The organism is Paenibacillus sp. CH40 (assembly GCF_024213605.1).
Classification (GTDB): domain Bacteria; phylum Bacillota; class Bacilli; order Paenibacillales; family Paenibacillaceae; genus Paenibacillus; species Paenibacillus polymyxa_B.
Genome location: NZ_JANAVQ010000006.1, coordinates 1 through 57,671, shown reverse-complemented (window position 1 = coordinate 57,671; position 57,671 = coordinate 1). Strand labels below are relative to the sequence as shown.

General features: G+C 47.6%; 52 protein-coding genes, 1 rRNA gene, 1 pseudogene and 3 riboswitches (1 of these 57 running past the window's edge). Of the genes and pseudogenes, 23 read left to right on the top strand and 31 right to left on the bottom strand.

Annotated elements, in window-relative coordinates; genetic code table 11:
* Positions 1-1,455, bottom strand: the 5' portion of a protein-coding gene (locus NLX73_RS17920; protein WP_254326872.1) for a bifunctional 2',3'-cyclic-nucleotide 2'-phosphodiesterase/3'-nucleotidase. It extends 648 nt beyond the left edge of the window; only the first 1,455 of its 2,103 coding nucleotides appear in the window; the start codon lies at positions 1,453-1,455; the stop codon falls past the left edge of the window.
* A 221-nt stretch (positions 1,456-1,676) separates the two neighbouring features.
* On the bottom strand, positions 1,677-2,111 hold the full coding sequence (locus NLX73_RS17915) for a pyridoxamine 5'-phosphate oxidase family protein (protein ID WP_061831133.1): 435 nt from the start codon (positions 2,109-2,111) through the stop codon (positions 1,677-1,679).
* Between the two features lie 270 nt (positions 2,112-2,381).
* A riboswitch (TPP riboswitch) is annotated at positions 2,382-2,491 on the top strand.
* Positions 2,492-2,683: 192 nt separating this feature from the next.
* On the opposite strand from NLX73_RS17915, the gene NLX73_RS17910 reads away from it, so the two are divergent.
* A complete protein-coding gene (locus tag NLX73_RS17910) occupies positions 2,684-3,727 on the top strand; it encodes an ABC transporter substrate-binding protein (protein WP_254326871.1) in 1,044 nt (347 codons plus the stop codon).
* A gap of 7 nt (positions 3,728-3,734) precedes the next feature.
* Here NLX73_RS17910 and NLX73_RS17905 read toward each other — a convergent pair whose 3' ends face one another.
* Positions 3,735-3,917 (bottom strand): hypothetical protein, encoded by a 183-nt coding sequence (locus NLX73_RS17905; RefSeq protein WP_254326870.1) that lies wholly within the window; start codon positions 3,915-3,917, stop codon positions 3,735-3,737.
* Positions 3,918-3,970: 53 nt separating this feature from the next.
* Here NLX73_RS17905 and NLX73_RS25005 point away from each other — a divergent pair, with 53 nt between their 5' ends.
* The 5 genes from NLX73_RS25005 (at position 3,971) to NLX73_RS17885 (ending at position 7,157) form a co-directional block, all read left to right on the top strand.
* Positions 3,971-4,105 carry a hypothetical protein gene (locus NLX73_RS25005; protein WP_302055477.1) on the top strand — a complete coding sequence of 45 codons (135 nt, stop codon included), beginning with the start codon at positions 3,971-3,973 and terminating at the stop codon, positions 4,103-4,105.
* Positions 4,106-4,230: 125 nt separating this feature from the next.
* On the top strand, positions 4,231-4,524 hold the full coding sequence (locus tag NLX73_RS17900) for an MTH1187 family thiamine-binding protein (protein WP_016818835.1): 294 nt from the start codon (positions 4,231-4,233) through the stop codon (positions 4,522-4,524).
* Positions 4,521-5,297 (top strand): ABC transporter permease, encoded by a 777-nt coding sequence (locus NLX73_RS17895; protein WP_069290919.1) that lies wholly within the window; start codon positions 4,521-4,523, stop codon positions 5,295-5,297. The genes NLX73_RS17900 and NLX73_RS17895 overlap by 4 nt, the downstream gene beginning before the upstream one ends.
* A 44-nt stretch (positions 5,298-5,341) precedes the next feature.
* On the top strand, positions 5,342-6,292 hold the full coding sequence (locus tag NLX73_RS17890; protein WP_254326869.1) for an ABC transporter ATP-binding protein: 951 nt from the start codon (positions 5,342-5,344) through the stop codon (positions 6,290-6,292).
* Positions 6,285-7,157: a TatD family hydrolase gene (locus NLX73_RS17885; protein WP_254326868.1), complete on the top strand. Its 873-nt coding sequence runs from the start codon at positions 6,285-6,287 to the stop codon at positions 7,155-7,157. The genes NLX73_RS17890 and NLX73_RS17885 overlap by 8 nt, the downstream gene beginning before the upstream one ends.
* A 148-nt stretch (positions 7,158-7,305) precedes the next feature.
* Here NLX73_RS17885 and nfsA read toward each other — a convergent pair whose 3' ends face one another.
* The 5 genes from nfsA to NLX73_RS17860 all read right to left on the bottom strand — a co-directional run bounded on the left by nfsA (position 7,306) and on the right by NLX73_RS17860 (position 12,863).
* Positions 7,306-8,052 carry an oxygen-insensitive NADPH nitroreductase gene (gene nfsA / locus NLX73_RS17880; RefSeq protein ID WP_254326867.1) on the bottom strand — a complete coding sequence of 249 codons (747 nt, stop codon included), beginning with the start codon at positions 8,050-8,052 and terminating at the stop codon, positions 7,306-7,308.
* 289 nt (positions 8,053-8,341) lie between these two features.
* Positions 8,342-10,798, bottom strand: a complete 2,457-nt coding sequence (locus tag NLX73_RS17875; RefSeq protein ID WP_254326866.1) for a heavy metal translocating P-type ATPase — start codon at positions 10,796-10,798, stop codon at positions 8,342-8,344.
* A gap of 113 nt (positions 10,799-10,911) precedes the next feature.
* Positions 10,912-11,112, bottom strand: coding sequence for a copper ion binding protein (locus NLX73_RS17870; RefSeq protein WP_254326865.1), 201 nt, complete (start codon positions 11,110-11,112; stop codon positions 10,912-10,914).
* 54 nt (positions 11,113-11,166) lie between these two features.
* Positions 11,167-11,517, bottom strand: coding sequence for a metal-sensitive transcriptional regulator (locus NLX73_RS17865; RefSeq protein ID WP_069290915.1), 351 nt, complete (start codon positions 11,515-11,517; stop codon positions 11,167-11,169).
* A gap of 116 nt (positions 11,518-11,633) precedes the next feature.
* Entirely contained in the window at positions 11,634-12,863 is a 1,230-nt protein-coding gene (locus NLX73_RS17860) for a multidrug effflux MFS transporter (RefSeq protein ID WP_254326864.1), read from the bottom strand.
* A 200-nt stretch (positions 12,864-13,063) separates the two neighbouring features.
* On the opposite strand from NLX73_RS17860, the gene NLX73_RS17855 reads away from it, so the two are divergent.
* The 5 genes from NLX73_RS17855 to NLX73_RS17835 all read left to right on the top strand — a co-directional run bounded on the left by NLX73_RS17855 (position 13,064) and on the right by NLX73_RS17835 (position 20,030).
* Entirely contained in the window at positions 13,064-13,657 is a 594-nt protein-coding gene (locus tag NLX73_RS17855; RefSeq protein WP_039270279.1) for a DUF5317 domain-containing protein, read from the top strand.
* 282 nt (positions 13,658-13,939) lie between these two features.
* Positions 13,940-15,790, top strand: coding sequence for a bifunctional diguanylate cyclase/phosphohydrolase (locus NLX73_RS17850; protein WP_254326863.1), 1,851 nt, complete (start codon positions 13,940-13,942; stop codon positions 15,788-15,790).
* A 254-nt stretch (positions 15,791-16,044) separates the two neighbouring features.
* A complete protein-coding gene (locus NLX73_RS17845; protein ID WP_254326862.1) occupies positions 16,045-17,763 on the top strand; it encodes a copper resistance CopC/CopD family protein in 1,719 nt (572 codons plus the stop codon).
* Between the two features lie 31 nt (positions 17,764-17,794).
* Positions 17,795-18,544: a YcnI family copper-binding membrane protein gene (locus tag NLX73_RS17840; RefSeq protein WP_254326861.1), complete on the top strand. Its 750-nt coding sequence runs from the start codon at positions 17,795-17,797 to the stop codon at positions 18,542-18,544.
* Positions 18,545-18,782: 238 nt separating this feature from the next.
* The gene (locus NLX73_RS17835) at positions 18,783-20,030 is read left to right on the top strand and encodes a stalk domain-containing protein (RefSeq protein ID WP_254326860.1); all 1,248 of its coding nucleotides are present in this window, start codon (positions 18,783-18,785) and stop codon (positions 20,028-20,030) included.
* Positions 20,031-20,146: 116 nt separating this feature from the next.
* Here the strand turns inward: NLX73_RS17835 and NLX73_RS17830 are convergent, their stop codons facing one another.
* The gene (locus tag NLX73_RS17830) at positions 20,147-20,494 is read right to left on the bottom strand and encodes a winged helix-turn-helix transcriptional regulator (RefSeq protein ID WP_302055476.1); all 348 of its coding nucleotides are present in this window, start codon (positions 20,492-20,494) and stop codon (positions 20,147-20,149) included.
* 189 nt (positions 20,495-20,683) lie between these two features.
* Between NLX73_RS17830 and NLX73_RS17825 the strand changes: the two genes are divergently transcribed.
* Positions 20,684-21,358: an NAD(P)H-dependent oxidoreductase gene (locus NLX73_RS17825; RefSeq protein ID WP_254326859.1), complete on the top strand. Its 675-nt coding sequence runs from the start codon at positions 20,684-20,686 to the stop codon at positions 21,356-21,358.
* Positions 21,359-21,461: 103 nt separating this feature from the next.
* Here the strand turns inward: NLX73_RS17825 and NLX73_RS17820 are convergent, their stop codons facing one another.
* Both NLX73_RS17820 and NLX73_RS17815 read right to left on the bottom strand, forming a co-directional pair.
* Positions 21,462-21,842, bottom strand: coding sequence for a TIGR02328 family protein (locus NLX73_RS17820; RefSeq protein ID WP_029514679.1), 381 nt, complete (start codon positions 21,840-21,842; stop codon positions 21,462-21,464).
* A 33-nt stretch (positions 21,843-21,875) separates the two neighbouring features.
* Positions 21,876-23,132, bottom strand: a complete 1,257-nt coding sequence (locus NLX73_RS17815) for a DUF445 domain-containing protein (protein ID WP_254326858.1) — start codon at positions 23,130-23,132, stop codon at positions 21,876-21,878.
* A 593-nt stretch (positions 23,133-23,725) separates the two neighbouring features.
* Between NLX73_RS17815 and NLX73_RS17810 the strand changes: the two genes are divergently transcribed.
* The 3 genes from NLX73_RS17810 to NLX73_RS17800 all read left to right on the top strand — a co-directional run bounded on the left by NLX73_RS17810 (position 23,726) and on the right by NLX73_RS17800 (position 29,305).
* The gene (locus tag NLX73_RS17810; protein ID WP_250259716.1) at positions 23,726-24,607 is read left to right on the top strand and encodes an AraC family transcriptional regulator; all 882 of its coding nucleotides are present in this window, start codon (positions 23,726-23,728) and stop codon (positions 24,605-24,607) included.
* 50 nt (positions 24,608-24,657) lie between these two features.
* Positions 24,658-24,738: riboswitch (cyclic di-GMP riboswitch) on the top strand.
* A 224-nt stretch (positions 24,739-24,962) separates the two neighbouring features.
* Positions 24,963-28,523: a collagen binding domain-containing protein gene (locus tag NLX73_RS17805; protein WP_254326857.1), complete on the top strand. Its 3,561-nt coding sequence runs from the start codon at positions 24,963-24,965 to the stop codon at positions 28,521-28,523.
* A 116-nt stretch (positions 28,524-28,639) separates the two neighbouring features.
* On the top strand, positions 28,640-29,305 hold the full coding sequence (locus NLX73_RS17800) for a class D sortase (RefSeq protein ID WP_254326856.1): 666 nt from the start codon (positions 28,640-28,642) through the stop codon (positions 29,303-29,305).
* A 90-nt stretch (positions 29,306-29,395) separates the two neighbouring features.
* Here the strand turns inward: NLX73_RS17800 and NLX73_RS17795 are convergent, their stop codons facing one another.
* Complete coding sequence (locus NLX73_RS17795) at positions 29,396-29,863, bottom strand: cupin domain-containing protein (RefSeq protein WP_013308442.1); 468 nt, start codon at positions 29,861-29,863, stop codon at positions 29,396-29,398.
* Between the two features lie 284 nt (positions 29,864-30,147).
* Between NLX73_RS17795 and NLX73_RS17790 the strand changes: the two genes are divergently transcribed.
* The 4 genes from NLX73_RS17790 to NLX73_RS17775 all read left to right on the top strand — a co-directional run bounded on the left by NLX73_RS17790 (position 30,148) and on the right by NLX73_RS17775 (position 33,196).
* Positions 30,148-30,927, top strand: coding sequence for an amino acid ABC transporter ATP-binding protein (locus NLX73_RS17790; RefSeq protein ID WP_302055475.1), 780 nt, complete (start codon positions 30,148-30,150; stop codon positions 30,925-30,927).
* A gap of 42 nt (positions 30,928-30,969) precedes the next feature.
* Entirely contained in the window at positions 30,970-31,800 is an 831-nt protein-coding gene (locus NLX73_RS17785; RefSeq protein WP_165178776.1) for a transporter substrate-binding domain-containing protein, read from the top strand.
* A 71-nt stretch (positions 31,801-31,871) separates the two neighbouring features.
* Entirely contained in the window at positions 31,872-32,531 is a 660-nt protein-coding gene (locus tag NLX73_RS17780) for an amino acid ABC transporter permease (RefSeq protein ID WP_165178775.1), read from the top strand.
* Between the two features lie 14 nt (positions 32,532-32,545).
* Entirely contained in the window at positions 32,546-33,196 is a 651-nt protein-coding gene (locus NLX73_RS17775; protein WP_039270255.1) for an amino acid ABC transporter permease, read from the top strand.
* A gap of 27 nt (positions 33,197-33,223) precedes the next feature.
* Here the strand turns inward: NLX73_RS17775 and NLX73_RS17770 are convergent, their stop codons facing one another.
* The 8 genes and pseudogenes from NLX73_RS17770 to NLX73_RS17735 all read right to left on the bottom strand — a co-directional run bounded on the left by NLX73_RS17770 (position 33,224) and on the right by NLX73_RS17735 (position 41,860).
* Positions 33,224-33,979: a LysR substrate-binding domain-containing protein gene (locus NLX73_RS17770; protein WP_254327001.1), complete on the bottom strand. Its 756-nt coding sequence runs from the start codon at positions 33,977-33,979 to the stop codon at positions 33,224-33,226.
* 6 nt (positions 33,980-33,985) lie between these two features.
* Positions 33,986-34,162, bottom strand: a pseudogene (locus NLX73_RS17765) (LysR family transcriptional regulator); the annotation flags it as partial.
* A gap of 65 nt (positions 34,163-34,227) precedes the next feature.
* Positions 34,228-36,048, bottom strand: a complete 1,821-nt coding sequence (gene opp4A / locus NLX73_RS17760) for an oligopeptide ABC transporter substrate-binding protein (protein ID WP_254326855.1) — start codon at positions 36,046-36,048, stop codon at positions 34,228-34,230.
* Positions 36,049-36,090: 42 nt separating this feature from the next.
* Positions 36,091-36,999 carry an ABC transporter permease gene (locus NLX73_RS17755; protein WP_013308435.1) on the bottom strand — a complete coding sequence of 303 codons (909 nt, stop codon included), beginning with the start codon at positions 36,997-36,999 and terminating at the stop codon, positions 36,091-36,093.
* Between the two features lie 28 nt (positions 37,000-37,027).
* Entirely contained in the window at positions 37,028-37,996 is a 969-nt protein-coding gene (gene opp4B / locus NLX73_RS17750; RefSeq protein WP_254326854.1) for an oligopeptide ABC transporter permease, read from the bottom strand.
* 13 nt (positions 37,997-38,009) lie between these two features.
* Entirely contained in the window at positions 38,010-38,936 is a 927-nt protein-coding gene (locus tag NLX73_RS17745; RefSeq protein ID WP_254326853.1) for an ABC transporter ATP-binding protein, read from the bottom strand.
* Positions 38,914-39,945: an ABC transporter ATP-binding protein gene (locus tag NLX73_RS17740; protein ID WP_254326852.1), complete on the bottom strand. Its 1,032-nt coding sequence runs from the start codon at positions 39,943-39,945 to the stop codon at positions 38,914-38,916. Before NLX73_RS17740 ends, NLX73_RS17745 begins: the two co-directional genes overlap by 23 nt.
* Before the next feature lie 325 nt (positions 39,946-40,270).
* On the bottom strand, positions 40,271-41,860 hold the full coding sequence (locus NLX73_RS17735; RefSeq protein ID WP_254326851.1) for a DUF6359 domain-containing protein: 1,590 nt from the start codon (positions 41,858-41,860) through the stop codon (positions 40,271-40,273).
* Between the two features lie 215 nt (positions 41,861-42,075).
* Positions 42,076-42,191, top strand: a riboswitch (glycine riboswitch).
* Positions 42,192-42,402: 211 nt separating this feature from the next.
* On the opposite strand from NLX73_RS17735, the gene sdaAB reads away from it, so the two are divergent.
* Both sdaAB and sdaAA read left to right on the top strand, forming a co-directional pair.
* Positions 42,403-43,092 carry an L-serine ammonia-lyase, iron-sulfur-dependent subunit beta gene (sdaAB, locus tag NLX73_RS17730; RefSeq protein WP_061831949.1) on the top strand — a complete coding sequence of 230 codons (690 nt, stop codon included), beginning with the start codon at positions 42,403-42,405 and terminating at the stop codon, positions 43,090-43,092.
* Positions 43,082-43,981 carry an L-serine ammonia-lyase, iron-sulfur-dependent, subunit alpha gene (gene sdaAA, locus NLX73_RS17725; protein ID WP_254326850.1) on the top strand — a complete coding sequence of 300 codons (900 nt, stop codon included), beginning with the start codon at positions 43,082-43,084 and terminating at the stop codon, positions 43,979-43,981. Before sdaAB ends, sdaAA begins: the two co-directional genes overlap by 11 nt.
* A gap of 71 nt (positions 43,982-44,052) precedes the next feature.
* On the opposite strand, the gene NLX73_RS17720 is transcribed toward sdaAA, so the two are convergent.
* From NLX73_RS17720 to NLX73_RS17700, 5 genes are all read right to left on the bottom strand, one after another.
* A complete protein-coding gene (locus tag NLX73_RS17720) occupies positions 44,053-46,389 on the bottom strand; it encodes an Ig-like domain-containing protein (RefSeq protein WP_254326849.1) in 2,337 nt (778 codons plus the stop codon).
* Positions 46,390-46,705: 316 nt separating this feature from the next.
* Complete coding sequence (locus tag NLX73_RS17715) at positions 46,706-47,167, bottom strand: hypothetical protein (protein WP_061832095.1); 462 nt, start codon at positions 47,165-47,167, stop codon at positions 46,706-46,708.
* A 71-nt stretch (positions 47,168-47,238) separates the two neighbouring features.
* A complete protein-coding gene (locus NLX73_RS17710) occupies positions 47,239-47,463 on the bottom strand; it encodes a non-oxidative hydroxyarylic acid decarboxylases subunit D (protein ID WP_028541239.1) in 225 nt (74 codons plus the stop codon).
* Between the two features lie 41 nt (positions 47,464-47,504).
* A complete protein-coding gene (locus NLX73_RS17705; protein WP_254327000.1) occupies positions 47,505-48,923 on the bottom strand; it encodes a non-oxidative hydroxyarylic acid decarboxylases subunit C in 1,419 nt (472 codons plus the stop codon).
* A gap of 28 nt (positions 48,924-48,951) precedes the next feature.
* The gene (locus NLX73_RS17700; protein WP_013369033.1) at positions 48,952-49,542 is read right to left on the bottom strand and encodes a flavin prenyltransferase UbiX; all 591 of its coding nucleotides are present in this window, start codon (positions 49,540-49,542) and stop codon (positions 48,952-48,954) included.
* 161 nt (positions 49,543-49,703) lie between these two features.
* On the opposite strand from NLX73_RS17700, the gene NLX73_RS17695 reads away from it, so the two are divergent.
* Positions 49,704-50,609 carry a LysR family transcriptional regulator gene (locus tag NLX73_RS17695; RefSeq protein WP_254326848.1) on the top strand — a complete coding sequence of 302 codons (906 nt, stop codon included), beginning with the start codon at positions 49,704-49,706 and terminating at the stop codon, positions 50,607-50,609.
* Between the two features lie 73 nt (positions 50,610-50,682).
* Here the strand turns inward: NLX73_RS17695 and NLX73_RS17690 are convergent, their stop codons facing one another.
* The 5 genes from NLX73_RS17690 to NLX73_RS17670 all read right to left on the bottom strand — a co-directional run bounded on the left by NLX73_RS17690 (position 50,683) and on the right by NLX73_RS17670 (position 56,964).
* On the bottom strand, positions 50,683-51,867 hold the full coding sequence (locus tag NLX73_RS17690; RefSeq protein WP_025723834.1) for a response regulator: 1,185 nt from the start codon (positions 51,865-51,867) through the stop codon (positions 50,683-50,685).
* Positions 51,848-53,644, bottom strand: coding sequence for a sensor histidine kinase (locus tag NLX73_RS17685; protein WP_254326847.1), 1,797 nt, complete (start codon positions 53,642-53,644; stop codon positions 51,848-51,850). The genes NLX73_RS17690 and NLX73_RS17685 overlap by 20 nt, the downstream gene beginning before the upstream one ends.
* A 30-nt stretch (positions 53,645-53,674) precedes the next feature.
* Positions 53,675-54,508 carry a carbohydrate ABC transporter permease gene (locus NLX73_RS17680; protein ID WP_483311706.1) on the bottom strand — a complete coding sequence of 278 codons (834 nt, stop codon included), beginning with the start codon at positions 54,506-54,508 and terminating at the stop codon, positions 53,675-53,677.
* Between the two features lie 5 nt (positions 54,509-54,513).
* Positions 54,514-55,404 (bottom strand): carbohydrate ABC transporter permease, encoded by an 891-nt coding sequence (locus NLX73_RS17675; protein WP_023986662.1) that lies wholly within the window; start codon positions 55,402-55,404, stop codon positions 54,514-54,516.
* A 228-nt stretch (positions 55,405-55,632) separates the two neighbouring features.
* Positions 55,633-56,964 carry an extracellular solute-binding protein gene (locus NLX73_RS17670; RefSeq protein ID WP_254326845.1) on the bottom strand — a complete coding sequence of 444 codons (1,332 nt, stop codon included), beginning with the start codon at positions 56,962-56,964 and terminating at the stop codon, positions 55,633-55,635.
* Between the two features lie 294 nt (positions 56,965-57,258).
* On the opposite strand from NLX73_RS17670, the gene NLX73_RS17665 reads away from it, so the two are divergent.
* Positions 57,259-57,417 carry a hypothetical protein gene (locus NLX73_RS17665; protein WP_165147892.1) on the top strand — a complete coding sequence of 53 codons (159 nt, stop codon included), beginning with the start codon at positions 57,259-57,261 and terminating at the stop codon, positions 57,415-57,417.
* Positions 57,418-57,596: 179 nt separating this feature from the next.
* Here NLX73_RS17665 and rrf read toward each other — a convergent pair.
* Positions 57,597-57,671, bottom strand: a 5S ribosomal RNA gene (rrf, locus tag NLX73_RS25240); the annotation flags it as partial.

Here is a 57,671-nt window from a genome sequence, read left to right as displayed (position 1 = left end):
CTGACCTGCAGACCACTCCAGCCATTCCTGAATTTCAGCACCGGTCACTTCTACAGCATGAACCGTGTTCGGATACACATACAGGTCGGATACGTTTTTAATCGCTACCGTACCTTCAGGAATATTGGTGTAATACTCGGCTCCGTTTCGACCGCCGGCCTTGAACGGAGCGCCTGCCGACAATACTGGAAGTTTTTCGTATTCAGTTCCTTTAAGATGGTTTTGAACATACCATTTCTGTGCATTCGTCACGATTTGAATGGAAGGGTCGTCCTGCACTAATGCAAAATAGCTGGTAATCGGTGCAGTCGTTGTTCCAACAGGTTGACGAATATAATCCAGCGTTCCTTTATGCTCTTCCTTGATCGAATCTGTCAGTTTGTAGTCAGGAGTAAACTGCACAGCCTGGTTTGTGGTACTCACAACCGGACGCACTTCAGACTGAGAATTCGTTACGTGCCACTCATCTTTTTTCTTTTCCAGGCTCAGGTCAATAATTCCCAGATCCTTGCCCCATGAAGAAGCTTCCACGGCCGGCACGCCATTAATGGTTCCCTTATCCAGATCTACGCCGCTCATTTCTTTAAAATCAGGGCCAGGGAAAGATTTATGAGCATGCCCAAACAGAATAGCGTTAATTCCGTCCACCTGGCTCAAATATTTAACGGCATTCTCCATCATTGGCGTTTGTGGCACATCCTCATAACCCGTATGCGCAAGCACGACAATAATGTCAGCACCTTCTGTTTTCATTTGAGGAATAAACTTTTTCGCCGTTTCCACAATATCCTTCGTAACGACCTTATCCTTTAAATTGGCTTCATCCCACTGCATAATTTGAGGTGTGACCAAGCCGATGACACCCACTCTGAGCGCATGCTCTTCACCTTTCTCATCCGTTACCGTTTTATCAAGAATTCGATAAGGGGTAAAATAATTTTTAGTAGCTTGCCCCCCCTTATCAACATAAACATTCGCATTTACGTAAGGAAAATCGGCTCCCTTGAGCGATTTCTCCAGAAAGTCGAGGCCGTAGTTGAATTCGTGGTTGCCCACTGTCGCCGCATCATAGCCCATCAAGTTCATCATCTTGTAGACCGGATGGACACCGCCCTCTTTCTCGAAGGTTTTATTTCTGGCCATATAATCGCCTAATGGATTGCCCTGCAGCAAATCACCGTTATCGAACAGCATGCTGTTTCTCGTTTCACTACGCGCCTGTTGGATCAAACTGGCTGTGCTAATCAGGCCATATTCGTTGGTTTCTTTGTCCGAATAGTAATCGTAGTTCATCAGGGATGCATGAATATCCGTTGTTTCCATGATCCGCAAATTCACTGTAGCGCTATCGCGAGAATTGCTAGCTGCCCAGGTTGGAGCGGCTGAAAACACCAGCATGCTACAAGCTACAACTGTTGCTGTAAACCCTTTAAACCAATTTTTACGAAATAACAAAATATACCCCTCCTCATTAAGGTGTATGCCTCATATACATACTTTTGCACATATATGTAAGCCTTGAACCCACCATTTCTATTTTAATCCAACGCCAGACAAAAGAGTAGTCATTCACTTAAATTATTTATGAAAAAATAATTAATTCTCTCAAAAACAAAAAAACCAGCACACCTCCTAAAAAACTCGGAGATTCACTGGTTTATCCATTTATATTCTCGTTATTTATTCCACACTTGGCGCTCCGTTTGCTGACCCACATACTCAATGCGAGTCGGATTCACGTCCAGAATGACATAATCGGGATCATCCGGTCCGGAAAACCATTCCTTCAAGGAATCGTTCCACACTTGTTTGCGTAGCCCCTCATCAGCTGTAATCTGGACAGTAGCCTCCACTTCTACGACTTCCTTGGTACCGCCAACTTCATAACCCAGCAGTAGATAAGCATTCGGATTATCCTTTAGCTCATCCACTTTATGCGTTTTACGATCTGTCGCCAGATGAATGTTCATTCCATCGTTAAAAAGGGCCATATAGCGTACTTTCGGTTTGCCACCCTCTACCGTACCTAACGAGCAAAATTTGTTGTTATCCAAAGCCTTCACAATGGCTTGTTCTAGTTGGCTACGATCCAATGTTTCCGTTTTACCCACAGTACAACAACTCCTTTTCACGAATTAGAATTCTCTACGGCCATGCCATTGGGCACCAGCCCATCTGAACCTACCTGCGCAGCTGTTCTGAAAATAACATGACCCGATCAGATCGGATTGATGCATGCTCATTTTCAGATCAAAGCTCACAGTAAAAGTGTACCCTGTCGTTCGGCAAATGAACCGCCATCTCTTCCTCCATGCTGGACAGACCCGCATTCAAGGCATATAATCGTCGTAGTAAACCCGAATAAATGAACCCATTAAACCATACAATGCCAGGGGTGCTGGAATCGGCCGGCTGAGAGTGTGTCCCAAGACACTGACCCTTACAACCTGATCTGGGTAATGCCAGCGTAGGAATGCTTAAGCAAGATGTGCCTTTTTTACATAGGACCATCCCTTACTTTGGTATATACAAGCGCAAGCGTCCCGGAACCTCGGGGCGCTTTTTTTGTTGAAGATTAAGTTGTTGGAAAGATTGCGTCCGGCAGATGTTATTTTTATGAAAATGGGGAACATAAGCTGTCTGATTGGACGGATAACGGGTAATTAAAGGAGAGAACACAACGATGAAGCGCATGAAAATGTTAAGCCTGGGACTGATCAGTCTGTGGCTCATGGCCCTGACCCTGACCGCTTGCGGTGGAAGTCCCTCCACATCCCAAGAAGCGGCTCCCGCTACCAACACTCAAACGTCTACTCCGGCAAAGGAGCTCAAAGATGTTAAAGTCGTGCTCGATTGGACACCCAATACGAATCATACGGGACTCTATGTTGCCAAGGACAAAGGATTTTACGAAAAAGCGGGTTTGAATGTCCAAATTATTCAACCTGGTTCAGGCGGAGCCGATCAAATGGTTGCCTCTAATGCTGCACCTTTTGGTATCAGCTACCAAGAAGGCGTCACACAGGCTCGTACGCAAGGCGTGCCGCTTGTATCCATCGCTGCGGTGATTCAGCATAATACCTCAGGCTTCGCAGCCCCGGTAGATCGCGGAATTAAGAGCCCGAAAGATTTTGAAGGTAAAAAATACGGCGGTTGGGGCTCTCCCGTAGAAGAAGCGGTCATGAAATCCATCATGGATTCAGACAAAGGCGATGTGAGCAAAGTGAAGATCGTCAACATGGGCAATGCAGACTATTTTACAGCCGTGAAGCGGGATATCGACTTTGCCTGGATTTTCTACGCATGGACCGGAATTGAGGCCCAGCTTCGAGGTGAGCCATTGGATATGCTGTATGTAAAAGATTATTCCAAAAGCCTCGATTACTATACACCTGTAATTGTGAGCAACGAACAGACAATAAAAAATGATCCAGAGCTAGTCAAAGCGTTCATGGACGCTACCGCACAAGGCTATGAATACACTATCGCCCATCCAGAAGAAGCCGCGAACATCTTAAGCAAAGCTGTACCGGAGCTGGATAAAAAACTGGTACTTGCCAGCCAAAAATGGCTAAGCCCGCGTTATCAGGACGATGCCGCGCAATGGGGTGTGCAAAAAGCGGAGGTATGGCAAAACTATTCGGACTGGATGTACGAACGCAAGCTGCTCAGCAAGCCTTTGGAAGTCGATAAAGCCTTCACAAACGACTTCTTGCCCAAGCGTTGATCATTTGTTAAAACACTAAATAAGACTGAACTAGAGAAGTGAACGAAGCGCCACTACGCAGTCGGATGGTGCTTCCCATCGCTGTTGTACCCAGATTTCTTTTATGAATATCCAGAGGTTGAAATCTGGGTACAAAGGCGAACGCTAACGCTTGTACAGCACCATTCCGCCCACTTCGTTCTCGTTCCACTTGGTTTATTCTTTAGTCTCATAGTGTCTAAGCGCAAAAGCAGGTACGCTTATGTGAGAAAAATACAAAATAACGTACAACCTAGCTTTAAAAATAAGGTGCTTTTTAAGGCGGTTGGCAGCGTAGCGGTTCATTTGAATCTGGAGAAGCGCAGCGTTCGCCTTTGCCGTGGGATTCTTACCTTTTAAAATTTATTCAAAGAATCCCACGGCAACAGCGATCGTAAGATCAAATGAAACGCGAAGCGGTCTCACCCGCTTTAAACCACCCTATTTTCTCAAAACAACTCCACAATAAAGGACAGGTGAATTTCATGGCTAACACACTGCTCAGTATTCAAGTAATCCCTAAAACTCCTAATAACGAGGACTCTTACCCGTATGTAGATAAGGCGATTGAGGTCATTCAGCGCTCCGGCGTCAAACATCAGGTGAATCCATTGGATACGACCATGGAGGGCGAGCTCGACGAGTTGCTGAAAGTGGTTAAAGAAATGCACGAGGCTTTGACGGAAGCGGGCAGTCCCAGCGTCATTTCACAGATCAAAATCGCACATAACCCACAAGGCATCAGCATGAACAAGCTGACCGAGAAATATCGCCCATGAATCCGAAAGGCAAGAACGCATCCTGGTGGAAAAGCGTATGGCCGCCCCTTGTGGCGGTCCTCTTCTTTTTAGCGGCTTGGCAGGGAGCGGTTTCCTATTTACATATTGAATCCTGGCTGCTGCCAGCTCCATCCCTAATCGTACAAGAAGGCATGGCGCAATCGGCGTTGCTTGGCACCCATACATGGGCTACAATTCGTCTGACACTTGCGGGATTCGCTATAGGGACAGCAACGGGACTGTTGATCGCCATCGTTCTTCATACGATTCCTTTTCTCAAATCCGCCCTGTATCCGCTGCTTATCCTGAGCCAAAACATTCCGATCATCGCCCTCGGTCCGTTGCTCATGGTGTGGTTTGGTTTTGGCGTGCTGCCCAAGCTCATGGTCATTACCTTAGTATGCTTTTTTCCCGTCGCTGTAGCGGCCATGGACGGGCTGACTCGAACAGACCGTACGATGATGAACTATATGCGGATGTCGGGTGCAAGCCGCATGTCTATTTTTATGAAGCTGGAGCTGCCACATTCCTTGCCGCAAGTCTTTTCTGGCGTTAAAATTGCTGCTACCTATAGTGTGATGGGCGCGATCATTGCCGAGTGGATCGGAGCTAGTGAAGGAATTGGATATTATATGCTGCTGCAAAAATCGGCCTATCGCACGGATCTCATTTTTGCTGCCATCGGCATTATTGTCGCACTCAGCTTACTCATGTTTGTGGTTATTTTACTACTGGAGAAATGGTTGGTTCGCTGGAAACCCGATCGAGAGTAGCTTCCTCCTTGAATTAAAGACAGCAAAGAAAGGACGTGGCGCGTATGAGTCTGCATCCGATTGACTTATCATCACACAACGTGGTTAATGAACAACGAGCCGGGGAACAACAGAGTCCTTCAACTGCTCCTCCTGCTTTGGAATTGGACGGGATCAGCCTTGCCTTCCGCGAAAAGCGAAGCTTACTGCCCGTACTGCAGGATGTATCCCTCACCGTCAAGCCGGGAGAATTCGTTTCCCTCATCGGTCCGTCAGGCAGCGGCAAAAGCACGCTGTTTCACATCATCGGTGGGCTACTCAAACCCCAGCAGGGACGTATCCGTATGCACGGACGGGACATGACTGGTGAACGTGGGCATATCAGCTATATGCCGCAGCAGCCCGCCCTTTTTCCGTGGCGTACCACGCTGGACAACGTACTGCTTGGGCAGGAAAATGCTCCACGTAAAACTACAGCAGTCCCCCCTGAGTACGCCAGTGAACGCGAGCGTCGCAAAGAAGCCTTGCAATGGCTCGAACAGGTTGGACTTGGTAAATTCGCCAAGGCGTATCCACATACGCTGTCTGGTGGAATGCAACAGCGCGCAGCCTTTCTACGAGCACTACTCAGCCCGCAGGAATTAATGCTGCTGGATGAGCCGTTCAGCGCACTCGATGCGCTGACACGTGCAGACATGCAGCAATGGTTATTACGCATGTGGGAGAAGAACCGCCGTTCTGTGCTGTTTATTACCCACAGCATTGAAGAAGCGCTGCTGCTCTCCGACCGCATCTATGTGCTGTCGGCGCGACCTGCTTCGGTGGTGCATGTCGTAGATGTCCCTTTTCCCCGCCCGCGCAGGGAAGAAATCACCCTTGATCCGCTCTTTATTGAATGGAAGAGGACCATGACCAGCTGGATGCGCGAGGAAAAGTACAAACTGGACGCCAACATGGACAATGCTCAGAGCGTCCACAAGAATATCCCGGAAGATGGATTGAATCGACATGAGTGACGTAAAAGTTCGATGTGCATTGAAATGGAACAGCCAAACAAAGCCAGGCTTGGATTTGACCGCAATTGAGCCCGCTCCATTGATCGACGCGCATATTCATGTAGACAGCTACCCGCCTGAACAACAGGAGTTATTGCTCGCTTCACTTGCCGATAGCAGTGTCCAAGCCGTGATAGCCGTGTCGATGCATCTGGGCTCCAGCCGAGCCAATCTACGGTTAGCCAAGCGTTACCCCGAGCTGGTACGACCAGCCTTTGGCTTTCATCCCGAACAGGCTCTTCCACCGCAAGCTGAGCTTGACCTCTTATTCGACTGGATGGACGAACATATACAGCAGATGGTCGCCGTGGGTGAAGTCGGCTTGCCCTATTACAATCGGCTGGAAGCCTCACAGAGCGGTTCACCTTTTGACCTCGCTCCCTACATAGCGCTGCTGGAGCGTTTTATCCAGTTTGCAAGCGAGCATAACAAGCCCATTGTCCTGCACGCCGTTTATGAGGACGCAGACATCGCCTGTGACCTTCTGGAACGTCACAGCGTCACGCAGGCGCATTTTCACTGGTTTAAAGGCTCTGCCGCCACAACCGAACGTATGGCGCGGAACGGCTATTATGTTTCCTTCACACCGGATCTCCTGTACGAAGAAGAGATCCGCAGTTTGGCAAGACAGTATCCGTCTGATCAGATCATGGCAGAGACAGACGGTCCCTGGCCGTTCGAGGGGCCTTTTACTGGACAAGAGACACATCCCCGGATGACTGCCGACGTCATTCGCGCGTATAGCAAGCTGACCCATCAAGATGAATCTGCCGTCCGTCAAATATTTTATGAAAATACGAGACGCTTTTACTCACTATCTGATTGATAAAGGATACCAGCTATTTACTCACTGGAAGGTTTACAACCACAACATGCAACTAAAGCAAAGAACCTCCTTATTTACGTGGGACTTCATCATGCGTAAATAAAGGAGGTTCTTGTATTTTACAGAGTTTTTTGTCGCTACTCAGCTTTTATTGCTTCAAGAAACCCTTCTGTTCCAAAAATGGCTTCATCTGCAAACGTGCTGGCTCGGTCAGTCTCGCGGCCATTTGCTCAGACCATGGCGTAGAGCGTTGACCGCCCGTACGCTCCTTCAAATATTCGGCTGATGTGTGGTCGTATACCTCTACAGCTTTCATCGTCTGATTTTTGTCGTAGCCGTTCATATGCAAAACACCGGACAGCGGAAGACGTGGGCGCAAGCCCGTTTCCTGATCTGGTACACCAATACACATACCGAACACTGGATACACCAGCTCTGGCAACCCTAGCAACTCAGATACCTCTGCTATTTTAGTACGAATACCGCCAATGTACACGATGCCCAGGCCCAGTGATTCAGCGGCTACCGCTGCATTTTGTGCAGCTAACGCGGCATCAATGGTCGCAACCGTATAGTTTTCGACGGACCCTTCGTAGGAAGGCTGGCCTGGCTGATGGTGGACTGTGACCTGCTTCAAACGGTACAGATCTGCGCACCATACCAGAAACGCGGGGCATTGCTCAACATAAGCCTGCCCTCCTGCCAACTCGGCCAGTTTTGTTTTTAAAGAAGGCTCGGTAACGGCAATAACGGTATATGCCTGCACATTGCTGGACGAGGATGCCATTTGGCCAGCTGCCACAATAGCTGCGAGCTGCTCGTCGGTAACGGCGGCGTCTGACTTGAACTTTCGCACAGACCGGTGATTCATCAACAAGGAAATCGTATCATTCATGACTGCTTCACTCCTAATCCATAATATAAGCTCTTTATCTACTTCAAGCTGTGAGTATACGAAGAAGCTCTTGCATGCTTGCATGGCACTCCTACAAATATTATGAAACTTTCGCGAATGATAAGCAACCTGACGTGATGAAGGTTAACAGTATGGTTTAAAAAAACAAACGCAACAAAAAGCAAGCACGCAGAAAACCAATTGTGCGTACTTGCTCTATACTCTGATAATAACTTTATCTCGCAACAGATGTCCGACAGCACGCTATCCTGCTGGTGCATCCATACATTTACAGCTTCACCCGTTGGAGACGCAGTGCATTTAGCACAACCGAAACAGAGCTAAATGCCATGGCTGCTCCCGCCAACCATGGAGCAAGGAAGCCCAAAGCGGCAATCGGAATACCGATCACGTTATAACCGAGCGCCCAAAACAGATTTTGCCGTATGTTTGTCATCGTCCGGCGGCTCATTTCGATCGCGTCAGGAATGCTGTTCAGGTTGCCGCGCATGAGGGTAATATCCGCCGCCTCCATGGCCACATCCGTTCCCGTGCCCATCGCCATCCCAATATTAGCAGTAGCCAGCGCAGGCGCATCGTTAATACCATCCCCAACCATAGCTACGATCATGCCTTGTTCCTGAAGCCGTTTCACTTCCTCAGCCTTTCCTTCAGGCAGCACCTCCGCCAGCACTCGTTCAATCCCGGCCTCGGCGGCAACAGCCCGCGCAGTCCTTTCATTGTCACCCGTAATCATGATGACTTCAATGTTCATCGCCCGCAGACGGGCAACGGCCTCCCGTGACGTTTCTTTAATCGTGTCCGCTACGGCCACCAATCCGGCATAGGAACCGTCCACAGCGACCAGCATCGCGGTTTTCCCTGCGTTTTCCAGCTCATTCATATACTGCTCGGCTGAGTCATCTATTGCGATGCCTTCCCTGCTCATCAATCGGCGTGTACCCGCCAATACCTGCTTACCTTCCACATGCGCCTTCACACCATAACCCGGAATATTTTCAAAATCTGTCGGTCCTACCAGCTCAATTCCTCGATCTGCAATCCCCTTTACAATGGCTTCCGCCAGCGGATGCTCCGAGCTTTTTTCTGCTGCACCGAGCAACCGCAGCAAATCGTTTTCAGCCAAGCCGCTTGCACCAACCATAACATCTGTCAGCTCTGGCTTGCCGTTCGTAACTGTTCCTGTCTTATCCAATACCACTGCGTTGACTGAACGGGTCATTTCCAAATGCTCGCCGCCCTTGAACAAAATACCGTATTCAGCGGCACGTCCCGATCCTGCCATAATGGACGTTGGAGTAGCCAAGCCGAGTGCACAAGGACAAGCAATGACGAGAACTGCAATCATTTTCTCCAGTGAGCCTGCAAAATCAGTCGGCGTCACAAGGAAAAACCAGACGATAAAGGCTAATACAGCAATAGCAACAACAATGGGGACAAAAATACCGGAAATCTGATCCGCAATCCGCTGAATCGGAGCCTTAGAGTTTTGTGCATCTTCCACGACCTTAATAATACGGGACAACGCCGTATCACCACCCACACGCTCGGCCTGAATACGTAGTACCCCGTTTTTATTAAGCGTCGCCCCTGTAACTGCGGAACCTGCTTCTTTTTCAACCGGAAGACTCTCACCACTTAACATGGATTCGTCCACTGCGGAACGTCCGTCCACGACCACACCATCGACAGGAATTTTCTCGCCGGGTCGTACAATAAAGATATCCTTCACACGTACCTGTTCGATCGGTATATCAAGCTCTTGTCCATCACGTACTACACGTGCCGTCGTCGCCTGTAGGCTCATCAGGCTCTTGATCGCCTCGGACGAACGCCCTTTGGCTACCGCTTCGAACCATTTACCCACTAAAATAAGCGTAATTAGTACTGCACTTGTCTCGTAATACAGCTCTGGCATGGTCATGACAGGCATTCCCGCCATCCCCTCCATGACATCAGACGGACGCAGCGTAAGGTACAAGCTGTAAAAATAAGCCGCAGACGTACCCAGTGCAACTAACACATCCATATTCGAACTCCCGTTGCGAAGCGCTTTGTACGCGCCCACATAAAACTGCCAACCAATGACGAACTGAATCGGCGTTGTCAGCACTAGTTGGAACCATGGATTCAAGAACAGTTCCGGCACATAAATCCATGACGTAAAGGAAAAATGAGCCACCATCGCCCACAACAACGGAAACGACAGCACTGCGGACACAATCCACTTCCATTTTTTACGATGGATATCCTTACTGCGCACATCCGCGATATTGTCCTCAGCGCTCTGCGGGATCGCTCCGTAGCCTAGCTGTTCAATCTTACTCACCAGATCACCAACCGCAATACTCCCCGCGGCATATTCCACATGAGCTGTTTCCATCGCCAAGTTTACCGTGGCACCTGTTACACCAGGCATCCGATTCAATCCCTTTTCAATCCGGGTTGCACAGGCCGCACAAGTCATGCCCGTCACATTCAGATTGGCTTCTTCACTTACAGTTCCAAACCCAAGAGAAGCAATTTTATCGCGAAACTCAGGGATCTCCACCTGCTTGGGATCATAGGATATCGACGCCTGCTCCAAAGCCAAATTCACATTAGCCTGTGCCACACCATCTATTCGATTTAAACCTTTCTCAATACGGCTTGCACAGGCGGCGCAGGACATCCCCGTAATGTGAAGCGTTGTCTGCTTGTCACCGTCAGTCGCACGGTTTTCCATGGTAACCCTCCTCTTATACCCCAGTGGGGTATATCATATCCAAAAAGAAAAAGCTTCTAATATGGAAGCTTCTCCTTCGAAACAAGTCTGTTCACACATAAAACATCTTCAGCTTAAACAACATCATAGCCTTGGTCTTCAATGGCTGTTTTCAGAGCTTCAACGTTCAGCTTGGACTCGTCATATTCTACATTCACTTGTTTCGTTTCGAGGCTGACCTTGCCGATAGCGCCAACTTTCTCCAAAGCCCCTTCTACTGCCTTCACGCAATGATTGCAGCTCATGCCTTCTACGTTCAATGTAACTTGTGCCATTTCTTTTCCTCCTCAGGGATACTTCCGTACCCATAATGTGTATGATTACTACTCTTAACGGATTAGCTTTTTGACCGTAACCAGCAGCTCGTCAATCACTTCCTGCTCTCCTGCCTGCATGCGCTCAATGACACAGCTTTTCATATGCCCTTCCAGCAGCAGCTTACCAACACCATTCAGTGCGGACTGGACAGCCGCAATCTGGTTCAGTACATCGTCACAGTAGGTATCCTTCTCAATCAAGCCCTTAATTCCGCGAACCTGACCTTCAATACGGTTCAACCGGGATACGAGGCTGTTCTTGAACTCTGCCGAATGATGACTTTTTCTAACTGTCTTTTCCCCGTCTGTTCCACAGTGATTCTCATGGATTTGAGTGTGGGAAACAGGTTGCTCCTCAGCCATACATCAGCCTCCTGTGTGGTGTATATATGCATTTATGCATTTCTTATACCCCTATCATAATATACCCCCACGGGGTATGTCAACCTTCCAGAAAAATGTCACTTTTTCGCCCTATTTTATACTTTTGAGCGTGTTTCCTTAGCAAGTACGACAAAGCTTAATAGCGCGCCAATCTCGGCTATAGCTATAACGACCGCCATCGGTACGGGGGTTGTTCCACTCCCCAAGCCTACTAGCGGTGAAGCGATGGAACCCAGCAATAGAGGCAACAAACCAAGCATGGCGGACGCACTGCCTGCGGAGCGCTGCTGACTCTGCATTGCCAATGAAGTCGTCGTTGTACTTACAATCCCTACGCAGGAAACAATAAAAAACAGAGGAACTAAAACAGCAAACAATTGGCCTCCGGTAAAGGCTACAGTAAGCAAGCTGATTCCGGCTACAGCCGCAATTACCAGACCCGACAAGAGCAACTGTCGTTCGCTGAAGCGACCTACGAGTCTACCCGTCAACTGCGAAAACAGTACAATCCCCAAACCATTCACTGCAAAAATGATGCTATACGTCTGAGGGGAAACCCCGAAAATATCCTGAAGCACGAATGGTGAGCCAGCGATATACGCGAACATCGCTCCTGTAATCAGCGCCTGTGAGAGGGCATAGCCCATAAAGCGTCGATCGGCAAACAGATGACCGAGTGTTCCCAGCGTCTGCTTCAAGCCACCGGACGAGCGGCGGTTAGTTGCCAACGTTTCTGGCAAACCCAACACGACGGCAATCAGCATAGCCACGCCGACTACACAAAGCACCATGAATACACCACGCCAGGAAACAAAGTTCAATATGACACCGCCCAGTACTGGTGCAGCAATGGGGGCCACGCCGTTCACCAGCATGAGCAGTGAGAAAAAGCGTGTCAACTCTTTGCCCGAGTAAAGATCACGGGCTACAGCTCTGGAAATCACGATCCCCGCCGACCCCGTAAGCCCTTGAATAAAGCGAAGCGCAATGAGCATACCGATACTCGGCGCAAACACGCATAACAGCGAAGCAGCAGCGTACAGAATGAGCGAGATCACCAGCGGTCCTCTGCGACCCCTTACGTCGCTAAGCGGACCAGCAACGATCTGGCCAACGGCCAGTCCCAACAGACAGGCGGTCAAACTAAGCTGCGCCAGCGAAGTGGTCGTATGCAAATTGTCGGCTAATGTAGGCAGCGACGGCAAATACATATCTATGGACAACGGCCCGAAAGCACTCAATGCACCCAGGACAAAGGCGATCCATAATATTCGCGATTTGGTCATATCTGCGGCAACCATAACAGTATTGGATAACCGGTTCATAATAATTATCATCCTTTTCACAAAATATAAATAATTACTTCAATACATCATGATATCACTCATTTCGTCTGGCTTCGAATAATTACACGCTAATCCGCAATTTTTTTTCAAAACTGCTATATATCAGGCAGGAATTTACCAATTTCAGGTCGAATTATACGGTAACCAAAACAAAAATTTGTGGAATCTGGAGAATGATAATGGTCTATGATGGAGTGCTACTGGGTCTCATTGTAGGTCTGTTCAGAGGAGGCTGGCGGCAAGGTCTGATCCGTTTCAGTCAAATTCGCCTTATAGCCGGCTGGATGTTCCCTGTGCTGCTGCTGGTACAATTCATTATTTTTTATGCCCAGGAAAAGTGGGCTTGGCTGGCAGCCATTAACGGGTATCTATTTATGGGAGTCTACGTGGTTGGATTGATATTTCTCTGGTTGAACAGACATCATAAGGGATTCAAGCTTATTATAATCGGCGTATTGATGAATTTTATCGTTATGGCTGTGAATGGCGGCAGGATGCCGGTCTCGTTGAGCGCTTCGGAGGTGCTGGGTCCCTATTATACAGATATGCTTAAATCCGGAAGTGTCATCTCGAAACATTACATGATGGATGCGAGCACGCGTCTATCATTGCTTGGTGACATTATTCCTCTCTCCAAGCCCTATCCCCGCACGCAGGTAATTAGTATTGGAGATGTGGTCATGAACTTCGGGATGTTCCTGTTTATCCAAAGCATTATGGTCGTGAAGAGAACTAAGGATAAGCAGCAAGAAACCAATCCCCACCACGCCTAGTACGCACCTTATTCCAAGGAAGGGAGGGAACCCTATGAAAAACTTGAAATACTCCCGTGTGATTATCAATGCTATTATCGTGGCTTCTGTCATCATTGCTTTGACTTCCGGTTACAAAATCGGGGGCTAGTCACCGATAAGAAAAAAAGGAAGCACAGGCTCAACAAAACAGGCTGGATTCCGGCCTGTTTTTTCATGTGAAATTTTCGATTACAAAATTGTAAATTATCCCATTCACCCCTGGTAGCTTTGACATCAAGATACGACAAGGCAGGAGAAGAAATGATGAGTATAATAAAAAAGCTGCAAGAACGGGTTACCGCGACGGGAATATATGTGTTTTTCATATGTTTGGCAGGCGTGATCGTCCTCCTGTATACGAACCAATGGTCCTTTTTGCACTATACGACAACAGAGTGGGTCACGATCTATTCCCTGTTGGGTGCCGTTCTGATTCTGGAGCATTTTACATTCCAGCTACCACCGGCCAGTAACAAACAGTCCATGGATTCCTCCGTGTATCTGGCTTGTATTTTTGTGCATGGCACCGAAATTGCTATTCTGATTTTGTTGTTAAATGTAATCATTGCCATGTTCCGGCACACAGAGCTGTCCTGGTGGAAGCATACCGCCAATTTTTCCATTTACGCCCTTTCCATTTTCCTGTCTTCAACAGTATTTGAACTAAGCGGCGGAACGCAGGGGGCTTTAAACCAAGATCATTTCGCTTCCTACCTGCTGGCGTTGATTTGCTACTTTGCGGTGAACACCATCACACTGGGCATCTACTTTTATATCGCATACAAAGGGTCCTTCAATGAGCTTAAACAGGCTTTTTTGGCTGAATCCCTGCTCGTATACTTATGTACACTCATTCTGTCTTTGGTATTGACTACACTGATTTATAACAACGGCATTCTAGGACTTTTGCTGTTCCTTGGGCTAAGCATGCTCCTATCTCACGCATTCAAGCAAATGTTCACGCTGTATCGGGAAATCGAAGAAAAAGCGAACATGGATCGCAGAACAGGGCTATACAATCACAGCTACTTTGAAAATACACTTGAAGCTGAATTAAATATATCCAGATCCGAGAATACTCCTCTCAGTCTGGCTCTGATTGATATAGATGATTTCAAAAAATACAATGATCATTTCGGTCACCTCAAAGGCGATCAGCTACTGGGATTTCTCGGTGAATTTCTTAAAAAGGAGACCTCCGGCACCCACATCACCGTATCCCGCTATGGTGGAGAAGAATTCACTCTGCTGATGCCCGGTCATACCGCTGAACAAGCATACGAAATAGTTAATGCTATTCGAAAAAGATTAAATGATTCTCGTTATGAGGGTGTTGAAATTTTTCCACACGGCTGTCTGTCCTTCTCCGCAGGCATTGCACAAAGTCGCATTGACATCTACGACAAATCACAGCTGGTCGATCTGGCGGATAAAGCCCTGTACTACGCCAAGAAACAGGGAAAAAACATCGTTCATACGCATGGAAGTTTAAATGAAGTGGAGCGCGAGGTCGATCTGGGGCAAGATATTCGTGATCTTGAACAGCAGCTTAATTTGTTCTTGTACAAGGATATTAACACTTTCAAGCATTCCAAACGGGTATTCAGATATGCAGCAGACATGAGCGATGTGCTTCAGCTCGGACCAGAGGATAAGCGGCGTTTCATACTAGGTGCCCTCATTCATGACATTGGTAAACTGGAGATTCCCTGGAATATCCTCAATAAAAAAGAGAAGCTGTCCGGTGAGGAATGGCAGATGGTGCAAGCGCATGTTATGTGGGGCAAACGAATTGTCGAAGCCAACGAACGATTCATAGATTTGGTTCCTTTTGTGGAGCTGCATCATGAACGTTATGACGGAGGAGGCTATCCGTTTGGCTTTAAGGGCGAGCAAATTCCACGTTTATGTCGGATGCTGACGATCATCGACTCTTTTGATGCGATGACAACTGAGCGCCCCTATCAACCCACCAAAACGTTCGAGGAGGCCATTGAAGAACTACGTGCTTGCTCGGGTAGCCAATTCGATCCCAAACTAACGGCTACTTTTATCCATTATATTCAACATAAGCAACCTGCTTTCACGGATTTCATAGAAACAGGGCTCTAATTCCTTCATTGGCTCTTCCTCTTTGCCCCTAGCGTGGTTGAAATCGTCCTGAATTCAACCACGCTAGGGGTTTTCATATGATTGGCATTTTGTATAATGCTTATTATTTCAAATTTCATATAAATGTCATAATTCGCTCCATCTATTCACGCCATATGCACTATGATTAAGATAGGAATGGGTTTGTCCGTATAAAATGTTACAAATGGGGATATCCTCGCTTCAAGTAATCGAGAGAAGGTGACTTCACAGGCATGTTGTACCTGTCCAGACCAGCCCGTATGGCTTGTCTTTTATTGCTGTGCCTCCCCCTTCTAATCCTGTTTCCTCACTCTTCGTGGGCTCATGCATTTGTCATTGAATCCAGTCCGACCGAAAATCAGGTTTTGGACAAGTCGCCTTCTCAGGTGACCATCACCTTCAATGAAGATTTGCAATCTGCCTTCATGTCGATCAAAGTGACCGACGAAACAGGCAAGCGGGTCGACACAGGAAAAGCACAGCTCAACCCGAATCATAAAGCCACCATGGAAATCCAATTGATTCCAGGGATGAAAAATGGAATTTACTCCGTCAATTGGAGAGCTTTATCCGCAGACGGACATCCGGTTAATGGAGTCATTCCATTTCAAGTAGGCAGCGGTTCCAATGCGCCTACCCATCAAGCTGCCGCATCTGAAGGCTCAGGGACATCACGAATCGACTTAATTGCTGTCCGTTGGTTTCTTTACATAGGACTATCGCTGCTTTTTGGAGCGATTTGTTTCCGGCTGTTCATCTTACCGAGCATAAGCCAAGACAAGAATCGAAGTGAACAGCATCAGCAAAATCAGCGGCCCTTTGACACATTGCCCCGCTGGACTAAGCTACTATGGAGCGGCTACGGCATAACGTCTGCCGCCATTCTGATCAGCCTGCCACTTCAGGCTTCATGGGATGCCGGGGTTTCTATCAGGGAGGGCTTCTCACTCCCGATTCTGGGAGAAGCCCTCCAGTTTACTGGAGCCGGGCAAATTTGGTTTATCCAGATGATTCTCGTGCTGCTCCTAAGCGTAACGCTGATTTACGCGCTGGATTACAGCATTTCGGATCGCCAGCGCCGTCTTTGGGGCTACAGCTCAGCTCTCCTAACGCTATGCCTTATGCTGTCCAAAGCCTTTGTCGGTCATCCGGCAGCGGCTACCCATCCAGCTCCGGCCATTGCGGCGGACTTTGTCCATCTCGCGGCAGCAGCTTTTTGGATCGGCTCACTTGCCGTCATGGTCGTGTGCCTGCCTGTTGCCGGAGCGGAGTTGCCCGTATCCGAGCGGGCAACTCTGCGGCAAGCCGCCCTGCGCCGCTTTGCCGGCTGGGGCATTGCTATGGTGGCAGCGCTACTTGCCACCGGTATATATGGAGCCGTGCTGTACATTCCGGCTCCCTCCATGCTGCTGAACACGTCCTATGGACTCGTTCTGCTCGGCAAGGCAGCGCTGCTGCTAGTCATGCTGGCCTTTGCGGCCAGCCAGTTCCGCAGCGCAAGGCAAGCGGCGCCCAGCAAGCAAGCCGCCCGGGGATTGCGTGCCGAGGTGTCCGTCGGCCTGCTCGTGATGCTGTTGACTGCGGTGCTCACTCACCTGTCACCCGGCCAGGCACCTGCTGTACCGTTTGAGGAGACTCGCACTACGGGCGGATACAACGTTACGCTGTCAGTCAGTCCCAATGCAGTGGGCAGTAATGAATTCAAGGTATCCGTTCAGGATAGCAAAGGTGCTGCCGTTTCAGGAATCCAGCAGATCACATTAACGCTCACTCCAGCAGACCCTGACCAAGATCAACAGGAATTTGTTCTACCCGTGAAGCAGCAACAACCATTCCGCAGTCAGGAATTGATGACCTCCGAAGGAACATGGGCGGTAAAAGTACATGCTCTAACGGCATCACTCGATGCGGTTGATGCTGAATTCACCCTGCATGTAGGCGGTAAAAAATAATTATTTTATGTTTAAAAGGAGCGAATTGAATATGAATACAACGATTCAAACAGCAAAATCCAGATTTTCCAGGTTTGCGACCTCTGTGAGTCTAATTGCAGCTGGTGCCTTACTTTTTGCAGGTATGGCCAGTGCACATGTGACAGTCAAGCCTTCTGTTTCACAACCTAATGCGTGGGAAACGTACACATTGAAAGTACCCGTGGAAAAAAACATTCCAACCACCAAAGTCGCCTTGAAAATTCCGAAAGAGGTCGTTTTCAAACAATACGAGCCTGTACCGGATTGGAAAGTAGCCACCGAAAAAGACAGCTCTGGCAAAATAACCACCGTGACCTGGACGACTGAAAAAGACGGCATTCAAGCGGGTCAGTATCAGAGTTTCAGCTTTGTAGCGCAAAATGCAGACCAGAATACCGCAGCACCCTGGGACGCCTTCCAATATTACAGTGACGGAAGTATCGTGGAATGGACAGGTGACGAAGGAAGTAATAATCCACATTCCATTACCGAAATCACGGCGGATGCCACGTCCGCAACTCCTGCCCCTGCCGCAGACAGCGGACACGATTCAGCAGGCACGGCAGCAGGCCATACGAGCACAGATGCGGCTAAAGATAGCAGCAGCCCCGCACCTGCTTCGAACAATGCTGTAGAAGCTACACCTGCCGCTTCTGCTCCAGCCAGCTCTGCTGCACAAACGACAGCACTCGTCCTCTCGATCATTGCAGTCGTTCTTGGTGCCGCAGCTGTCGGCATTGCACTCAAGCGCCGCAAGTAATCTGGGTTACGGATAAAGGTTAAGACCGTTTTAAAAAGAAAAGCTGACACCTATTTTAAAGGGGTCAGCTTTTTTGGTATGAAAGAAAACGATAATATTCAGCTTAAATACATACTTAGATTCATCTCATCCTATTATTTCACATTCACCTTTCTATCATTTTTTTGGTAAAATAGGTAGAACCCTCACGATTCTAACATGATAGCATTGCAATCTATTGAGCATAGGAGATCATAGGATGAAAATCGTAAATAAGGCTCTGTTATCTAGTGCTATCTTTCTGAGTACCACAGTGGGCATCTATAGCCCCTTGGCACAAGCCGAGGCTGGCAAGATCAGCATTATGCTGGACGGATATCCATTACCGTTCCCTGTACAACCTGCCATGATGAACGGCACGACCATGGTTCCCTTTCGCGCTATTTCTGAGGCTCTTGGCATTACAGTGAAATGGGATCAAGCCAGCCAAAGCATCACCGCTACCAAAGCGCAAGGCTCTGCTACCAAGCAGGTGGTTCTAAAGATGGGTAGCCGCAATGCCACAGTGGACGGACAAACGGTTCAACTAACAGCCGCTCCGCAAACCGTGCACGGCAGCACCATGATTCCGCTGGGCTTTTTCGGGCAGCAGTTTGGAGCCACGGTGAACTGGAACCAGGGAACACGGACGGTCTCCATTACATCGCCACGTGAAGCTATGTATACAGTAGGCTTCTATGCGCTGTCTTCCTTTGACCAAAAATCCAAAATACCGGATTTTAACGCAGTTGCCTTCGGCTGGAGTCGAATTGATACGAACGGACAATTTACGACAAACGGCAAGGAATACAAATGGCCTCAAGCCGCTGGAACCGTAACGCCGGAATCCATTGTGCAGGAGGCAGACAGCCAGGGGACTACCCCTTACCTGATGGTCTATTCCGGAGATGGCAATCACGAGCTGACCAAAGTTTTGGAAAATGCGCAGCTTCAAGAACAGACCATTTCCCAAATCGTCAGCACCGCCACCGACAAACAATTTAAAGGCATTACGCTAGACCTGGAAGGATTGGGCTGGAGCGGCGATAAAGCCAAAGCGCGTTCAGACTACAACGCCTTTATTAAAAAGCTATCGGCCAAAGCGCATCAGGCTGGACTCAAGCTCACCGTCGTTCTGCATCCGCTGAACAGCTCTTACTCTGGCTATGACTACAAGACGCTGGGCAATCTGGCGGACGATCTGATCATCATGGCCTATGATTACGGACAGAAGGCTACTCCTGAGCCTTTGGAAAAAGTGGATGAAGCCATACAACTGGCCTTGAAGGAAACCTCGCGGGACAAGCTCATTTTGGGGATTTCGATGGGTAGCGAAAAAGACAGCACCGTTAACGCCAAGATCGGTTTAGCCAAACGTTATGACCTCAAAGGAATCGCTATCTGGCGCTTGGGTATCATTGGAGAAACAGCCTGGGCACAGATGAACGAAGCCATCGAGTTTAAATAAGTGTATCTGACCTTATTCCGCCCGCTAATGATTTCTTATGCGTCTTCTATGAAATCATTTGGCGGGCTTTCTTCATCCCCTTTAACAAAAGTGCTTGCCTGATTTGGAAGTTGTCGTCACAGGTCGCAACCCTGTTCTCCATAGAAGATCCCCCAGTCTCTCATAAAATCCAGCAACGGCCTTAACGTATCTCCTAACGGGGTAAGCGAGTATTCCACACGCGGTGGATTCTCATTATAAATTTCACGGTGCACAATGCCATCTCGCTCCAATTCGCGCAACTGCAAGGTTAGCATCCGTTGTGTAATATTAGGCAAGGTCCGTCGAATTTCGTTATAGCGCCGCGGTCCTGTGGTCAAATGATACAAGATGACTCCCTTCCATTTGCCTCCTATAACCCCGACGGTTTTCGCTACTGGGCATCCAAAATTAACGCTAACTGCATGTTCCATCTCCTGTGCCATGTATACCCCTTCTTTCTGTAGAATGTGTAAACCAATAGCCCCCGACGTATGACAAGGAACAAATATGTGCGTACTTGTTCCCTGCAAAAACTTTCTATATGATAACTATATATTCGATATCAGCTCTCATTATAGTAGCAGAAAACCCATAGAGTACCAACTAAACCCATACCCAAAGGAGTACATTTTATGTCTAATACATCAGCTAAAAAACAGGAAATTCTGGACGCCTTTCTGTTCAGGCACGCCACGAAAGAATTCGATCCCAATCGCATCATACCGGAAGAGGATTTTCAGTTCATTCTCGAAACCGGACGACTTTCTCCAAGCTCCGTCGGTTTTGAACCATGGCAGTTTGTAGTTGTGCAAAATCAGGCATTGAGAGAAAAGCTGGCTGCAGTTTCCAGCGGCGGTCAAAAGCAGATTCCTGCGGCTAGCCACGTCGTCCTGATTTTGGCGCGCAAGGATGTTCGTTATGATTCTCCTTACGTGGAGTATATGTATAAAGAGATTAAAGGTATGTCTGAAGAGGACTTTGCCTCACTGCCAGGCCGCTATAAGATTTTCCAGGGTGAAAATCAACGTCTGCTGGAAAACGAACGTACGTTATTTGACTGGGCTTCCAAGCAAACCTACATTGCCTTAGGCAATATGATGACAGCAGCGGCTCAGATCGGTATTGATTCCTGTCCAATTGAAGGCTTTAACTACGATCAGGTGCATGCCATTTTGGAGAAAGAAGGACTGCTAGAGAACGGGCTGCTCGATATTTCAGTCATTGCTGCCTTCGGTTATCGCGCTCATGAACCCAAGCGGGAAAAATCCAGACAACCACTGGAAAAGGTCACCCGCTGGATTCTGTAATCTAATATCCCGAGTCTCTCCCCCAAACACTGAACACTGAAGCATCAAAAAAGGCGGGCTGCGGCACTTCATCTGAATGATGAATCTACCGCAGCCCGCCTTTTTAGGTCACTTCAATCTCTATTAAAATACCCTTGGAAGCCAGGTTATCCAGGCACTCCTTCATATACTCATCGTCATGCTCCACATATGCACCCGCGCCTGCCAGTTCCTCACCCAGCTCCGCCTCCCAAGGCTCACACTGCTTACCGCGATACAACGGCTGTTCCCACAGGGGATCAACATTGTACCCTCTGCTTTTCATTTCGTCCATAATGAGCCTATGATAGCGCACCAGCAGCATGGGGTGATAATCGAACACATAATTCACGGTGGCGTGTGGCTTGCCCCACCCATTTCCGCGCAGGGCGCAGCACTCACGATGTTGCCCCAGCAGTTGCGGACGGGGTAACTTGTCGATTAAATGTTCATGCCAGAGCCTCATGCTTCCACAACCCTATCTGTCGCTTTTTCTGTTCTAATGGATTAGCATACGGATACCTGTCAGCACAATACCGATCAGGAAGCCTGTAACTGCGCCATTAATACGTATCCACTGTAAATCCTGTCCCAGTTTGTCCTCCATCAGTGCAATCAGGGATTTGTTATCCATCTTGTCTACATTTTCGCGCACCAAGTTACCAATCCGACTATGGTTAGCTTCCACCAGTCCAGTAATACCTTCCACAATTCGCACATTGATCTTGTCCAGCAGCTCGGTATTCCCTCTTAAATCAGTCAGCATCCGATCCAATAGCGGTAAAATATAGGTCTGCACATAGCTTCCGTCTTCCATGTAGTCCAATAAGCGTATACGCAGCTCTTCCATTTTGCCCAGCACTGACGCATCGCCTTCCCAGGCTTCAACAAGGCTATCCTTCCAGCCGTTCAACCCTTCCTGAACCGTATCTTTCGTCGCCAATCGGGTCACCTGTGTTTTCAGACCATCCAGCACAGCCTGACGGCGCGGGTGCTCTTCCCTTTGCAGTTCTGCTACCTGATCCAGCAGGAAATGACGAATCATTTCACCCATACGCTCTTCGTTCAGATAGCCGAGGAATGCGTTCAAAGCAAATTGCATCAGCCCGCTCACCTGCAAACCACTGACAGCCTGCATCCCTAAGGTGCCCAGCGTATAACCCGTTTCGGGTCGCAAAAGCCAGGACTCGGCTTGCTCCAGCGTGTAATCCAGTGCGCGGCGATCATAGCCCTTCTCGCTGGTCTGATGAGCAAGCGCCTCCAGCAGCGGTCCGGCGTCAAAGTCAGTCATCTGCCGCTTCAGCTCGGCCACGATGACCGGAGCCAATTCCGCGAGCGGGAGGGACTGGACAAGCCGCTTGGCAAGAACATCTATGGATGCCGCCGCCTCCGGCGTGCGCAATCCTTTTTCCACACCGCCCAGCACCAAATCGGCCAAACGGATATCTGCAATTTTAGACGCGATGCTGTCTTTGTTTAGCAGGTTATTTTCCACCGTACTCACCAATGCATTCGTGAGCTTGTCCCTATTTTTAGGAAGCAGCGCGGTGTGTGGTATCGGAATGCCTAGCGGATGACGGAACAAAGCAGTGACAGCGAACCAGTCTGCCAGTCCCCCTACAAGTCCTGCCTCAAAAGCTCCGGCTAACAAACGAGCCCAGCCATATTGCTGGAAGGGCAATGTGGCTGCAAAGCCTGCCCCTAGAATAACGAGCGACCAAGCCGCTGCGGTTTTCGTATTTTTTGGTTTTCCCATCCTGTAATCCTCCAAACTGACTGTCGAGTAAGTAAAGCACTATACCTGTATTACCCATCATATCATTGCCGGTGTCATTTCCAAAGTTGAAAGCACTTGAGATGAAACGCGCAAGGGCACTTTTTGCGTAATTTTTTATGCATATATCTCTCTTTTTTACATTCATGTTTGTGAACAAAATCACAGCACTGGGCCCAAACTCTTATTTTCAATAATAAGCCTTACGAACCATTTTATCAGAACCAAGTCCCATTTTTTTTAAACCGAAAGGAGAAGTGAACAAGAAAGTTGAATGGGCATAAGATACCTTTTTTCAGTACCATGTTGGTATTTGACCTCAGAAAGGATTTGAATCCATGATAACCCCAGATTCTTTCAACAGCATTCGACTTTTTCGTATGGATTACCAGGTTATATATCCATAAAAAGTGATACTCCCATAAAATTCAAACACATATTTTGCTATATAGACATATTTGATGTGATAAAATAAACTTTTATAAATAGGGAATCATGTTTAATCAGTCATTATATATTGGTAATTCAAACCAAGATATGCTAGATAAAATTGCTTTTTTGTAAAGGAATTGAATATGACAACAGACCAAAAAAACAACGTGGGCCTCTGGAATGGCGATCCGGTCGTTATTGTACGCACTCCCTCCGCTTTTGCCAAGCAATCCCTTTTATATATCCAGGAATTAGGCTACTTCCAAAAAACTTCTGCTTTTACGATGGAAAGGAAAGAACTTGCCTCTTTTTTGCTTGTCTTTACGTTGTCTGGTAAGGGAGAATTACTGTACCGGGGCAAGAAATATATCATAAAACCTCAAGATTTGTTCTTTGTTAATTGCGAGGAATATGTTCAATACAGCACCTCCAGTCATGAATCCTGGGAGTTTATCAGCCTGTACCTGTATGGCAATCTGATTGAAAATTTTTACGAACAATTTGCCAAGCATAATAAACCGGTCATTTCCATGCATAATCCGCATATTATATTGGATAAGCTCCATGCTCTGATTTGTGGGCAGTCTGACAGAAGTCTTTCCGCTGAGCTACTAACGTCCAGGCTCATTGGTGAAATACTAACGTGCATTTTGCAACATCCCTATGATCATCCGTGTGTGAATGCTGAAACCCTGAGCGAAGTACGCCGGGTACAGCAATATTTGGATCAGTCCTACTGTGAGCGAATAACACTGGACTCGCTGGCAGATATGTTTGAATTAAACAAGTTTAATCTGGCTAAAAATTTCAAAAAGCAGATCGGTTTCTCTCCGATTGATTATCTCATTAATGTCCGTATCACAGCCGCTCAAAGCTGGCTTAAAACCAGTGACATGTCCATTGTGGATATCGCAAGGTACGTAGGGATTCCCAATACGAGCCATTTTATTAACCTATTCAAGGAGCATGTAGGAGAAACACCTCATTCCTTCCGCAAAAAATGGGGGAACCGTTCAAAGTTGTAAATGAGAGGTTACATGAAATCAGTTTGATAGATGATAGACGCACAAGCTATTCAAGTTAATGGCAAAACTGTCGAAAGGCAGTGACGCAAAACTATAGGGCCTTCCTTTCCAGATGGCAGCCAGCTACCAGATGAACGAGCTTTTTATTATGTCTTTTTTACATAGATCCATCACAAATTGCTTTACCTCTCTCGAAGAAAGCCCTGATCGCTATGATCAGGGCTTTTTTTCTATTGGGATAGTCATGTCAGCCTAGCATGCTGAATATACTAATTTCGAACTAGGAGGAGGGAAGGAAAAAACATAACCGCCGAAGCATTGCCATATTACGATGAATAGGAGAATCACTTGGAGCATGAGAACAAAAATAAATGTAATGATCATTGCCTTATTGCTCATTGTCCAAAGCTTTTTCAGCGTAACGCTGGCTTACGCAGATGCTCCAGCCCCAGAACTGCCGCAGAGTGCTGTATCCGATCCTAACCATACCGTTACGGATGCTGTATACGTTGTCCCAAACCTTGAACCTCCTAGGGAGATTCCTTCAAACACGGTTCCCTTCGTTCAAGGAGCAACCAGTTCAAAGTCTCAACATGATGCAGCTCCGCAGAGCATATTAACGAAGTTGAGCCTGACCGACGAAGCAGGGCGTGTCATTGATGCGGTATATAGTCCAGACAGCCAATTCGACATCGGATCAGCCATCCAACTAGGCTATGAATGGGAGCTTCCTGACAATACCTATAAGTCAGGGGACACCTTCACCTTTCATTTACCAGAACAGTTTGTCATCTACACTGATATCTCATCTCCACTAGTCACTACCGACGGAACCGTGGGATACTTCACAGTAGATCGTCAGGGCAAGGTGATCATGACCTTTAACCAATATGTAGAGAATCATTCCAATGTCAGCGGCAAACTGCAAATCAAAACCGAGTTTACGAAAGAGATGATGAAAGGCAGTACAGAGATCATCATTGCGATTCCGATCAAAGGCGGGGTACAAACGGTCATCGTGAATGTAAAACCCCAGTCAGGGCCAACCCTAAGCAAACAAGGGAAAATAGCTGGCACCAATCAGATTGACTGGACCATTGATGTGAACAAACAGCTAAACACCGTAAAGCATGCCCTCATCACCGATCCAATTCCTTCAGGGTTGGAACTCAGAAGAGACTCTATCCGGCTCTATCATCTACAAGTCAATATCGACGGCTCGACCGTTGTTCGAGACCTAGTGAATGCAAGTGAATATGCCATTGAAGCAGATCAAGCCAGGACAGGGTTTGTGATTCGTTTTCAAGACGATAGCATTAACACGGCCTATCAGATTCAATATTCCACGCGTATTATTGGCGATGAAACTCGTTTCTCCAACACAGCAACGCTTTCAGGAGATGCGATAGAGAACGTTGTTGCTACCGCTACTGTTCAGGTGGAACGTGGTGAATTTTTGTCCAAAAAGGTTGAAAAATATGATCATTCCACACAAACACTCTCGTGGGCCATAAGATATAACTTCAGCGAGACAAAAATTCCCGAAGCCAAAGCTCTTTTAATTGATCATTTCAATAAAACTCAAGAATTGCTGCCCGGTTCTTTGAAAGTATTTAAGGGAAACACACTGGAAGAGCTCCCATCGTGGGCGTATACTGTCATCCCAGTTGATTATCCGGACCGCAACGGCTTCAAACTTCAATTCAACTTCGACGTAGATTCAGCCTATACCATCCGATACCAGACTCAAGCCAGAGGCCGTGTCTATGATAATGGAAAAGTTACAAACATCATAACCTCAGATGGAACCCAGAAGATCGTATCGACGGAAATCATAAGCGGAGTTATGACTAAAATGTATGACACACCCAATTACAACACCAAAATCATACCTTGGGTGATTACCATCAATACAGACTTGTACATCATGAAAAATATTGTCATTCAGGATGTGTTTCCAAACGGGGGCTTGGCCTTGTTACCGGACACCCTGAAAATTCAAAGTGTTGACGGAACAACGGAGCTACGTGCACCCACGGATTATGAGCTGATTCCGCTATCACAGGACTATAAACAAGGATTTACGCTCATTTTTCATAAAGCCATTCAGAAGGCTTATACAATCAAGTATTCAACTACCTATAATAATGACTGGAAAACGGATACGACGAAGCCCGAGTTTCGTAATAAATCGCATATAGAATACCAGTTTGAAGACGGGGAAAGATCATCGCAAGAAGTGGAGTGCCCGATCTGGCCGGACTTTATGACACAACGAAACGGTGCCAAGCAAGGAAGCTATAATGCGACCTCCAAGCTCATTACCTGGGATATTAAAGCTAACTACAATCGCAAGATCCTGAATCACGCGGAAGTGAGAGACCCCTTGTTGCAAGGTCAGAAGTTACTGCCCGCCTCCGTAAAAGTATACGATATGACCTTGCTGGGATGGTGGGATGGCGTACAAAAAGGGGCTGAAATCCCAGCAGATCAATACACCATTATTCCTCCCTCCCAGCAAAATGGTAATGAAATGCGTATCCAGTTCAAAAATAAGATACAGACTCCCTACTGGATTACCTTTCAAACTTCATTGGAAGGAGAACTGATCGAAAAGGAAATCCATAATCAAGCCCTTCTACTAGATGGACAAAAAACTGTCTCCGAATGGGCAGCGCAAGTCACGGTACCTCATGGCGGAGAATATGTATCTAAAGTCGGTGCACAAAATGGAAATAAGATTGACTGGAGCATCCGCATCAATGAAGGACAGTCCCATGTATCCAACGCTAAAATTATAGATCAGCCTAGCAGCAATCAAATCTTAATTGAGGATTCCTTTCATTTGTACTCTACAATCATCGCTGCCAACGGAAATACCACCAAGGGCACCGAGTTGATTAGAAACCAAGATTACAAGCTGTATATCAAGACAGATGGTCAAGGCCTGCAAACTTTTGAACTTACTTTTGCTAAGGATATTTCCACTGCTTTTATACTTGAATACCAATCGTTCATTCATGCTGAAGACAAAGCCAAGGTGAGTAATAAGGTTGCCTTTGAGGGGGATCGCTTGACGACAGAACTGCGGGAAACCAGCCAGGAAATCATCGTACGAACGTCTTCCGGCTCCGGTTCTGGCGGGGGTGTGACCGAAAGTCTTGAGCTGACCAAGGTAGATCAGGATATGCCTGACAAGGTACTGCCTGGCGCACAGTTTGCGCTCTATGATAAAGGTCAAAAAAGAGCCCCTCTCATTCAGACCACCAATCAGGAAGGCAAAATCATCTTTTCTTCCTTGCTTCATGACGATTACATCTTGGAAGAATTGGCAGCACCGGAGGGCTATAAAATCACCGAGGGCAAGCTTGAGATCAAAATAGATGCAACACTGCGACAAAGCTCTGGCGTAAAGAGGGTTGTGATCACCAATCGTAAAGAAAAGAAAAACGACCCTGAACCACCTGTAGACCCGGGAACTCCAACAGACCCCACGAATCCCTCAGGACCAGGAACGCCTACTCATCCAAACCCCTCACCCCCGTCCGGAGGCTCAGGTAAAAAACATGACAAAGATCCGGAAATACCCGATATTCCGTCTATAATCGTCCCTCCGTCATTGCCAAAGTCTCCGGAGGACATAGTCCCTCCACAGGAGGAACCTGCGCCTATACCGCCGGAACTGCCAGCCGTCATGCCTCATCAAGATCCTCCTCCGGTGGATTCGAAAGACGATCCCGAACCTAAGATCCGTCTCAAGGTTCCGGAGAAAGAACCTGAAGAGCCGGAGGATACACCTGCGGTACATCAATTACCCCAAACAGGTGAAAGCAGCCCCGTTCCGTTCTATTTGACAGGCATAGCGATGGTTATATGGGGCGTATTTTTGAAATTCAGACGGACAAACAAAAAATAAAATTAATCACCTGCCCTGATCTCACGGCTCATTCCATTCCCGATTGGAATGAGTCAGGAATGGGGCATTTTTCAAAAAAGTATGTATAATCCGTACTTTGCTTAGGGGAGGCGAGATTGCTGCGTCTGCGTAAACTTTCCTACGTATTCATTGTGTTAGGCTTACTTTTTATTTTGTTTCCTAAAGCGACGGAATGGAATGAGGATCGGGAACAAAGCAAGCTATTAAAAGCAGCCGAGCTACCAACAGGAAAAAGCGATGCGCTATGGACCGCCAGTCTTACGGACAGCTATGCTCGCTTGTCTACTCGTCTTACGGAAGTTCCGGTTAGTGAAGCGCGACAAAATACTTCCCCATCTCCTGCTCCCATGGCAAGCGCTAATGAACAAACTCCCATAGCCACTATTAGTATAAGTCGTATTGCTTTAAAGCTCCCTGTGTTGGAAGGCGCAACGAGGATAAATATGAGACACGCGGCTGTACATATGCCGGAAACGGGGACGCTGGGACAAGCGGGGAATGCCGCCATTGCTGCTCATCGGGCCCGTACCTCTGGACGTTTATTTAATCGTCTAAATGAATTGAAGATTGGGGATAAGATTGTTGTCAACACTCGGGGTAACCAATATGTATATAGCGTTTATAGCCTGAAGGTGGTTGATCCTACGGACGTGTCTGTTCTAAAAAGCTTCAAAAAACAAAAGCTGCTCACGCTGATTACATGTGACCCTCTCGTCAACCCCACCCATCGTCTCATTGTTCAGGCCAAACTAAGCACCTAAAGCCATTTTAAAGTACCTATTTCTATGAGTAAAAATAAATCAGGCGGGCCATTCCTGTTCATTACAGAAATACACCCGCCAATGCTCACATCATGATTCAGTTGGATTCTTGGCAATCAGCTTGAAATCATCAAAGTGGAATCCTGGTGCAACCACACAGGTTACCAGCACGGGCTCATCCCCAAGCGGACGTGCCGTTTGCCATACTGCTCCTGGGACGAGTGCTTGTGGATGCTGTCCTGCCTCCACATCCGCACCGACGATAATCACAGTTTCTTCACCAGGCTCTTCTCCGCTTCCACCCAATTTCAACTCTACAGGGCTTCCGCTATGATATAACCACAGCTCATCAGAATGGACCACATGCCACTCGGAGAACTCGCCCGGATGCAGCAAGAAATACGTAGACGAAGCTGCAAAGCGCGGACCGGAATACACATCCGGCAGTACAGGCTTCGGAATTTGGAAATGGGCCTTCCACATCTCTTTGTACCAGCCGCCTTCTGGATGGGGCTCCATGCCCAATGCCGTTACTAGCGGTGAAATAGCTTTCGTCATTGTCTAACCTTCCTTTACCCTAAATTCCTTCTTCCCTACTGTAAAACATAGCGTTGCTTTTGTCACGTTTGTCCCTTGGCATGTCGAACGCTATTATTCCATGTCAAATTAAATAACATTAAATTGTGAATATTCATTTAATTTTATCATATAAATAGCAGTTAACAAGCAAAAGGACATACCTAAATATACTGCGCGTAAAGTTTAATGACATAAAATCTTGTTTTTTATTGTAAGCTTATAGTATCATGAGAGAAATTTTGAAATTCTAATAGAGCTTGATCATGTCAATCCGTCTACTAAGCTATGTATTCAAGCCTAAAGGGGTGAGCTCTCTGATCCAGTTTCGCAATGTCAACAAGCATTACGGTCATTTCCATGTACTCAAAGACATCAATCTTCAAATTAAGGAGGGCGAGGTCGTCGTAATCATCGGTCCCTCCGGCTCGGGTAAAAGCACCCTGCTTCGCTGCATCAATCGTCTGGAAACGATATCGGATGGGGAACTGATCGTTAACGAGATCCCTGTACATGACAAAAAGATTGATATTAATGCCTTCCGCCGCAACATCGGGATGGTGTTCCAACATTTCAATCTGTATCCACACAAAAAGGTGATTGAAAACATTGTACTGGCACCTATGAAGGTACTGGGCATCTCGAAAGAAGAAGCTACTCAAACAGCCATCACCTATCTAAAGCGCGTCGGAATCGAAGAAAAGGCACAGAGCTACCCCGCCCAATTGTCCGGTGGACAGCAGCAGCGGGTCGCGATCGCCCGTGGGCTCGCGATGAATCCAAAAATTATGTTGTTTGACGAGCCTACTTCAGCTCTTGATCCCGAAACGATCGGAGAAGTGCTGGATGTTATGCGCTCGCTCGCCCATCAGGGCATCACAATGGTCATTGTCACTCATGAAATGGGCTTTGCACGTGAAGTGGCGGACCGCGTGATTTTTATGGATAAAGGACAGATTTTGGAAGACAGCCAACCTGCCGAATTTTTTCAGAATCCGGGTGAGGAACGGGCTCGCCTGTTCCTGAGCCGTCTGATTCATCATTAAACAGACTACCAATGTAGCGTAAATCGAAAGGGGAATGTTCTGATGAGAAAAAGATTTCAATGGAGTACTTTGGTGCTGGTAGCTTTATCTTGTCTGCTCGTCTTGGCAGGCTGTGGAGGCAAAGAAGGAGCGGCAACGTCGGGGAATGAGCCAGCGGCAGCCAACGGGCTGGAAGCGATCAAACAGCGTGGCAAACTGGTCGTTGGTGTGAAATACGATACCAAGCTGTTCGGACTGAAAGACCCGGCTAGCGGAAAAGTAGAAGGCTTTGATATCGACATCGCTAAGGCTGTAGCCAAACATATTTTTGGCGATGAAACCAAACTTGAACTAAAAGAGGTCACGTCCAAAACACGAATCACCTTATTGCAAAACGGGGACATTGACGCCATTATCGCGACGATGACCATTTCGGATGAACGTAAAAAGCAGGTTGATTTCAGCGACGTTTATTTTAACGCCGGGCAATCTCTGCTCGTGAAAAAGGGGAGCCCCATCACCGGGCTGGAGTCTCTGACCCCAAAAACCAAGGTGCTCGCCGTGAAAGGCTCTACCTCCGCCAAAAATATCCGCGAAAAAGCACCTGAAGCAACGATATTGGAATTCGAAAACTATCAGGATGCTTTCAACGCCCTCAAAGCAGGTAAAGGAGAAGCGTTGACTACGGATAACTCTATTCTGCTCGGCATGCAGCAGCAAGACCCGAATTATACTCTTGTAGGCGGGAACTTCACAGAGGAACCTTACGGCATTGCAGTGAAGAAGGGACAACCCGAACTGCTGCAAGCCATTAATGATACGCTCAAGGAACTGAAAAGCAACGGTGAATACGATAAGCTCCACGAGCAATGGCTTGGGGTTAAACCCGAATAGTATTCTTGTGAAGGAGCCGCGATTGCGAGCTCCTTCCTTTCTTAGGTCTGGATAAGGAGGTACATTCACAGATGCTTACTTTTGATATCAACGTACTTTTTGATCATAGCGACCGTTTCAGAGAAGGCTTGCTTCATACCGTTCAAGCTAGTGTCATTGCCTTGGTTGGAAGCTTTATTCTGGGGGCTATTATTGCCATCCTCCGAATTGCGCCTTTTAAATGGCTGAACTGGATCGGTACCGTCTATGTAGAGGTCATCCGCAATATTCCATTGCTGATCGTCGTACTGTTTTTTTATCTCGGGCTTCCCACTTTGGGCATCCCTTTGGACGGATTCGTATCTGGAACGCTTGGATTGACCGTATACACGGCCTCCTTTATTGCTGAAGCCATACGTGCCGGCATTCAATCTGTGCCCAAGGGGCAATTTGAAGCGGCAAGGTCTTCCGGGTTGAGTTACAACCAGACGATGATCAGCATTATTTTACCGCAAGCCATCAAAATTGTACTGCCTGCGATCGGCAACCAATTCATTAATCTGGTCAAAAACTCTTCCGTGCTGGCTATTGTGGCCGGACTGGACCTAATGTATTACTCGGACCTCATTAACTCGGATACCTTCCTGCCCATCACAGTCTACGCCATCACGGCGCTGTTGTATCTTATCTTGACGGTTCCGCTTAGCTTTCTTGTACTATATATGGAACGGCGTCTGTCCAAAACATCCTAAGGAGGGAAGCCCGTATGGATTTCGGTGGATTATTTGTGTGGCCTAATGTGCGTTTTATACTGGAGGGCTTCCTGCTCACGCTGGAGGTTGCTATTTACTCTATCGTGTTCAGCTTCGTTCTCGGTATCTTATTCGGCATCCTGCGCTATACTCGCTTACCTGTCATTTCACAGGTTGCAGCCTTTATCATTGATCTCATTCGCAATCTTCCATTATTGCTCATTATTTTCTTCATCGGTATGGTTTTACCATCCATCGGATTGTCGATTTCCCTCAAGTGGGCAGCCATTACAGGCCTGTCGATCTTCGAGGGAGCCATGATCGCCGAGATTGTGCGCAGCGGTCTAAATTCGGTCCATAAAGGACAGGTGGAAGCCGCACGTTCCTCCGGTCTAAGCTACTCTCAAACCTTATGGCATATCATTCTGCCCCAAGCGCTTCGTCGCATGGTGCCCCCGATTGTCAGCCAGTTCATTTCCCTATTCAAGGATACCTCACTGGCTGTCATTATCAGTTTGCCGGAGCTGACGCATAACATTCAGATTGTCGGTGGGCAAAATCAATCCTTTGTCATTCCAGCCCTGCTGTTCGCAGCTTTCCTGTACTTTGCTGTCAATTACAGTATGTCACTGATTGCACGCAGGCTGGAAGTTCGTACACATTAAAGCTCCTGATACTCATCAGGGTTGCCACTAGTTGGAACCCACTGTTAGTACAGCTTGTATCTTTTCAATCAATCGCTTCAACGCTTCTCCCTGATAACGGCCAGACCGATAAATCAACTCTAGCTGACCCTGGAGCACGCCGCACAAAATAGGTACAGTGCAAAATTGTGAGCGATCCAATTCTGCCGCAAGGGACTCCGTCTGCAGGGTTACGGCAAGTCCCTCCTGCACCCAGTGCAGGATTGAAGGTATGGAATTTGTCTCCAAGACGGTTGCAAAGGGATACCCGCGATCCCGGAAGCACTTCTCAATCAGCTTCCTGCCGGGATGACACTCTGGCTGCATCGCCCAGGATACATGCCTCAATTCGTCCAGCGTAATGGAAGAACGGTTGGAAAACACATGCTCTACCGGAACAACAAGACAGTAGTTCTCCGTACGAAGAGGAAGCTGGACAAGCCTTTCATCCGTACCCGAATGCAACGTAATGCCAACATCCATTCGGTTATCCAGCAGCTGTTCTGTTACATCAAATGATGGATGGATGTGCAGGCTGACTCTAGGAAATGACTGATGAAAATGGATAAGCATTTCATGCAATGACTCCTCCAGCTCCGGTAATGCAATACCAATCCGCAAACTCCCGCGTTGCTCGGTGCGCAACTCCTCAATGGAAGCCTTTGCTTGCTGTAAATCCTTGAGCGCATGTGCACTGTGTTGCAGCAACAATTTCCCGGCATCTGTCATTTTAATTTTCTTGCCTGCACGGTCAAAAAGCGTCATGCCCAATTCCTCCTCCAGCGCCTTAATTTGCAAGCTAAGCGTGGGTTGGGAGATTCCGATCTTTTCCGAAGCTTTCGTAAAATGTAGTTCCTCGCATACGGCAATGAAGTATTGAAGCTGACGTATTTCCGTCTTCCTTCTCTCCCTTCGAGAATCCCCAGAATGATTGCATGAAAAGGTCAAAAGAAGCGCAAAATCGGATCCATCCGGTTCGCGCTTCTTCTTCAGGTTATTGCGCTTTTTTGAGATTATTGGGCTACTTCTGCTTTTTCCGCAGTCAGCGTAATATTCGCAAACGTGTCTGCATCGTACTCCTTGCCGCGGGTAATATCGTAATTGGCTACCCGATTATTCACTGCCTCTAACGAGTAACGGAATAACGTCGGTACGATGGGTGCCTCCTCGCTCATATACGCCTGCCACTGATTGTATATATCTTTACGATAATTGTCGTCAAAGGCTTTCACAGACACCCCTTCCTGCAACAGCTTATCATTCTCTTCACTGGTAAAGCGCGAGTAGTTAAAGCTGGCTCCGCGTCCATACAGCCCACTAGGGTTTACATCTGTACCTGTACTCCATGCGCCGCCAAAAATATCAATGCCGGGGTCATCCTTTTGCACACGGTCATAGAAAGAATTGAACTCAAGCAGACGACCGTCCACCAGCTCGACATGAAGTCCGACATCCTTCCAATTTTGCAAATAAAACTTCGCCAGCGATTCGGCTGTCGCATCCCCGCTCATTGCTGCATAATGGAGTACCAGTTCCTTGCCCTTAGGGTCCTCACGGTATCCATCTCCATTGGTATCCACATATCCTGCCTCGTCCAGCAGCTTTTTCGCCTTGTCTGGATCATACGCAATGCCCTTCGCATTCACATCATGGTATCCCTTGAAGGCGGGCGGGATCAGGGATGTCGCAGGAGTCCGAAGCCCATGATAGAGCTGCTTTCCAACCTGCTCATTATTCAGCGCATAGCCAAGGGCCTGACGCAATGACTTGTTCGCCAGCTTGGCGTTCGGGTCCATGATATTTAGACTCTTGGACTGATCGAAATTGCCCAGCTTAAAGCCTACATAGCTATAAGACAATTCCTCCTGACCGAGAAACTGTACATTTTTCGGATTACTGGCCCCATTGTAACGGGTGGTTGGATAGCTGGCCCAGTCGATTTCTCCGCTTTTCAACGCCTCAGTAATGACATTCGGATTCACCACCTTCAGATGAAGGCCATCCAACTTGGGCGCACCGTGGAAATAATCTTCATTTTTGACGAATTCCACAGATTCACCTGTGACCATAGATTTAATTTTGAACGGCCCATAGCCAATCGGATTTTTACGGACAGGATCAGATCCGGCCATATCTTTCACGGGAATATTCTGAAATACCTTTTTCTCCAGTGGTGTAGACCAAAGCCCCGATTTCACCGAAGGATTAGGTTCCTTGAAATGAATGGTAACCTCTTTCTCATTCAGCACCTTGATGCCAGAAATGGTTTTGGCCTTACCCGCGTGATAATCCTCCATGCCCACAATGTTGGTCATAAAGCTATCATAACGCGGACCTTCGTAGTCTTTATGACCAATCACTTCATAGGAAAAAGCATAGTCCTCTGCCGTTACGGGATTACCATCCGTCCAGTTCAGCTTGGGATCAATTTTGACAGTCACAGCCTTATTGTCTGGGGAAAAGGAAATCGTCGCCGCCCCTTTATCGTCAATATTTAAATTGGAGTCAATCGAAAACATAGAAGGGTAGAAAAACTGGAAGACTTCAAAATCAGGATTGCCTTCATAAAATACAGGATTCAGAATACCTTCAAAAGGGGTATCAGACACGAGTGCATAATTGATGATGCCACCCTTAATCGGCGCCTTATCGTTCTTGACCGCCTTCGCTAGCGCTGTCGCATTCACCTGCTTGCTATCGGACCCTGAGCCGCCTGTACCGTCAGACGATTTCCCTCCATTTGAAGCGGAAGGCGAACCGCTGCATGCGGCCAGAGAAAGTACCAAAATTGCAGATAGAACAGGCAGAATTCCTTTTTTCCAGCGTTTAACCATTGTAAATCCCTCCTTGTCATTGTCCTTATCCTTGAACTTCAGTTAACCCAATCGTTGTCTGGCATCCGTGGCGCGTTTGAGCGCCTGGCCAATAAAGTTAATCGCCAGCATTAGCACCAAAATAAGCAGTGAGGCTGGCAACCACATCCACCAGCTATTCTGCAAAACATCCGGGTCATTGGCATAACTCACCAGTGTACCCAAGCTTGGAGTAGATTCCGGTAAGCCAAAGCCGAGATAAGAAAGCCCGGTCTCAATCCCGATATTCCCCGCGAGGCTGAGGGTCAGGTTGACGATCACGACCGAGCTAAGATTGGGCAGCACGCCAAACCAGATGATTTTCCAATTAGGTGTGCCAAGAGTTTTGGAAGCCTGCACATAATCCAGTTCGCGCTCCGACAACACCTTGGCCCGGATCAGACGTGCTTTTCCAATCCATAAAAAGGCGGTCATAATGAAAATAAAGGACCCTATGCCGCTTTTGGGTACAATGCTGACAAATACGATAACCAGCATCAAAAACGGAAGCACCAGAATAAAATCAATGATTCGCATGATGATGTTATCGACCAGTCCCCCATAAAAACCAGCCAGCAAACCTAACGTTAAGCCAATAGCGGCGGATAACAATGTAATCGTAAAGCCGATGGTGAAGGAATTGCGGGCTCCAATGACCAGCTGGCCGAAAATATCCCTGCCCGCTCGATCTGTCCCCAGCCAATGCACTGAGCCTGGAGCTTCACGGATCGCGCCCAAATCGACCGTCGTGACTACATCCTGATTTACAAACAGGACAGAGGCATATATAAAGATCAAGAACAGAATTACAAAGCCAATGGAAACCAAGGACATTTTGTCACGCACCAGCTCACGACGTAGTACAGACCAACTGGATGGTGATTTACGAATGATTTCCGGCGTGAAGACCTCCTCCACCTGTATAGACACCATAATCCCTCCCTTTCTCTAGACTTGTTCGCTATACAATTCGAATGCGGGGATCGACTTTGCTTAGGATGACATCAGATAAAAGAGTTCCTAATAGCGCCAAGAAGCCAGAGATCATGACCAGCGCGTTCACGACTGAAAAATCCCGTTGAGTGATGGACTGGAGAAATAATTGGCCCAACCCCGGATAACAGAAAATAGATTCAAGAAAAATATTGCCTGCAATTACTCCCGTCAGGTCATAGCCCAAAAAGGCAGCAATCGGCAATAGAGAGTTTTTGAAAATATGGCGGGAATAAATTTTACCTTCGGGTACCCCTTTGGAACGCGCTGTTTTCACAAAATCCTTCAGTCTTGTGTCAATGACCTCATTGCGCAAATACTGAATCGTAGCCGTTGTACTGAGCAATGCGCCTGTAACCGCAGGTAAAATGAGATGATACGACTTGTTCACGTAATATGACCATGTCCCCGGCTCCACGCCTACATCCACACTGCCGCTGGTTGGAAACCAGCCGAGCCTGAATCCGAATACGTACAGCAGCAACAACGCGAGTATAAATAGAGGTGTCGCAAAGCTGAGATAGGTATAGCCCACTACGGTTTTGTCCAGCAGACTATGCTGATAACGACCGCTGAGTACGCCGAGCGGAATGGCGATCAGATACGTCAGAACCAGAATTACTACGCCCAGAAAGAACGTGTTCCCCAGACGGCTGCCAATCAGATCGGTAACGCTAATTTTATGTACATAAGATTTGCCCAGATCCCCGTGAGCAAGCTGGACGAGCCAGTTCCCATACTGCACCCACACCGGATCATTCAGTCCCAGTTTTTGTCGCTGTTCTTCCAGTGCGGCCGGATTCAGATTGGGTGTCGAAGTAATAAGTCCTGTCAGGGCATCCCCCGGCATAGCCTTAGCTAGGAAAAATATAAGCACGCTCAGTGCAAAAAGTTGAGGGATCATAACCAGCAGCCGACGCAGTGTAAATTTCCACATTTCTGTACCCCCCTTATGGTAGCGCGACTTGATGGGATGGACTTACTGATTTTAGCGCAAACGGCTTTCCACTCGCGTCTAGATGTTTGGGTAGCTCTGTTTTGTAGGAGGATAAAAGCATTCGTCTTTTTTGGGCATTTTCCAGTCGTTTTGTAGGATCAATATTGGGAATGGTTGCAATGAGGCGCTGGGTATACAGATGCTGTGGACGCTCATAAATGTCTTGCTCGCTCCCCTGCTCCACTAAACGACCCCGATACATAATACCGATTTGGTCGCACATATGGCGGATAATACCCAAGTCATGACTGATGAAAAGATACGTTAAATTAAACTCCCGCTGCACATCCTTCATAAAATTAAGCACCTGTGCCTGCACGGAAACGTCCAGCGCCGACACCGGCTCATCAGCAATGATCATCTTAGGGTTTAATGTAAGCGCACGCGCGATCCCGATCCGCTGCCGCTGCCCCCCGGAAAATTCATGCGGATATTTGTAGGCTGCATCGGCATTCAAGCCGACCTTTTCCAGCAACGTCTGTACTTTCCTTCGTTCTTCCTCACTGCTCAGCCTTTCAAAATTTCGCAGCGGTTCAGCAATGACATCCAATACGCGCTTACGCGGGTTGAGCGAAGAGTATGGGTCCTGAAAAATCATCTGAATATCTCTACGCAGTGGATGGCGATTGTTACGGCTCAGAGCTGCAAGGTCCTTTCCTTTAAACAGAAGCCGTCCGCTCGTCAGCTTATTTAGACCGATGATCGTCCTGCCTGTCGTCGTTTTTCCACAGCCGGATTCTCCCACCAGCCCGTATGTCTGGCCTGCCTCAATGCTGATCGACACGCCATCCACTGCTTTCACCTGATCGATAACACGCTGGAAGAAACCACCGCGCACCGGATAGTGAACCCTCAGATCATTTAACTCCAGTAGTGCCATGAGCAGCCTCCCCCTTTGCCTCGTCTTCAAAATGAAAATGCTGATAACATGTACAACGGACCCAATGTCCAGGGGAAATTTCATTTAGTTGGGGATGGTCTTCATGCACTCTCTCCTGAATCCAAGGAATACGCGGAGCAAAGCGGCAGCTATTGCGGGGGATATCTTGTAATGAGGGAACAATGCCGCCGATGACATGCAGTGATTCCCCCTTGGTATGCGATCCCGGCATAGAAGCAAGCAAAGAACGCGTATACGGATGCTGTGGATGCCTGAATAATTCAAAAACATCAGCGCTCTCCACGATTTCTCCGGCATACATGACCACCACGCGGTCGGCTACTTCTGCCACAACACCAAGATCGTGCGTAATCAGGATAATTCCGCTCTCAGACTCCTGTTGAAGCTGTTTGAGCAAGTCGAGAATTTGCGATTGGATCGTTACATCGAGCGCAGTCGTCGGCTCATCTGCAATAATAAGAGAAGGTCGGCAAGCTATGGCAATCGCGATCATCACACGCTGCCGCATCCCTCCTGACAGTTCATGCGGATACTGATCATACACACGCACAGGATTCGGTATATCTACACTTTCCAGCAGCTCCAGCACACGTTCCCTTTTTTGCTTCGTAGATAGTGACGTATGATAATCAAGATTTTCCTCAATCTGCTTGCCAATGCTCATCAACGGGTTGAGTGCTGTCAGCGGGTCCTGAAAAATCATGCCAATGCCCGCTCCGCGGATTTTATTCATTTGCCCTGAAGAAAGACGGTTCAGGTCCGTGCCTTTAAAAAGGACCTCTCCCTCTACACGTGTGCGTTCCATGTCATGCAGTTGCGGGATAGAAAGCGCCAGCGCGCTTTTGCCACAGCCAGATTCTCCGACTACAGCCAGCACTTCATTGGGGTTGACCGTCAGATCCAGATGGTCGACTGCGGGGTGATATTGATCCTTGATGCGAAAAGAGACGGATAATCCTTTAATTTCCAACACGGGTTCGGTATTCAATGCGCGCTTCCTCCATTCTCCATGGTCTTGTCCCGCTTATTCTCACCATGTTTGATGTTTAAAACCTCTCATGAACATTACATACCGTTTTTGTCGGAATAATTTGAATACATCCTATCACCAGTATATGGATATATCAATTAAGATTATGCTATCAACATCATTTAAAAAATCAATGATCCAGCAGTAGCGCGGCCTTTTTGGCACAAAATGTAATGAAATAACCAACCACAGGTTAATTTTCATCACAAAAAAAGTCGCCTGATCCCTCTACAGGGATCAAACGACTAACTAATACCAGCTCACATTGAGCTTCTGGCGATAATTATGAAGCCGCTCCATAGGAGCCAGACTTGAACGTTCTAGGATCATACCATTTGTAGCCTGCTGCCGGAGCAGACCAAGGCTCAGGCTGCGGTTCCGTGGAAGCCGCAGGCTCCTCGAATGGCAGAAGCTTCGTTGGTTGATCCAGAGTCAAACCTGCCACATCGGACAATTTCGTGTAGTCCTGCTTCCATGCAAGCCATTGGACCGTTTGTACCAGGAAGGTGGAATCATCCACTTCCTTGAAACCATCATATGTCTTCTTCGACTGTCCGTTTTCCTCACGCACATATTTCGGTGTAGCATCTTCTACAGGGGAAGAATCACCGATGAACGCTGCCTTGCCTTGACCTACCTTGGAGATAGCGGCATAAGGCCCTTCTGCACGGCCCCCGCCGTTATAAACTCCCTGATCTACAGCATTCCCCCATTTTTTCGTGCCTGAAGGGATATAAGCAATGCCTTTAGCCTTGGTAGGATCAATAATAGCCAGCGTAGATCCTGCATGCATTGCAATCGAGCGCACACCCTTGGTAATGCCGAAAGATTGATCTGCGGCTACAATGTCAGTAGCATTCACGTCACCAAGCGCATTATAACGGAAACGAACACCAAAGTTGGTCGCCAGCCAATCGGAGCTTGTTAATCCTTGCATCGCCGGTGATGCAGCTTCTTCTGCAGTCATGCCTTTGGCCGGATTAGTATAGGCTCCACGACGGTAGCCATTCATAACTTCGGAGGAATCCCAACGGTTTTTGTTACGGTCCGCATTATAATGATCGGAGATGAAGAAGACGCTCCCCCCGTTATTCACGTATTGCAGCAGAGCAGCCTGCTCGGATGCCTTAAAGGCAACATTCGCTTCACCAATAATGAACACATCATATTGGCGCAGCTTGTCATATGTTATGGCCTGCTCTCCATAAGTAAAAGGAATGGGACGATTCAATTGGTCTACCGTAAAGCCTACATTACGCAGTCCATTGGCAAAGTCGGAGAAGGCGCCTTCAATGACCCAATCTGCTGCGCCAGCGGTCTGTGCGTGCGTATTATCGAACAGCACCTTTTTGCCTTTTCCATCCGGCAATGTAGTACCGGGTTGACCCGGGTTGCCAGGTTCACCTGGTTCCCCCGGCTCGCTTCCGCTCACCAGTTCAACAGCGCTTGGGCTTTTCACTCCACCAAAATTATTGTAGGCGCCGAGTGTACCCGTCACACGAATTTTGCTGCCGATCAGCTCAGGATGGCCTGACAGCCCAAATTGCCCTCTGTACGCTGAAGTCAGCTGTACATCCAATAGATTAGACGTATTACGTTCATTTGCCTGATCGGCAATCAGTACGTTAAAATCATTCGCGAACGGAGAAGAAAAGTTAGCCGTTTTCGATCCGGTAGCATGTCCGACGATGTAGCCTTCCACCGTCACCGTACCTCCACTACTTTGGCCCTGAAGTGCTTCGGCTACTGTCAATGCTCCCTCTGCCTTGACCTGACCGAATGGAACGAAGATCCCAATCAGCAGTGATACGATTGCTGCTAGATGCAGCATCCCTTTTAAGCGTGAACCTGTGAACCGCAAGCCTTTTACCATACGTCAATATCCCTCCTATGTTTTCCATAAATGTACTTGTCCTTTATCAGATTAGCCGCCAATCTTCTAATTCCTTCCTGATTTCATCCATAATTATGTAAATTTTAATCTTTTTTATTGGAAACGCACCTGTTTATGTAAAAATTGAACCCTGTGATTGACACCGAGCACGGCATACATTACCCTAAGGAAGACATGTAGAACGGTATACGCGAATGAAGATGACGGGAGAGTCTGTCCAGGGAGCCTACACTCTGGCGGCACCGAAGGAGCAAGACGCCAGCACCCGGCTGGCGGATAATCTCTCAGGTCCATGTATCGTCATCTGACGCAACTCTGGAGAGAGCGCAAGCCACCCAAGGGGTAAGGCGGTAAGAACACCGCACGAAACTCTCAGGTAACGAGGACAGAGATAAGGGAAACTTCCTTATCCTGTCCTTTTTTGTGCTCACATTGTGCGTCAGCATTAGGAACCGTCATAACCGCGCAAAGACGCGGAAATACCATATAGTATGGTATTAGAACATACAGGGGGCCACACCATGCGTTTCAAAGATGTATTTTCTATTATCGGCCCGGCCATGACCGGACCTTCCAGTTCACACACCGCAGGCGCGGTGCGACTCGCACGCGTTGCCCGGCACTGGCTCGGAGAGCAGCCTGACCGTGCCCGCATGACATTATACGGCTCCTTTGCCGATACGTATAAAGGACACGGGACAGATCTGGCTCTCATCGCAGGACTGCTTAATTACGATACGGACGATCACCGGATTCCCGATGCCGAGCAATGGGCCGAACAAGCCGGGATGGCCGTGGAATTCGCCGTCAGCGGACTCCCCGCCCCTCATCCGAACACTGTCCGTTTCGAGCTGTGGAAGGGCGAGGATCAGCGCACACTGTTGGGCTCCTCCATCGGCGGCGGCAGCATCCATGTCCAGCAACTGAACGAATTCCGGGTCAATCTGACCGGGGAGCTGCCTACGCTGGTGCTTCTCCACTCAGATAAGCCCGGTACATTGGGCGCGATAACTTCAGCGCTGGGCGCGGCTCACATTAACATTGCCTATATGCACGTAGATCGCAAGGGCCGGGATGGTGAAGCACTCACCGCCATTGAAACGGACAGTTCTGCTCCAGCTGAACTAATTGCGGAACTGCGTTCTTTACCTCATATGTATGAAATTAAGATGATTAATTTGAAAAAAGGAGCTGAATCCGATGCGGTTTAGCCATCTGCATGAGATCAGCGCTTTATGCGCTGAAGAATCCACCACGATTGGCCGCTTGATGATTCAAGAGCAGGTACAAGAAACGAATACAACGGAGGAAGAAATCTTTCGTCAAATGTCTGATTATTATGAAGTCATGAAGGAAGCCGTTCATCGCGGACAGACACAAGACACCGTATCCCGTAGTGGATTGACGGGCGGGGACGGCAAGCGCCTAGCCGAGTATCTGCGGGCAGGGGAAACCTGCTCCGGTGATGCCTCCGCGCTCGCCATGGCTTATGCCCTCTCCGTGTCGGAGGTTAATGCATCCATGGGTCGCATTGTCGCCACGCCTACCGCAGGCTCATGTGGGGTTATCCCTGGTGTATTCATCAGTGCGCAGGAGCGGTTCGGCTGGGATGATGAGCATATGGTGCACGGCCTATTCGCCGCTGGAGCCATTGGCTACGTGATCGCCAACAACTCCTTCATTTCTGGCGCGGAGGGAGGCTGTCAGGCTGAGATTGGCTCAGCTATCGGGATGGCCGCTGGTGCTATGGTCGAGTTGCGCGGTGGTACGCCTGAACAGGCTGTTCACGCCGTGGGCCTCGCTCTTAAGAACACGCTCGGCCTGATTTGTGACCCCGTCGCCGGACTCGTGGAGATCCCGTGCATTGTGCGCAACGGGCTGGGAGCCGTGACTGCGCTTGCCGCAGCGGACATGGCTTTGGCGGGTGTGCGCAGCGCTATTCCGTCTGACGAAGTCATTGACGTAATGCTTGAAGTCGGCAGTGCGATGCCGTCGAAGCATCGCGAGACCGCCAAAGGCGGGTTGGCCCAGACGCCGACTGGCAAGCGTTTGACCGAATCACTTACACGCAACACACCGACCAAGAAAGATAAGTCATAATTTATAAGCGGTGCCTCCTTAAAATAAAAGAGCAAGCCTATCGTCCTTGGACGTATGCTTGCTCTCTTGTTTTACTGAACGGTTACCTGTACCTTCGTCATTTTACCTGCATATTTCACAGTAATTACAGCTTTGCCCTTGCCCTGTGCCTTAATGTTACCGTCTTTGACGGTCGCAACAATAATTCTGGACGAGGACCAGACAGCCGGTTTGGAAACATCCTTCTCCGACTCATCCTTATACGTGGCTGTAGCCGTAACCTTAGCCAGCTGTCCTGCCTTCAAATTCAAAGCGACTTCGTCTGTTTGCAGGTATTTAAGCGTATCAACATCCACGGGTACACTAATTACCTTCCCGCCAAACTTCGCCTGAATGTTAGCTTTACCGTAGCTAATCGCAGTAACCTGACCCTTTTTAACAGTGGCTACCTTATAATTAGACGTTTTCCATTCAGCTTGGGCCGTAACGTCCTTTTCTTTACCATCACTCGATTTAACCACAATCGCGATGGTTTTTTGATCTCCAGATTTGAGCGATAGCGCGATTGCATCCGCTTCAATCTTTTGCGCTACGTCCACTTCTACCGTAAACGTAATGTTTTGCTTGCCATATGAAGCAGTCACAGTTGCCTTACCGCTACCATTCGCTTTGATCAAACCTTCGCTAACCTCAACCACTTTTACATTGCTAGTTGTCCAGGTGGCGTCCTTAGTTACATCTGTTTTTGTACCGCCACTCTTAACTCCTGTTACTTTCAGTTGCTTCGTTTCCTGAGCACCAAGCGCAATTACACGCGAGTCTGTTTCCAGACGGTCTACAAGGCCTACTTGCACGTTAATCGTCAGTTTTTTGCCATTATAGGTCGCTGTAATAACCGCTTTACCAGCGGATTTACCCGTAATCGTTCCTTTGGACACAGAGGCAATATCTTCTGCGCTTGAAGTCCATTCTGCATCCTGTGTTACATCTTCTTTACGTCCATCCGCATAAGTAGCCGTCAAAGTTGCAGTATAGTCCTCATCAATATCAATCGTTGCCGTTTTGGAGGACAGAGACAGATCACCAGGTACATTTACGGATACCGTAGCTGTAACTGTTTTGCCACCATAAGAAGCGGTGATCGTAGCCTCACCTGTTTTATAACCCGTGACTTCTCCCGCACTGACAAAAGCGATATCTTCATTGCTGGACTTCCACTCTGCCTTACTTGTGATATCTTCTTCCGTACCTGTTACATACGTTGCGGTCAGCTTGAGCTTTTTGGATTCCTTGGCATTCAGGCTCAGCTTGTCCTCACTCAAATCCAGATATCTGGAGGTTTCGACATCTGTCTTGATCGAAACGGTCTTATCTCCATACTTAGCGGTCACCGTAGCCGAACCCGCTCCAATCGCCATAATCGTTCCCTTATTCACAGTCGCAATCTTTTCATCGCTTGATGTCCAAGTAGCTTTATCTGTGATATCCGTTACCGTCCCATCCGGATAAACGGCAGAAACTTGTACTTTTTTAGATTCATCCAGACGGAGAAAAATATTGGATTCACTGGCTTTCAGCTTATTCGTTTGATCGACATCCACCGAAATTGTAGCGGACATCGTGCCATACTTACCTGTAATTGTCGCCTTTCCCGCGCTATAGCCGGTAATGGTGCCTTTCAGTACATCCGCCACAGCTGCATTACTGGAGCTCCACTCAGCGGACTCTGTCACGTCCTGTACCGATCCATCCGGGAACGTCGCTGAAAGTTTAACCTTCTCAGTATCCTTCAACAAAAGAGAAACCTCTGATGAACTGACATCGAGACGTTTAACCTGCTCCACCTGCACAGCAATGGTTACGGTCTGTTGACCATATACGGCCTTAATATTAGCTGTACCTGCTCCCTGAGCGGTAACCAATCCGTTAACTACTGTGGCTACCTTTTGATTATCGGAGGTCCAAGTAGCATCACCCGAAACCTGAGCTGTTGTATTATCACTGTATGTCGCTGTCAAATCAACCTGTCCTGTACCGCTTGAACGCAAGTTCAGGCTTTGTACACTGGATGTCAGCGCCTTAACCTTTTTCGTTACATGTACCTGAACCGATTGCACCTTCTCTTTATAGGTCGCAACCACGGTGGCTTCCCCTTCAGCCTTGGCCGAAACTGTACCATTATACACAGTAGCAATAGCTGTATTATCACTTTTCCAATCCGTGCTTACGGTTACATTCGAGGTTGTCCCATCGCTAAAAACAGCAGTAGCCGTCAACGCAGCCGTATCTCCCTGCTGCAAAGTTACCTCGTTAGAGGAAAGGACAATCTTGGAAAGCACCGCATCCGCAGCAGATGCAAATCCTGCATATGATGTAAAACTTGAAATCAGGATGACCAACGCCAGAAAACCGGACCATCTATTCTTCAAAATCTAATTCCCTCCCATTTCAAAACTTAAATTAAGGATTTCGCAAAATCCTTACACCTACGTTTTATGTCGTCATATGGAAAAGAATAGTTTAGGCTTCGAAGGAAATTTGGTCCTTATTAACTAGATCGTTTCTGATAAAGATTAGACATTACAATTTGTGTAGCTTCAGAGCCATAGTGAAGAGTTTTCTCAACAGATCCACAATCTCGCATTTACAAACAGCTATATGCTGCTGCGCGAACTCTTAAATGATGGTATTCTTCCATATTAGGAGCCAGTTGGTGCATATAAACGACGGAGTAATCAGATGGCTTTACATTAACAACTCAGCCACCGTTTCCTTCCAACGATGGATCACCGATTCCGGTTCCTTGAGACGGACCGTGACACCTGTCAAGATATCCGCATATTGGGCCGAATCTTCTCTGGCTGCAAAAACATGAGCAGCAAATCGCTCACGTACATGCTTGGCTCCAGGCAAAGCAGGCAGATGTTCCAGTGATAACCGCACATAATGCGCCTTCCCCCCGGTGAACACCGCAAGCGTCGCCTTCCCAGTACGGATCATGTTGCCCGTCGTGGTCGTACCCGGCCATAGTGCCAGACGCAAATTCCCCTCGTCCAGCGCTACAACCTCGCCCACACTAATCATCGCTATGTGCGGCCACTGATCTTCCGTGACCGTCAGCAGCATCATTGCTTCATGCTGCTTGTCCTTCAACTCCTTACCGTCCAACAGCGTAAACAGTTCCTTACCGATCCTTGGTGTCTGCATGAAGTATATTCCCCTTTACTTTTGGCCTATAACTTCAAAGTACCATAATTTACGGCTACTTACGAACGACCCTATATCCGCTCGGGAATAGGAGGAACATGAGCAGCATTCGGAATATCTTGGGGGTTTACCTTGAACGCCGATTTATACTTTGCTGGATCCGTAATGCTATCCGGTTCTGAGGTCCGCCATGTGAACAGGCATACAGGGCACAACAAAACCTCCCAGGCGCCTTTAACTGGCGAGCGGGTAACAACTTCTGAACGATTAGATTCACAACGGGGACAAATATGCATCTGTCAGCACTCCTTTAATCTTTCTTTATTTTTAAAAATATTCAGCGAAGCATTTGGCTCAACTTTTTCTCCCATTCCGCTACACCCAGCGGGGAATCGAGCGACTGCGAGTAATGTCCTCTAATATCCGGTGCTACAGGTGTCGTCGCATCCAATATCATTTTGTGCGTCATACCTGCCGGATCAGAGCCGGGGTCAAGCGGTAAAATAGACAAGCCAGGAACAATGACAGCATCATGCTTTGGATGAAGCTTGGTGGATAAAGCCCACATGACCTGCGGCAGATTGAACGGATCGACCTCCTCATCCACCACAATCACGAGCTTGCAATACCCCAATCCATGCGGAGTCGTTAACGCACGCATTCCCACAGCCTTTGCAAAGCCGCCATACCGGGTTTTCGTGGAAATAATAGCGACCAGCCCATGCGTATACATGGCATTAACGGCTACGATTTCATTAGGAAAAGCATCCTTAAGCTGCTGAAACAACGGTACACTTGTATTCACACCGATCATATAATCCGTTTCGGTCCAAGGCATCCCGATGTACAGATGCTCAAAGATAGGCTGTTTGCGGTGATATACACGATTAATCTGAATGACTGGCATCGCGCGGCCGCCGGAATAGTGACCTGTGAATTCACCGAATGGACCTTCATACTCACGTTCACCTGCTAACACTTCGCCTTCCAAAATGACCTCGGCTCCCCAAGGCAGATCCAGATCTGCATCCTTCGCTTTGACCACACGATAAGGCTCACCCTGAATGGCGCCCGCCATCTCATATTCGGATTGATCGTACAGCAACGGCGTAGAAGCAGCCGTTGTAATCACAGGCTCACATCCGAGGGCAATAGCCACCTTCAGATTTTCTCCGCGCTCCTCAGCCTGACGGATATGGATCGCAATATCATGCTGTGGTACAGGCTGGATGCCCAAACGGTTCTTGCCTTTCACCTGCATCCGGTATAAGCCGACATTTTGCTTACCGTAGGTGTCCGGGTCATCCAGATCGCGTGAAACTAGAATTGCTTTATCCAGATAAAACCCTCCGTCCCCCTGATTCAAACGAAACAACGGCAAAATATCAAACAAATTAATATCCTTTGTAATCTCGACTTCATGAAAAGGAGCGGTTTCTTCCCGCTTCACGGGCACCGGAAATTGTTCATAGCGTCTGGCAAATTCAAAAAACTGCTCCTTGAGCGGCGTGTTTTTGGGCATTCCCATCATGAGGGCATGATTGGGCCAGGAGCCCATCACATTCATTGCAATACGAGCATCCGTATATCCATAGATGTTGTTGAAAAAGAGAGCAGGCGTCTTATCTCCAAGATTGTTTAACGCTCTGTTAGCTGCTGCGAGGTCCGGCTCCGGCTTTACCTCATCGCTGATCGTGAGTAATTGTCTCTCCTTTTCCAAGGTGTGTAGAAAATCGCGAAAGTCTTTATAAGCCATCATTCATTCTCCTTCGTCTTTCGATTTCTCAATTCTGGTGCAGCCTGGAGTCATTCTGCTTCATTCCATCCCAACGTTTGGCTGCGGTTGTGACAATACCGAACTGATCCAATGCACGAAAAACAATATGATCCACCAATTCCTCGATACTTGCAGGATGATTATAAAAGGCAGGCATCGGCGGCAGGATCATCACGCCCATACGTGACAGCTCCAGCATATTTTCCAGATGGATACTGCTTAATGGTGTTTCTCTGGTCATGAGCAGCAGCTTCTTTCGCTCCTTCAGTATCACATCCGCTGATCGGGTAAGCAGGTTGTCCGCCATACCAATACGAATGGAGGCAAGGGTCTTCATGCTGCAAGGAGCGACGACCATGCCATCTACTCGAAAGGAGCCGCTGGAAATACGCGCAGCCTGATCCTTATACGAGTAGACCGCATCCGCCATCGCCTCCACTTCCTTCACCGTGTAGCCTGTCTCATAGGGGATGTTCGCAATAGCCCACGGGGATAGCACCAGATGGCTTTGGACTCCAGCCTCTCGTAATTGTTGTAATATACGGATACCAAAGATCGACCCTGTCGCTCCCGATATTCCTACAATGATTTTCTTCATATGTCCCCTCCTTCCATCCCATCGTTTTATGTTCACCCATGCATTACTGTCAAAAATTATACGCTCGTTCCCTGCACACGAAAAATATATATAATATATGTAATGCATACTTTAAAAGTATTCAAATTGAAACGTTGTTTAGAAATGAGGAGGAATCCCCAATGGACTTGAAGCATCTGCATTACTTTTGCGTCATCGTGGAGGAAGGGCAAATCACCAAGGCCGCCAGAACGCTCAACATGGCCCAGCCTCCACTGAGTCAACAACTCAAAAATATGGAGGACGAGCTTGGTGTAAAGCTGATTTACCGTGAAGGAAAGAAGTGGGAAGTTACCGAGGCCGGGTATACACTGTATACACGCGCCAAACGATTATTGGCTGAAATGGAGGACACCTGTAGAGAAATTGGGGAGTTTGAAAACAAAGTAACCGGCACACTTGCTATAGGCACGTCATCCGCCTGTATGTCTCTGATTACTGAACAACTCAGTCGCTTTCATCAGGTTTATCCAGAGGTATACGTTAAAATAGGACACGGAGACACACATCATCTGGAAGAGCTGTTACACCAAAATAAAGTTGATCTGGCCCTGCTGCTGCTTCCGGTAGATGACAAATCGTACCATACGATTGAACTGGAGGGCGTTTCTTTTGTTGCGGTTCTTCCGTGTGAATGGGCAGATCGCCATCCCAGTGGGGAAATTACATTACAGGAAGCTGCCAGCTATGACCTCTTGTTGGGACGCCGAACAGAAGGACACGGACTATACGAAACCGTCATCCGCAAATTTCAGGAACACCATCTTATTCCGCGCGTCGTACTGGACTGTCCAGAAATATCGACCATTCTCTCGCTCGTTTCCACAGGCATGGGAATTACCATTATTCCAGACGCTGGCTTGGGACAAGAATACGGGGACAGATTTCGCACACTCTCCATTAGGGAGCCATTCCCCTTCACACAGCCTGCCGTCGTATGGCGCAAAGATCGTTATTTATCCAATGCAGCTCGCAAATTTGTTGAACTGTTACAAGCTGGAGACGCGAAAAAGACTGTTCCCGAGTAGATGCTCTACCGCTCTACTCCTGAAACAGTCTGATGCTAGATGAACTTCCTTCATTCGGTCGTTGATAACCGCCTTACTTGACTCCTTGATGCCGATACTCGGTTGGAGTCATTCCACATTTGCGCCGGAATACCTGTGTAAAATGCCGCATATCCTGATAGCCGATCCGCTCCGAAATATCAGCCAGCCGCAGATGAGGATCACTGAGCAGACGCTTCGCCTCCTCCATACGCAGGCAAATGACGTAATCCTTGTAGCCTTGTCCCGTCTTTTGCTTGAATAACTGGCTGAAATACACCGGATTCAAAAATACGATTGAAGCCACCTTCTCCAGCGACAGCTCCTCTGTAAAGTGAGCCCGAATGTATTGCAATGCCACATCTACCGTATGCATGCCTTTGCGCAGACATTCTCCTGTATCCGCTGCTGCGGCTGCAATCTCCTCTGGTGTACGTCTTAGTCGCGCCACCTCTTCAGGTATGGAGGCAAAATTGTGATGAACACCCGAACGTGTGATTTGTAGGGGCACCTTCACATAACGCTTCAAATGGGATTCGAGCAACGTCTCTAGCCGTGCGGCCTCTGCCTCATCCCTTAGCCTTGCAATGCCCAGCAGACTATGGCGGTCTAGACTGACGACAAAGCCGCTGCCTCCTGCCTCAATGAGCTCGGACAGTACATTTTCAATCATAAAATGCTCCAGATGCGTCTGCTTGTGATCAGGTTCCATGCGAACCATGAAGAGATGGAATTCCGGATAATTTTCGACAAAAGGCTGTATATCCAGCTTGCCCGTGTCCAGTCCAAGGGCATAGCGTTGGAAAACGGCTTCACGCAAATAAACCATATTGGATTTGAGAAGCCTACCCTCGTTCGCCTGCTGCGAGGCCACAAGCGCTTCGGCTGCCAGTATTTCAATGCATTCCAGCAGCTTTCTTTTACCAATCGGCTTTAATAGGTAGTCTTTGGCACCCAGCTTTACTGCTCTTTGTGCATAATGGAAGTCGGAATGGGCCGAAATGACAACCCACTGCAGATGAGGATGCTTTCGCTTAGAAATACGCATGAATTCCAGACCATCCATACCGGGCATCAGGATATCAGTTAATACAATATCTACAGGATGCTCCGCCAGAATGCCTGCTGCCTCCTCGGTGGAAGCAGCGAGATGAATGCCGCAGGTTGGTAGAGCTTGGCCAATGGTACGCCGAATCCCCTGCCGAATCATATTTTCATCGTCAGCTATCAGAATATTCATGTTTCTCCTCCTTCTGTGGCAGAGGCACACTTACAGTGACTGTTGTTCCGGCCCCAGGTACGCTAGAGATCCGTAGGCCGTACTCTTCTCCGAACATGTGCCGTAGCCGTAAATTTAGGTTTTGCAGGCCGATGCCTCCCGCCTGCCCGCTGCCCGCCTGTTTGCCGGGTTCTGCCAAAGCGACCTGGACCACCTCCCATCGTTCGTACTCCATCCCTGCACCGTTGTCGATGATGTGCAGACTCAATACACCGCCATATTCCTCCGCTCTGACGAGCAACTTGCCACCTGTATCCGCATGAAGAGGCTCCAATCCGTGCTTCACCGCATTTTCAATCAATGGCTGTAAGGTCATTTTCGGCAAGCGGATATCCATCCATCGTTCTTCAATATTGATGTCTACGGATACCCTGCCCTCCAGCCGGGCTTGGATAATGGTAAGATAGTGGCCAACCTGCTCCACTTCTTCACGAAGGCTTACATCGGTCCCCTCTTCCCAATGGCTGCTGTAACGGAACATATGGGATAAGGAGAGAACCACCTCTCCGAGCTGATCTTGTCCCTTTTCATCCAGCATCCAATAGATCATATCCAGCGTATTATACAGAAAATGTGGATTGACCTGCGTCTGTAGCGCGTGCAGCTCCGCATTTTTTTCACTGACCGATGATATACGCACCAGCTCGATTAGCTCTGCAATCCGTCTTACCATATGGTTAAAAGAGGTAGCTAGTTGATTGATTTCTTCATAGGATTTGGTGTTTACCGTATGACGGAAATTTCCTGTCTCTACCCGCTTCATTTCCCGAATGACTCGCTTGAGTGGATGGGAAATGCCCCTGGAGACGATAGATGCAATTAACGCCGACACAATAATAAGTATAGGTGCCACGATAAATAAGTACCTTTGATTTTGCACCAGCTCCACGTTCAGATCCTCACTAGGTGTCACACTAATCACAGACCAGTCGGCAAACGGCAACTTGGAAGCGATTACAACTCTTTCATTACTTCGATTTACAATAACATCCTCCTCCGGTACCTGCTGCTCTAGATTTTGCAAATCCGGTGGCGGATCAGAGGAAGTGGCCGACACAATTCGATTTTCATGACCCAACAAATATACCTGACTATTGGTGCCTAACCGCAAATTGTGGAGAGCGGACAAAACAGAACGCGGCTCAGCCTCAAACAGGACAATACCAATCGGCTTGTGTTCATCCAGATCATAGAGCTGCCGCCCAAACGCAAACACGGGTCTGGTTTCCACCTGATCAATGACAGAGTGAGGATACACGCCCAGCCATGCAATTTTACCCGCCGACTTTCGAATTTCCTTATACCATTCCGTATGTTCGTAATGAGTATCAATGACATTCATATAATTGCCATAGTTATATACCTTGCCTGTGTCTGTGATGACATGGATGCCAATCAGATCCTCACGCGAATAATAGATAGCCCCCAGAATATTCGTAATCGTACGTTCGTTGATGTAATTGACAGCAGGTAAATCACTACTATCCGTCGTCAACAGACGAACCAAATCCATATTGTTGCTGATCGATTTGGAGAGACTGTTATAGCTGCCAAGTAGCAATTCGAATAGGCCTGCCGTCTGGGATACATTTTTACGCGCCAGCTCGCTGACCTTATCATGGAACTGCACCGTAGTACGGTTGTAAAATAATAGACTGACCGCCAGCACAATGCCGGACATGCTCAATAGGAACAGAACAAACAAGCGGTATTGAATGGATTGAAAACGGCGCATCATACCTCCGTGCGCTCCTTTCGCATCGGCCGCCTATCCTTTAACCGCTCCCGCAACCATGCCCTTGGTGATATTTTCGGACAGAACAAAATAAATAATAATGACCGGTAAGGCACCCATGACTAGAAAAGCACCAATATTACCGTAGTTCACAGAATACTGGCTGACGAACGTATATACGCCGAAAGGGAGAGTTTTGAGCTTCTCGGACGAGATAAAGGTGGCAGCCATAATGTATTCATTCCAGATGTTAATGAAAGTTAAAATACATACCGTCATGATAGGCGGAATCGAGATGGGTAAGATTACACTGCGGAAAATACGATAAATGCTTGCTCCGTCAATGTAAGCGGATTCTTCAATTTCGTGGGGAATGGACCGCATAAAGCCGGATAGGATGAAGACCGCAATCGGTGTCTGAAAAGCAATGTAGGGTAAAATCAGTGAGAAATACGTATTCAGAATATGGACGTTTTTAAACATCACCATCAGCGGCAGTAGTGTGGCTTGCATCGGGATCATCATCCCGATCAAAAACAAAGTCAGCACAACAGCCCCGAAGCGCCAACGAAAACGTGTAATCGCATAAGCAGTCATCAAGCTTAATAAAATAACGAAAATCATCGTAACCCCGGTCACCAGCACACTGTTTCCTAAATAACGCAAGTAGCTCCCTGATTCATAGGCTTCCTGATAGTTGTGCCACTGGGGCACTTGAGGGAGTGCAAAGAAACTTGAGCTCAATATCTCTTCATTCGTCTTCAACGAATAGGTCAGCAGCCAAAAGAGTGGATACAGCTGCGTGACAATTAAGATTGCCAATAAGGAAAAGACTCCCGTTTTTTTCAAGGCATTCAACAGTTCCATCTCCTTTAGCTTACCTTATTTTCGATTCGTTTGAAAACAAAATTTATCACAATTGTAAATGACAAGCAAATCACTACGAGAATTGAAGCCAATGCGCTGCCATATCCGTATTTCATCGATAAAAAGGACATATTGTACATATACGTGGATACTGTATCCGTCGCATGGGCTGGTCCTCCACCCGTCATCACCCAGATCAAATCAAACGATTGCAGGGAGCCGATAAATGCTAATACAATTGATATCTTGAAAATAGGTACAATGAGCGGCAGCGTAATATAGCGGTCTGCTTTGAATCCTTCAGCTCCATCAATTTTGGCTGCTTCGTACAGCTCATTCGGTATGTTTTGCACCCCGGTAAACTGGATAAGCAAATGATAGCCAAAATACTGCCACAACGATACAAAATAGAGAGCGTACATCGCTATCTGTGGTTCCGTCAGCCATGAGCGTGTCCAGCTTTCCAGCCCAATCGCCAGCAAAATACCGTTCAGCATTCCACCCATCGAGGCCGGATTATAGATCGTCTTCCACAGCTGCCCGATAATGACCACCGACAGAATAACCGGCAGAAAATACATCGTAACCAGCGTATTGGCCTTACGCACATAACGATTAAGCAAGATCGCCAGCAGCAGACAGAACGGAATCTCCAGCATGGAAAACACAGCAAACATCATCGTCCGTTTCACGGATGGCCAGAATACTGAATCTGCTGTAAAAATCCGCTCAAAATTAGCCAGCCCCACGAACTTTGCCTCGGCAATTCCGTTCCAATCCAGCAATCCACAATACACCGACACCAGAATCGGAACAAATACCATACAGGTATACAACAACAGGCAGGGTAGCACGAAAACGGCAATGGTACGTGCTGGCACCTTCAGTACATTCATGCTCTAATCTCCTTTGTGTTGATTCTGAACATCTTCTGAGGATGCACAACCTACATGATTTCCAATCAGGGAAGGAGCATTTCGCCCCCTCCCTAGTGCCTGCTACTTCAGGATTTTGCAAAATTCGACTCCAGTCGCTCCAAAGTGCAATATCTAGACGAACTAGGCCATTTCGATCTATATATTGTTCATTGGGAGTCGCTTATTGGATTTTTGCAAAATCCTCACTTATTTATTCGCTTCAAAAGTGTTCTGATGTTCCTTGGCAACTTGTGCAGAGTCTTCTTTTTGCACGAACAGGTTTTGAATGCTACTTAGATGCGCCTGCGCAATAGCCGGATTCATCGTATTATCAAAAGCGAGATCGCCCCCTTTTACATTCTTGAACAGCTCATTAAGACTAATCGCTAACTCAGAGTAGCCCGCTTCCTTCAGATCACCTTTCATTTTCTGACCGCTGCCAATCGCATTTTTTAGATCAAACTGAATTTTAGGCATCTCCTTAATAAAATAATGCAGAAAATCCTTCGTTTCCTGTAAATGTTCACTGTTCGCAGATACCGCAAATGCGCTGCCCGGCGCAATTATATACTCATTCACATCACCCTTGCCATTCACCGTAGGGAATTGAAACGCTCCTACCTTACCCGCTACCGAAGAAGCATCAATTGACCCCGTTTCCCATGTACCCATGATATACATCGCGGCTTTTCCTGTTTTAAAAATATTACCGCCTGCATTGTAGTCAATAGATGTAGCTCCATCCGGGAAAGCTCCTGCCTGCACCAATTCCTGAAATGCATCCACCGCTTCCACAAAAGCCGGGTCGTTAAACGTCTTTTTGCCGTCCAGTACATCATTGAGAAAATTCGGTCCTTCATTCGTACGCAACAAAATGTTCATAAAAAGGAGGGACCCCGTCCATGAATCCTTTTCCCCAATGGCAATCGGAGTGATTCCCTTCGCCTTCAGCGTTTTGACCGTCGTAATCAGCTCGTCAAAGGTGGTCGGCAACTTCTGGATTCCCGCCTGCTTGAACAGTTCCTTATTGTAAAACACCACTTCTATATTGTTGCCATCCGGAAAAGCGTAGAGCTTATCGTCGAAACTATAGTAATTAAGAAGTCCATTCTGAAATGTATCTTTTAACCCCTCTTTATCAGCCACATCGTTTAATGGAGCCAGCAGCCCGGCATCTACGAATGGCTTCATCTGTGCAGCCGGGTTTACAATCGTGATATCAGGTACTTCCTTCGCCGCTGCCTGTGTTTTCAGCTTAAGCTTTTGTTGATCTGTATTTAGCGAATCCAATTCAATTTTGACATGAGGATGATCCTGCTCGTATTGACCTACAATTTGCTTAATCATTTTGTACGAAGGGGTGCTCGGATCAGGATTAATGTTCTGAAAGGTAATCGTAACATCTTTCGTTTCGGTGCCTCTGCTCGGTTCTCCTGAATTTCCCGGACTTGCGCTTTGTCCGTTATTACAAGCTGCCAGCGTCAATGCCAAGGCGCTCACCACCACAATGGCAAACGCTTTCATTTTTGTTCTGCTCATGGTCTTTTTCCTCCTCTTGTTGAAGCATTGCGCAATTTGCCCTCCTTATTGGTGGACACTCAATGCCCGCTTGTTCTTTTCATTATGTTCCATAGAAAAGACGTGAACAATGCGTGAACTTAAGGAGAAGGGTTTGTTTTTTCAAGCCCTCATTTGCGTGCTTCAAAATTCATTCATATCATAACTTGCAATTTATCTAGAACACAGGCATAATATGAATAAGATCATATTATGATAATGATTATCATTATTAAATGATAAATACACATAGACTTTAAAGGAGGCAGGACCGCAGTGAAAGAAACTTTCAGTAAAACCTCCCTGCATATTGATGATTATTTGGACCTTCTCAATCTTGCCGTACAAGTCGGAGATACCAAGTGGCAAAAAGAAATTACCCGTAAACTTCAAGCCTTGAGTGTCCTTCAGACAGAACAGGTTGAAATAGATTAACTTCCCCAGTTAATACTGTCCTTAGTTAAAAATGCTAACTAAGCACCACTATACAAAGGACAACCAGGATACCGTACAACTTTTGACCGAATCCATGAGAAAGATCTTTCATGTGAATGATAAATGAATCGGTTATAGGAAAAAGAGCACAGCCCGTTAAGGCTGTGCTCTTTTATCTTGCTTGGCGACGTCCTACTCTCCCAGGACCCTGCGGTCCAAGTACCATCGGCGCTGGAGGGCTTAACGGTCGTGTT

What these genes read in the sequence shown, in the direction of transcription:
- NLX73_RS17835 (WP_254326860.1), top strand. Translation starts at nt 18,783, where the DNA reads ATGAAAATCGTAAATAAGGCTCTGTTATCTAGTGCTATCTTTCTGAGT.
- opp4B (WP_254326854.1), bottom strand. Translation starts at nt 37,996, where the DNA reads ATGTGGAAATTTACACTGCGTCGGCTGCTGGTTATGATCCCTCAACTT.
- NLX73_RS17715 (WP_061832095.1), bottom strand. Translation starts at nt 47,167, where the DNA reads ATGCAGACACCAAGGATCGGTAAGGAACTGTTTACGCTGTTGGACGGT.
- NLX73_RS17745 (WP_254326853.1), bottom strand. Translation starts at nt 38,936, where the DNA reads ATGGCACTACTGGAGTTAAATGATCTGAGGGTTCACTATCCGGTGCGC.
- NLX73_RS17910 (WP_254326871.1), top strand. Translation starts at nt 2,684, where the DNA reads ATGAAGCGCATGAAAATGTTAAGCCTGGGACTGATCAGTCTGTGGCTC.
- NLX73_RS17785 (WP_165178776.1), top strand. Translation starts at nt 30,970, where the DNA reads ATGAGAAAAAGATTTCAATGGAGTACTTTGGTGCTGGTAGCTTTATCT.
- NLX73_RS17770 (WP_254327001.1), bottom strand. Translation starts at nt 33,979, where the DNA reads ATGACGCTTTTTGACCGTGCAGGCAAGAAAATTAAAATGACAGATGCC.
- NLX73_RS17815 (WP_254326858.1), bottom strand. Translation starts at nt 23,132, where the DNA reads ATGGGAAAACCAAAAAATACGAAAACCGCAGCGGCTTGGTCGCTCGTT.
- NLX73_RS17675 (WP_023986662.1), bottom strand. Translation starts at nt 55,404, where the DNA reads ATGAATGTACTGAAGGTGCCAGCACGTACCATTGCCGTTTTCGTGCTA.
- NLX73_RS17685 (WP_254326847.1), bottom strand. Translation starts at nt 53,644, where the DNA reads ATGATGCGCCGTTTTCAATCCATTCAATACCGCTTGTTTGTTCTGTTC.
- NLX73_RS17895 (WP_069290919.1), top strand. Translation starts at nt 4,521, where the DNA reads ATGAATCCGAAAGGCAAGAACGCATCCTGGTGGAAAAGCGTATGGCCG.
- NLX73_RS17830 (WP_302055476.1), bottom strand. Translation starts at nt 20,494, where the DNA reads ATGGCACAGGAGATGGAACATGCAGTTAGCGTTAATTTTGGATGCCCA.
- NLX73_RS17790 (WP_302055475.1), top strand. Translation starts at nt 30,148, where the DNA reads ATGTCAATCCGTCTACTAAGCTATGTATTCAAGCCTAAAGGGGTGAGC.
- NLX73_RS17885 (WP_254326868.1), top strand. Translation starts at nt 6,285, where the DNA reads ATGAGTGACGTAAAAGTTCGATGTGCATTGAAATGGAACAGCCAAACA.
- NLX73_RS17705 (WP_254327000.1), bottom strand. Translation starts at nt 48,923, where the DNA reads ATGGCTTATAAAGACTTTCGCGATTTTCTACACACCTTGGAAAAGGAG.
- NLX73_RS17695 (WP_254326848.1), top strand. Translation starts at nt 49,704, where the DNA reads ATGGACTTGAAGCATCTGCATTACTTTTGCGTCATCGTGGAGGAAGGG.
- NLX73_RS17700 (WP_013369033.1), bottom strand. Translation starts at nt 49,542, where the DNA reads ATGAAGAAAATCATTGTAGGAATATCGGGAGCGACAGGGTCGATCTTT.
- NLX73_RS17795 (WP_013308442.1), bottom strand. Translation starts at nt 29,863, where the DNA reads ATGACGAAAGCTATTTCACCGCTAGTAACGGCATTGGGCATGGAGCCC.
- NLX73_RS17690 (WP_025723834.1), bottom strand. Translation starts at nt 51,867, where the DNA reads ATGAATATTCTGATAGCTGACGATGAAAATATGATTCGGCAGGGGATT.
- NLX73_RS17890 (WP_254326869.1), top strand. Translation starts at nt 5,342, where the DNA reads ATGAGTCTGCATCCGATTGACTTATCATCACACAACGTGGTTAATGAA.
- NLX73_RS17870 (WP_254326865.1), bottom strand. Translation starts at nt 11,112, where the DNA reads ATGGCACAAGTTACATTGAACGTAGAAGGCATGAGCTGCAATCATTGC.
- sdaAB (WP_061831949.1), top strand. Translation starts at nt 42,403, where the DNA reads ATGCGTTTCAAAGATGTATTTTCTATTATCGGCCCGGCCATGACCGGA.
- NLX73_RS17850 (WP_254326863.1), top strand. Translation starts at nt 13,940, where the DNA reads ATGATGAGTATAATAAAAAAGCTGCAAGAACGGGTTACCGCGACGGGA.
- NLX73_RS17855 (WP_039270279.1), top strand. Translation starts at nt 13,064, where the DNA reads ATGGTCTATGATGGAGTGCTACTGGGTCTCATTGTAGGTCTGTTCAGA.
- NLX73_RS17845 (WP_254326862.1), top strand. Translation starts at nt 16,045, where the DNA reads ATGTTGTACCTGTCCAGACCAGCCCGTATGGCTTGTCTTTTATTGCTG.
- NLX73_RS17860 (WP_254326864.1), bottom strand. Translation starts at nt 12,863, where the DNA reads ATGAACCGGTTATCCAATACTGTTATGGTTGCCGCAGATATGACCAAA.
- NLX73_RS17875 (WP_254326866.1), bottom strand. Translation starts at nt 10,798, where the DNA reads ATGGAAAACCGTGCGACTGACGGTGACAAGCAGACAACGCTTCACATT.
- NLX73_RS17840 (WP_254326861.1), top strand. Translation starts at nt 17,795, where the DNA reads ATGAATACAACGATTCAAACAGCAAAATCCAGATTTTCCAGGTTTGCG.
- NLX73_RS17780 (WP_165178775.1), top strand. Translation starts at nt 31,872, where the DNA reads ATGCTTACTTTTGATATCAACGTACTTTTTGATCATAGCGACCGTTTC.
- NLX73_RS17805 (WP_254326857.1), top strand. Translation starts at nt 24,963, where the DNA reads ATGAGAACAAAAATAAATGTAATGATCATTGCCTTATTGCTCATTGTC.
- NLX73_RS17825 (WP_254326859.1), top strand. Translation starts at nt 20,684, where the DNA reads ATGTCTAATACATCAGCTAAAAAACAGGAAATTCTGGACGCCTTTCTG.
- nfsA (WP_254326867.1), bottom strand. Translation starts at nt 8,052, where the DNA reads ATGAATGATACGATTTCCTTGTTGATGAATCACCGGTCTGTGCGAAAG.
- NLX73_RS17865 (WP_069290915.1), bottom strand. Translation starts at nt 11,517, where the DNA reads ATGGCTGAGGAGCAACCTGTTTCCCACACTCAAATCCATGAGAATCAC.
- NLX73_RS17735 (WP_254326851.1), bottom strand. Translation starts at nt 41,860, where the DNA reads ATGGTAAAAGGCTTGCGGTTCACAGGTTCACGCTTAAAAGGGATGCTG.
- NLX73_RS17820 (WP_029514679.1), bottom strand. Translation starts at nt 21,842, where the DNA reads ATGAGGCTCTGGCATGAACATTTAATCGACAAGTTACCCCGTCCGCAA.
- NLX73_RS17900 (WP_016818835.1), top strand. Translation starts at nt 4,231, where the DNA reads ATGGCTAACACACTGCTCAGTATTCAAGTAATCCCTAAAACTCCTAAT.
- opp4A (WP_254326855.1), bottom strand. Translation starts at nt 36,048, where the DNA reads ATGGTTAAACGCTGGAAAAAAGGAATTCTGCCTGTTCTATCTGCAATT.
- NLX73_RS17810 (WP_250259716.1), top strand. Translation starts at nt 23,726, where the DNA reads ATGACAACAGACCAAAAAAACAACGTGGGCCTCTGGAATGGCGATCCG.
- NLX73_RS17755 (WP_013308435.1), bottom strand. Translation starts at nt 36,999, where the DNA reads ATGGTGTCTATACAGGTGGAGGAGGTCTTCACGCCGGAAATCATTCGT.
- NLX73_RS17680 (WP_483311706.1), bottom strand. Translation starts at nt 54,508, where the DNA reads ATGGAACTGTTGAATGCCTTGAAAAAAACGGGAGTCTTTTCCTTATTG.
- NLX73_RS17670 (WP_254326845.1), bottom strand. Translation starts at nt 56,964, where the DNA reads ATGAGCAGAACAAAAATGAAAGCGTTTGCCATTGTGGTGGTGAGCGCC.
- NLX73_RS17710 (WP_028541239.1), bottom strand. Translation starts at nt 47,463, where the DNA reads ATGCATATTTGTCCCCGTTGTGAATCTAATCGTTCAGAAGTTGTTACC.
- sdaAA (WP_254326850.1), top strand. Translation starts at nt 43,082, where the DNA reads ATGCGGTTTAGCCATCTGCATGAGATCAGCGCTTTATGCGCTGAAGAA.
- NLX73_RS17775 (WP_039270255.1), top strand. Translation starts at nt 32,546, where the DNA reads ATGGATTTCGGTGGATTATTTGTGTGGCCTAATGTGCGTTTTATACTG.